53 protein-coding genes and 3 tRNA genes (1 of these 56 running past the window's edge) are annotated in these 57,671 nt (G+C 37.8%); 29 read left to right on the forward strand and 27 right to left on the reverse strand.

The genetic code is table 11. From position 1 onward, the window contains the following. Window positions 1-224: 224 nt before the first annotated feature. Together H3R28_RS07155 and H3R28_RS07160 are read left to right on the forward strand one after the other, a co-directional pair. Window positions 225-1,634: a carbohydrate porin gene (locus tag H3R28_RS07155; RefSeq protein ID WP_198210484.1), complete on the forward strand. Its 1,410-nt coding sequence runs from the start codon at window positions 225-227 to the stop codon at window positions 1,632-1,634. A 186-nt stretch (window positions 1,635-1,820) separates the two neighbouring features. After that, a complete protein-coding gene (locus tag H3R28_RS07160) occupies window positions 1,821-2,285 on the forward strand; it encodes a hypothetical protein (RefSeq protein WP_155580010.1) in 465 nt (154 codons plus the stop codon). Window positions 2,286-2,289: 4 nt separating this feature from the next. Here H3R28_RS07160 and H3R28_RS07165 read toward each other — a convergent pair whose 3' ends face one another. Further along, a complete protein-coding gene (locus H3R28_RS07165; RefSeq protein WP_155567636.1) occupies window positions 2,290-2,985 on the reverse strand; it encodes a nucleoside triphosphate hydrolase in 696 nt (231 codons plus the stop codon). A 259-nt stretch (window positions 2,986-3,244) separates the two neighbouring features. On the opposite strand from H3R28_RS07165, the gene H3R28_RS07170 reads away from it, so the two are divergent. Genes H3R28_RS07170 through H3R28_RS07180 form a run of 3 tightly spaced genes read left to right on the forward strand, consistent with a single transcriptional unit; the run spans window position 3,245 to window position 5,512 of the window. Then, window positions 3,245-3,973 (forward strand): hypothetical protein, encoded by a 729-nt coding sequence (locus tag H3R28_RS07170; RefSeq protein ID WP_198210485.1) that lies wholly within the window; start codon window positions 3,245-3,247, stop codon window positions 3,971-3,973. Between the two features lie 3 nt (window positions 3,974-3,976). After that, window positions 3,977-4,582: a phosphatase PAP2 family protein gene (locus H3R28_RS07175; RefSeq protein WP_155566310.1), complete on the forward strand. Its 606-nt coding sequence runs from the start codon at window positions 3,977-3,979 to the stop codon at window positions 4,580-4,582. A gap of 42 nt (window positions 4,583-4,624) precedes the next feature. After that, complete coding sequence (locus H3R28_RS07180) at window positions 4,625-5,512, forward strand: hypothetical protein (RefSeq protein WP_198210486.1); 888 nt, start codon at window positions 4,625-4,627, stop codon at window positions 5,510-5,512. A gap of 7 nt (window positions 5,513-5,519) precedes the next feature. On the opposite strand, the gene H3R28_RS07185 is transcribed toward H3R28_RS07180, so the two are convergent. The 15 genes from H3R28_RS07185 to H3R28_RS07255 all read right to left on the reverse strand — a co-directional run bounded on the left by H3R28_RS07185 (window position 5,520) and on the right by H3R28_RS07255 (window position 16,776). Continuing rightward, window positions 5,520-6,791 (reverse strand): DUF4209 domain-containing protein, encoded by a 1,272-nt coding sequence (locus tag H3R28_RS07185; protein ID WP_198210487.1) that lies wholly within the window; start codon window positions 6,789-6,791, stop codon window positions 5,520-5,522. Window positions 6,792-6,838: 47 nt separating this feature from the next. Continuing rightward, the gene (locus H3R28_RS07190; protein WP_198210488.1) at window positions 6,839-7,288 is read right to left on the reverse strand and encodes a hypothetical protein; all 450 of its coding nucleotides are present in this window, start codon (window positions 7,286-7,288) and stop codon (window positions 6,839-6,841) included. 166 nt (window positions 7,289-7,454) lie between these two features. Then, a tRNA-Phe gene (locus tag H3R28_RS07195) sits at window positions 7,455-7,530 on the reverse strand. Window positions 7,531-7,581: 51 nt separating this feature from the next. Next, window positions 7,582-7,794 carry a DNA gyrase inhibitor YacG gene (locus H3R28_RS07200; RefSeq protein ID WP_122122959.1) on the reverse strand — a complete coding sequence of 71 codons (213 nt, stop codon included), beginning with the start codon at window positions 7,792-7,794 and terminating at the stop codon, window positions 7,582-7,584. Then, window positions 7,787-8,905 carry a ribonuclease E/G gene (locus H3R28_RS07205; RefSeq protein WP_110439344.1) on the reverse strand — a complete coding sequence of 373 codons (1,119 nt, stop codon included), beginning with the start codon at window positions 8,903-8,905 and terminating at the stop codon, window positions 7,787-7,789. The genes H3R28_RS07200 and H3R28_RS07205 overlap by 8 nt, the downstream gene beginning before the upstream one ends. Next, entirely contained in the window at window positions 8,905-9,516 is a 612-nt protein-coding gene (locus tag H3R28_RS07210) for a nucleoside triphosphate pyrophosphatase (RefSeq protein ID WP_122122961.1), read from the reverse strand. Before H3R28_RS07210 ends, H3R28_RS07205 begins: the two co-directional genes overlap by 1 nt. A 2-nt stretch (window positions 9,517-9,518) precedes the next feature. Next, on the reverse strand, window positions 9,519-9,737 hold the full coding sequence (gene infA, locus H3R28_RS07215; protein ID WP_110439346.1) for a translation initiation factor IF-1: 219 nt from the start codon (window positions 9,735-9,737) through the stop codon (window positions 9,519-9,521). 79 nt (window positions 9,738-9,816) lie between these two features. Continuing rightward, window positions 9,817-11,115, reverse strand: a complete 1,299-nt coding sequence (hisD, locus tag H3R28_RS07220) for a histidinol dehydrogenase (protein ID WP_155568830.1) — start codon at window positions 11,113-11,115, stop codon at window positions 9,817-9,819. Then, complete coding sequence (hisG, locus tag H3R28_RS07225) at window positions 11,112-11,810, reverse strand: ATP phosphoribosyltransferase (RefSeq protein WP_198210492.1); 699 nt, start codon at window positions 11,808-11,810, stop codon at window positions 11,112-11,114. The genes hisD and hisG overlap by 4 nt, the downstream gene beginning before the upstream one ends. A 115-nt stretch (window positions 11,811-11,925) precedes the next feature. Continuing rightward, window positions 11,926-13,191 carry a UDP-N-acetylglucosamine 1-carboxyvinyltransferase gene (gene murA / locus H3R28_RS07230; RefSeq protein ID WP_198210494.1) on the reverse strand — a complete coding sequence of 422 codons (1,266 nt, stop codon included), beginning with the start codon at window positions 13,189-13,191 and terminating at the stop codon, window positions 11,926-11,928. A 14-nt stretch (window positions 13,192-13,205) separates the two neighbouring features. Continuing rightward, complete coding sequence (gene dcd, locus H3R28_RS07235; protein ID WP_110439350.1) at window positions 13,206-13,760, reverse strand: dCTP deaminase; 555 nt, start codon at window positions 13,758-13,760, stop codon at window positions 13,206-13,208. Window positions 13,761-13,856: 96 nt separating this feature from the next. Further along, entirely contained in the window at window positions 13,857-13,997 is a 141-nt protein-coding gene (locus H3R28_RS07240; protein WP_196424823.1) for a hypothetical protein, read from the reverse strand. A gap of 42 nt (window positions 13,998-14,039) precedes the next feature. After that, window positions 14,040-15,050, reverse strand: coding sequence for a glucokinase (gene glk / locus H3R28_RS07245; RefSeq protein ID WP_155566321.1), 1,011 nt, complete (start codon window positions 15,048-15,050; stop codon window positions 14,040-14,042). A gap of 161 nt (window positions 15,051-15,211) precedes the next feature. Then, on the reverse strand, window positions 15,212-15,775 hold the full coding sequence (locus H3R28_RS07250; RefSeq protein WP_198210495.1) for a hypothetical protein: 564 nt from the start codon (window positions 15,773-15,775) through the stop codon (window positions 15,212-15,214). Window positions 15,776-15,867: 92 nt separating this feature from the next. Further along, complete coding sequence (locus H3R28_RS07255; protein ID WP_198210496.1) at window positions 15,868-16,776, reverse strand: hypothetical protein; 909 nt, start codon at window positions 16,774-16,776, stop codon at window positions 15,868-15,870. Between the two features lie 184 nt (window positions 16,777-16,960). Between H3R28_RS07255 and H3R28_RS07260 the strand changes: the two genes are divergently transcribed. Next, the gene (locus tag H3R28_RS07260) at window positions 16,961-18,070 is read left to right on the forward strand and encodes a hypothetical protein (RefSeq protein WP_198210498.1); all 1,110 of its coding nucleotides are present in this window, start codon (window positions 16,961-16,963) and stop codon (window positions 18,068-18,070) included. Window positions 18,071-18,146: 76 nt separating this feature from the next. Continuing rightward, entirely contained in the window at window positions 18,147-19,289 is a 1,143-nt protein-coding gene (locus H3R28_RS07265; protein WP_198210499.1) for a hypothetical protein, read from the forward strand. An 18-nt stretch (window positions 19,290-19,307) separates the two neighbouring features. On the opposite strand, the gene xth is transcribed toward H3R28_RS07265, so the two are convergent. Further along, window positions 19,308-20,075: an exodeoxyribonuclease III gene (xth, locus tag H3R28_RS07270; RefSeq protein ID WP_198210502.1), complete on the reverse strand. Its 768-nt coding sequence runs from the start codon at window positions 20,073-20,075 to the stop codon at window positions 19,308-19,310. Window positions 20,076-20,412: 337 nt separating this feature from the next. On the opposite strand from xth, the gene H3R28_RS07275 reads away from it, so the two are divergent. The 8 genes from H3R28_RS07275 to serS all read left to right on the forward strand — a co-directional run bounded on the left by H3R28_RS07275 (window position 20,413) and on the right by serS (window position 28,809). Beyond that, window positions 20,413-21,588, forward strand: coding sequence for a deoxyguanosinetriphosphate triphosphohydrolase (locus H3R28_RS07275; protein WP_110439357.1), 1,176 nt, complete (start codon window positions 20,413-20,415; stop codon window positions 21,586-21,588). A gap of 119 nt (window positions 21,589-21,707) precedes the next feature. Beyond that, window positions 21,708-23,513: an arginine--tRNA ligase gene (gene argS / locus H3R28_RS07280; protein WP_198210504.1), complete on the forward strand. Its 1,806-nt coding sequence runs from the start codon at window positions 21,708-21,710 to the stop codon at window positions 23,511-23,513. Then, a complete protein-coding gene (locus tag H3R28_RS07285; RefSeq protein WP_198210506.1) occupies window positions 23,510-24,667 on the forward strand; it encodes an SPOR domain-containing protein in 1,158 nt (385 codons plus the stop codon). The genes argS and H3R28_RS07285 overlap by 4 nt, the downstream gene beginning before the upstream one ends. A gap of 27 nt (window positions 24,668-24,694) precedes the next feature. Then, a complete protein-coding gene (locus tag H3R28_RS07290; RefSeq protein ID WP_232351269.1) occupies window positions 24,695-25,552 on the forward strand; it encodes a ScpA family protein in 858 nt (285 codons plus the stop codon). Between the two features lie 2 nt (window positions 25,553-25,554). Then, the gene (scpB, locus tag H3R28_RS07295) at window positions 25,555-26,124 is read left to right on the forward strand and encodes an SMC-Scp complex subunit ScpB (protein ID WP_232351270.1); all 570 of its coding nucleotides are present in this window, start codon (window positions 25,555-25,557) and stop codon (window positions 26,122-26,124) included. Window positions 26,125-26,207: 83 nt separating this feature from the next. Then, window positions 26,208-26,750: a Sec-independent protein translocase protein TatB gene (tatB, locus tag H3R28_RS07300; protein ID WP_198210514.1), complete on the forward strand. Its 543-nt coding sequence runs from the start codon at window positions 26,208-26,210 to the stop codon at window positions 26,748-26,750. After that, on the forward strand, window positions 26,747-27,529 hold the full coding sequence (tatC, locus tag H3R28_RS07305; protein ID WP_198210515.1) for a twin-arginine translocase subunit TatC: 783 nt from the start codon (window positions 26,747-26,749) through the stop codon (window positions 27,527-27,529). Before tatB ends, tatC begins: the two co-directional genes overlap by 4 nt. Beyond that, window positions 27,529-28,809, forward strand: coding sequence for a serine--tRNA ligase (gene serS, locus H3R28_RS07310; protein WP_198210516.1), 1,281 nt, complete (start codon window positions 27,529-27,531; stop codon window positions 28,807-28,809). Before tatC ends, serS begins: the two co-directional genes overlap by 1 nt. Window positions 28,810-28,883: 74 nt before the next feature. Here serS and H3R28_RS07315 read toward each other — a convergent pair whose 3' ends face one another. After that, window positions 28,884-29,741 carry an ATP-binding protein gene (locus tag H3R28_RS07315; RefSeq protein WP_198210517.1) on the reverse strand — a complete coding sequence of 286 codons (858 nt, stop codon included), beginning with the start codon at window positions 29,739-29,741 and terminating at the stop codon, window positions 28,884-28,886. A gap of 117 nt (window positions 29,742-29,858) precedes the next feature. Between H3R28_RS07315 and yajC the strand changes: the two genes are divergently transcribed. Beyond that, window positions 29,859-30,305 carry a preprotein translocase subunit YajC gene (gene yajC / locus H3R28_RS07320; RefSeq protein WP_370552840.1) on the forward strand — a complete coding sequence of 149 codons (447 nt, stop codon included), beginning with the start codon at window positions 29,859-29,861 and terminating at the stop codon, window positions 30,303-30,305. Window positions 30,306-30,339: 34 nt separating this feature from the next. Here yajC and H3R28_RS07325 read toward each other — a convergent pair whose 3' ends face one another. Then, on the reverse strand, window positions 30,340-30,948 hold the full coding sequence (locus tag H3R28_RS07325; protein WP_110439365.1) for a superoxide dismutase: 609 nt from the start codon (window positions 30,946-30,948) through the stop codon (window positions 30,340-30,342). Window positions 30,949-31,103: 155 nt separating this feature from the next. Between H3R28_RS07325 and H3R28_RS07330 the strand changes: the two genes are divergently transcribed. Further along, complete coding sequence (locus H3R28_RS07330) at window positions 31,104-31,955, forward strand: squalene/phytoene synthase family protein (RefSeq protein WP_255518695.1); 852 nt, start codon at window positions 31,104-31,106, stop codon at window positions 31,953-31,955. A gap of 92 nt (window positions 31,956-32,047) precedes the next feature. Here H3R28_RS07330 and H3R28_RS07335 read toward each other — a convergent pair whose 3' ends face one another. Both H3R28_RS07335 and H3R28_RS07340 read right to left on the reverse strand, forming a co-directional pair. After that, a complete protein-coding gene (locus H3R28_RS07335) occupies window positions 32,048-33,091 on the reverse strand; it encodes an SDR family oxidoreductase (protein WP_155564960.1) in 1,044 nt (347 codons plus the stop codon). A gap of 284 nt (window positions 33,092-33,375) precedes the next feature. Continuing rightward, window positions 33,376-33,873, reverse strand: coding sequence for a hypothetical protein (locus tag H3R28_RS07340; protein WP_198210520.1), 498 nt, complete (start codon window positions 33,871-33,873; stop codon window positions 33,376-33,378). A gap of 489 nt (window positions 33,874-34,362) precedes the next feature. Here H3R28_RS07340 and H3R28_RS07345 point away from each other — a divergent pair, with 489 nt between their 5' ends. From H3R28_RS07345 to H3R28_RS07360, 4 genes are all read left to right on the forward strand, one after another. Beyond that, a complete protein-coding gene (locus H3R28_RS07345; protein WP_122122980.1) occupies window positions 34,363-34,839 on the forward strand; it encodes a hypothetical protein in 477 nt (158 codons plus the stop codon). A 143-nt stretch (window positions 34,840-34,982) separates the two neighbouring features. Beyond that, window positions 34,983-36,233: a tyrosine--tRNA ligase gene (gene tyrS / locus H3R28_RS07350; RefSeq protein ID WP_198210521.1), complete on the forward strand. Its 1,251-nt coding sequence runs from the start codon at window positions 34,983-34,985 to the stop codon at window positions 36,231-36,233. 234 nt (window positions 36,234-36,467) lie between these two features. Then, window positions 36,468-38,180, forward strand: a complete 1,713-nt coding sequence (pabB, locus tag H3R28_RS07355; RefSeq protein ID WP_198210522.1) for an aminodeoxychorismate synthase component I — start codon at window positions 36,468-36,470, stop codon at window positions 38,178-38,180. A gap of 117 nt (window positions 38,181-38,297) precedes the next feature. Next, window positions 38,298-39,557, forward strand: coding sequence for a mechanosensitive ion channel family protein (locus H3R28_RS07360; RefSeq protein WP_198210523.1), 1,260 nt, complete (start codon window positions 38,298-38,300; stop codon window positions 39,555-39,557). Between the two features lie 71 nt (window positions 39,558-39,628). On the opposite strand, the gene H3R28_RS07365 is transcribed toward H3R28_RS07360, so the two are convergent. From H3R28_RS07365 to H3R28_RS07380, 4 genes are all read right to left on the reverse strand, one after another. Then, a complete protein-coding gene (locus tag H3R28_RS07365) occupies window positions 39,629-40,432 on the reverse strand; it encodes an energy transducer TonB (RefSeq protein WP_198210524.1) in 804 nt (267 codons plus the stop codon). 4 nt (window positions 40,433-40,436) lie between these two features. Continuing rightward, entirely contained in the window at window positions 40,437-40,853 is a 417-nt protein-coding gene (locus H3R28_RS07370) for a biopolymer transporter ExbD (RefSeq protein WP_198210525.1), read from the reverse strand. Further along, the gene (exbB, locus tag H3R28_RS07375; RefSeq protein ID WP_198210526.1) at window positions 40,850-41,578 is read right to left on the reverse strand and encodes a tonB-system energizer ExbB; all 729 of its coding nucleotides are present in this window, start codon (window positions 41,576-41,578) and stop codon (window positions 40,850-40,852) included. The genes H3R28_RS07370 and exbB overlap by 4 nt, the downstream gene beginning before the upstream one ends. Window positions 41,579-41,917: 339 nt before the next feature. Further along, complete coding sequence (locus tag H3R28_RS07380) at window positions 41,918-42,487, reverse strand: biliverdin-producing heme oxygenase (protein ID WP_198210527.1); 570 nt, start codon at window positions 42,485-42,487, stop codon at window positions 41,918-41,920. Window positions 42,488-42,755: 268 nt separating this feature from the next. Here H3R28_RS07380 and H3R28_RS07385 point away from each other — a divergent pair, with 268 nt between their 5' ends. From H3R28_RS07385 to argC, 5 genes are all read left to right on the forward strand, one after another. Next, entirely contained in the window at window positions 42,756-45,050 is a 2,295-nt protein-coding gene (locus tag H3R28_RS07385) for a TonB-dependent hemoglobin/transferrin/lactoferrin family receptor (protein WP_198210528.1), read from the forward strand. 159 nt (window positions 45,051-45,209) lie between these two features. Then, window positions 45,210-45,285: transfer RNA gene (locus H3R28_RS07390), tRNA-His, on the forward strand. A gap of 432 nt (window positions 45,286-45,717) precedes the next feature. Next, window positions 45,718-46,203 (forward strand): 50S ribosomal protein L13, encoded by a 486-nt coding sequence (gene rplM / locus H3R28_RS07395; protein ID WP_198210529.1) that lies wholly within the window; start codon window positions 45,718-45,720, stop codon window positions 46,201-46,203. 5 nt (window positions 46,204-46,208) lie between these two features. After that, window positions 46,209-46,706 carry a 30S ribosomal protein S9 gene (rpsI, locus tag H3R28_RS07400; RefSeq protein WP_110439378.1) on the forward strand — a complete coding sequence of 166 codons (498 nt, stop codon included), beginning with the start codon at window positions 46,209-46,211 and terminating at the stop codon, window positions 46,704-46,706. A 112-nt stretch (window positions 46,707-46,818) separates the two neighbouring features. Beyond that, window positions 46,819-47,730 (forward strand): N-acetyl-gamma-glutamyl-phosphate reductase, encoded by a 912-nt coding sequence (gene argC, locus H3R28_RS07405; protein ID WP_198210530.1) that lies wholly within the window; start codon window positions 46,819-46,821, stop codon window positions 47,728-47,730. A gap of 219 nt (window positions 47,731-47,949) precedes the next feature. Here the strand turns inward: argC and H3R28_RS07410 are convergent, their stop codons facing one another. After that, window positions 47,950-50,565 (reverse strand): Hint domain-containing protein, encoded by a 2,616-nt coding sequence (locus tag H3R28_RS07410; protein ID WP_198210531.1) that lies wholly within the window; start codon window positions 50,563-50,565, stop codon window positions 47,950-47,952. Between the two features lie 412 nt (window positions 50,566-50,977). Further along, on the reverse strand, window positions 50,978-55,027 hold the full coding sequence (locus H3R28_RS07415) for a Hint domain-containing protein (RefSeq protein WP_198210532.1): 4,050 nt from the start codon (window positions 55,025-55,027) through the stop codon (window positions 50,978-50,980). A 480-nt stretch (window positions 55,028-55,507) separates the two neighbouring features. On the opposite strand from H3R28_RS07415, the gene H3R28_RS07420 reads away from it, so the two are divergent. From H3R28_RS07420 to H3R28_RS07430, 3 genes are all read left to right on the forward strand, one after another. After that, a tRNA-Leu gene (locus H3R28_RS07420) sits at window positions 55,508-55,591 on the forward strand. A 44-nt stretch (window positions 55,592-55,635) separates the two neighbouring features. After that, a complete protein-coding gene (locus tag H3R28_RS07425; protein WP_198210533.1) occupies window positions 55,636-56,808 on the forward strand; it encodes a phosphoserine transaminase in 1,173 nt (390 codons plus the stop codon). Window positions 56,809-56,850: 42 nt separating this feature from the next. Further along, window positions 56,851-57,671: the 5' portion of an ATP phosphoribosyltransferase regulatory subunit gene (locus tag H3R28_RS07430; protein ID WP_198210534.1), read on the forward strand. 325 nt of this gene lie beyond the right edge of the window; the window shows 821 of its 1,146 coding nt (coding positions 1-821); its start codon is at window positions 56,851-56,853; its stop codon lies beyond the right edge, outside the window.

Here is a 57,671-nt window from a genome sequence, read left to right on the forward strand (position 1 = left end):
TCGTCAGGCTCATAACCTGAAGGTCAGAGGTTCAAATCCTCTCCCCGCTCCCAATAACTTCCACTCAAAATTGCTATATCATCACTTAAACAAATTTTACTTGTCATATCAGTTTAAAATTTAATTTGATATTTATATATTGCTTGTTAATTGCTTTTAATTTGCAGGTCTGGTTCATTAAAAGAATATTATTTTTCTGCAAGTCAATTCTATGAAAGGAGATTATGACTCAAAAAAAAACTTACAATTCTATTAACCAGACTTGGTTTAAAATTCTTTTTTTGTTTCATTTTAGTTTTTTTTACAGTGTTTACTATTCTAAATGCGTTTTTTCACAGACTTATTCTGATCATGAAATTGATACATTAGACCAAAATGGTAAAAGTGTACCTTACGATTCAGATGGTGAATTATTTTTCCATAAATTAAATGAAAAGTTGGATCCTCATGGTGTGCAGTTTGCTTTAAGCTGGACAGGTGAAACAGCAGGTATTGTAAGGGGAGGACGTAGAAAGGGTGTCGATTATGCACATCAGATTGCTTTTTCAGTTGATATGGATTGGGAGAAAATTGCAGGTTTTAAAGGGTTTTCAACTCATGCGATGATTTTAAATCTAGCTGGGCGCAATGCCAGTTCCGATTATGTTGGGGATTCACAAATTCAGGCCCAGGAAATATATGGGGGTGGATATGACCGATTATTTCATATGAATTATATTTATATTGAACAACAGTTATGGAAAGATCAGGTCAATATTCGTGCAGGACGGTTAAGTGTTGGAAATGAATTTGCATCAAGTCCATTCGCATGTCAGTTTATGTTAATTGCAACTTGTGGTCAACCCAGGAGTATTCAGTCCCAACAAGGTTTCACACCCTGGCCTGGAACTGTTTGGGGGATTAGATTTTTATTTCATTTAACAAAACAAAGTTACTTCCAATTGGGTGCTTATGAAAGTTCTCCATGGGGAACCGGTAAAGGGGGTGTCGCAGGTTTTGACTGGAGTACGAATGCTGCAACAGGTGTTTTTATACCAATTGAATACAGTTATAACTCTGAATTTGGTAAAGATAATTTAACGGGATATTATCATATAGGTGCTGGTCTTGATACCAGTCGTTTTCAAACCTGGTCTGCACAGGCTGTAAAAGGAAATAAAAGAGATAATCGCAGTCAATTTTGGGTTATGATGGATCAGATGATTTTTCGTAATGACCCCAAGAAAGATCATGGATTATATTTAATTTTGAATTATGGACATGATTCAACAACAACTTCTACATTTAAGGATCTTTATAATGTAGGTTTTATTAATAAGGGATTTTGGAAGAAAAGACCCTATGACCAAATAGGTTTCATGTTTACCTATTATACAGTGCCTAAGAGTTTAAAATATGCACAAAAATATCAAATGACGCAATTGTCTTCCCCTTTTAATGCGAAGGTTTTGTCATTATTGAATGGTGCACCCGCAGCACAGACAAATTCTGCTTTGTTTGAATTGAATTATGGTATTTCTGCTTATCGGGGTGTTATGGTCATGCCAGTTGTCGAATATTTTCATCATGTTGCTGCCACTAAAGCCTACAAAGATGCTTTTGTTATTGGGTTAAAAACCAATATTAATTTTTAGAAAATTTATTCAGAGGTTTTTGTTCAATCTATACTTATAAGATGTGAAATCCTTGTATCGTTTCATTATATTGTAAATTAATGAATAAATAGGTAATAATTTGTAGTGCGTATTTTTATTTTCCCTTTAATATAATGTATAATTAATACAGTTTAAAATTTACTGAAAAAAGGTGGTTTTTCTTTAATGAAACAAAAAGGAAATAGATTGATTTTGGGGATAATTGGGGGATTGATGGTAAATTCAATGATTCCGTTCTTATCTTGTTTCGCACGTCACCACCATCATCACCATGTTCCCCCTCCAAAGACGGTTGAAAAAAAAGAAGATGAAAACACGCCGCAACAAACGATTAAAGACGTGGATTCCATTCCTTCAACCATCAGGCAAAAAATGCAGGGGAATCAAAGGGTTGAACATTATCAATCTTTAAAACAGGAAAACAAGCCCGCCTTGTTACTTCCCAATCATTATACAAGGGGTGATAAAGGCCATTTGAATGCTGAACAAGGTTGGGTGAACAGTAAACGTCAACGTGGTCATCATGATATTGGTATTAATGCACCGCTTCCTCAAACAGCGGATCCAACTCAAAATAAAACACGTAACGTTTTTCGTAGAGCAATGCCGATATATGAACCAAATTATTAAACGTTCATGAAACAATATTTAATTTTTCGGCAATTGCTTTTTTAGCCTGATTAATGGTTTCTTCAATGGGTTGTGTATTATTGTCAATATCAATAATGGGGGCACCATTATAGGTTAACTGTTGTAATGTTCCAATTTTTTTGATCATTGATTCAAGGCGATGATCAGGTTTTCTCTGTTGGGCTGTTTCAACGGTTACGTTTAGCCGTATAACCAGATCGGGTGTATGGTTGATCATCCAGTTATAAAGTGATCGTTCAAGCTTTGTGAGCAGGCGTGTTATGGACGACGCTGGGTTTTCTGTTGTCAGATCAGGTCCATCCAGTCCACCAATAACGGCAACTTGGGGAAATCGGTCAGTAAGAATGTAAAAGCCTTGCTTACGCAGTGAAAGCATCCTGTAAAAGCGATAAACGCGACGCAGAGACATTATGAATATTCCCAATGCCAATAATGCGTTCGGTCCTTCTTTTGATTTAGCCTGTTTATTGGTCTTGGTAATATTTTTATCAAGTTTTTTCCCTAGAAACGGAAGTTTAATCAGACGTCTTCTTATATTTCCCGTTTGTCTGCCCAAGTGGCATAATTTTGTAGGATGAACTGAATTCAACCAGCGTTCCAATTCCAGACAGACTGTTGTTTTGCCAGATCCGTCGCACCCAATAATAGCAATAATCGGTGGCGTAGAAGATTGTGTCATAAATTATATATCTCTTGGTTATTTAAATGGGATATCGTAATCTTTCTATATTTCAATAGATTACGGTCAAATTTGATTTGTTAGTCAATGAAAACTGTATTATAAGACAACCTTTCCTAGTCTGTTAGGTTGGAAATTCCTTGGAATTTTTCAGTATAGAATCAGTAACTTAAAGCAAATCAGGCTTTAAGTTAAAACTTGTGTTCCAAAGATATCCATAATTATATACATAAATCTGTTATATTTTAGAAGATTATATATGCATAAAAAAAGATCAACTGAAAATCAGGGCCCATTAATTGCATTAGTCGGTTGTGATGGATCAGGAAAATCAACATTAAGTTTTGATCTTGCTGAAGCATTAAATCAAGAGCGATCTGCAAAGTGCTGTTATTTGGGCCAAGGATCAGGAAATATTGGTCGAAAGATCAGTCAATTCAGATTTGGGGGAAAAATACTTGGACGTATAATCGATAAGAAAGCGGGAACGGCCCGTACCAAGGGAAAAAAAATTCCTGGTGTTTTAACGGCCTTGGTTATTTTCTTTTTTTCCTGTGTTCGTTTTCTTAATTTTAAAAAAATGTTGAAATTAAGAAAACAGGGGGTTTTGATTATTGCGGATCGCTATCCTCAGACAGATGTTGTAGGATTTTATGACGGACCCGGTTTGTCAGCTGCACATACGCAAAACCGTTTTATCCAGTTTCTTGTTAAAACAGAATACAGGCTTTATGATTACATGGCTTCCATAAAACCGGACTTGATAATTCGGTTGAACATTGATGTTGATACCGCATATCAACGTAAACAGGATCACGATTATAATTTGTTAAAAATCAAAGTGGAAGCCACTCAAAAATTAAAATTCAGAGGGGCACCAATTGTTGATATTGATGCTTCTTTGCCTTATAAAGAAGTTTATGAAACAGCTATGCGGGCAATCAGGAAAGTAGAAATTGCATATAGCGAAGGGAAAATAAGGAATTAATTATTGTTCAATCATAAAATGCTATTTTTAATAGGTTTTATTTTTCTTTTATTTGCTGTTTTTTTATTCCTTTGCACAGATCTGGATCAGAAACTCAATGGTGTTTTGCTTTCTGATCATGACAGTAGCTTGATTTATTGGAATAGACTTGTATCTAAATCGGGTTCATTTGCGGTTGTTCTTCCCTTAAGCTTAATATTCATATTATGGGTCTGGATTTATCGTTCGCATCGAGACGCGGTTTGGCTGTTTGTAATCTTGATTTCAGCGCGTCTGGTTTTTCTTTTAATGAAAAATATAATTGTTAGAGCAAGGCCCGCTTTTCCATTTTCTCATATTCATGCGACAACCGCCAGTTTTCCAAGTGGACATGCAGTCAATGGACTGATGTTTGTGTTGATTATATTATACTGTTTAAGAAATTACAGTTTGGTTTGTTGGATATCATTGATATGGGTTTTTTTAGTGGGATGGTCGCGTTTGGCATTGGGAGCGCATTGGATAAGTGATATACTGGCAGGATGGGGATGTGCGATCATGTGGTTTGCTTTTATGATGGGGATTAGAAATACTGTATTTGTTCAAAAATTGCTAGATTATATTTTATAATCAGGCAGGTTTTTACTGTATTAATTTTATAGCGGAAATATCGTGAATTTTAAATTTTTTACCAAGCCACAGAATATTATACAATTTGAGGGTTTCCATTTTTCTCGTTTTCAATGTGATCAGCTATATGAAATGATTTTGGTGGATGATGAAATTCACCTCAATGTTTCATTACCTGACAAACTTGTATTTGATTATACACAGGATCAACTGATTGACGGTTTTATGATTAGTCGTCAATTATGGGTGGAAGGGGTTATGGAACCCGCATTTATGAATATTTTGCATTCCTTGAGATACTCTTGCCATTTATCCAAGGAAAATAAAGCCGTTTACAAGAAGGTAAGGGCCAAATTCAAACATTTGTGCTATGCATATAGGGCTTTTGATGAACGCCATTGTAGACCGTACTGGCTTGGCAAGATGACGGGTTTATTAGGCAAATTACAGGATGGCTTCAAAAACAGGAAATCTCTCATTGTAAAACCAAGGGCGGTATTTCTGGATTATATTTGGCATGAAAAAGGGTTGTATTTATTAAAACGGGAAGTAAATTGCTTTTTTCCCTGCAACCTGAAAAGCTTTGTAAAATATTTTCGAAAAAGACTGGAAATCATTAAGAAAGAGCTTGAAACACATGTAACTATAACAGCTCATGAGTTTCATAACATGAGAAAAACAATCAGTATGATTGCAGCCACCTATGGTACTTTTGATGTTTTGTTTCCATCAGATTATCATCATCAGACTTTTCAATATTTATCGACAATTAATGGTATGATGGGCGATTATCATGATGAATTGGTGGAAAAAAAATTGAATAAAATTAAAAATTACTATTTTGATCGATTTATGATACCTGAAGAAATTAAGAACAGGTTAAACACTTTTGCAGGTCGTTTTATAGACGATAGTAATGATTTTTGTTGATCTTGTTTCACTTTATTGAATGGATAATCAATTTTAAAATGAACCACCAAGCGTAAATGGATGCTGATGATGATGCTTCATTATCATCTAGTAGTCCATGAGCGGTATTATTACGAAGATTAAAGCCTATTGGATCAATAAATAAACTTTTAAATTCAAAAAGTAAATTTACATCTAAAATTTTTTCTATTTCAGGTGATTTTAAAAGAGTATTCAGGCTATTATATGTTTCAATATTATTTTTATCCAAATTGCTGGTACGAACTTTAATTTTTTTAAGTTGATCTCTTATAATATTTTCGACTTGCGGGCAAAGTAGATAAATAGCAGCTATAAAATCCTTTTGAAAACCTGACCACAGGGCGTTTGCCGTGATTTTTTCCCGATTTTTAGGAACAATAGGAGATTTATGACAGATATTTTCAAAAATTTCTTTTGAAAATTTATCTTCTTTATGAAGTTGGTTCAGCCCTTCATTAATCAATGATATGTTTGTATAAATAATTAATCTATAATTTTCTTGTATTTTTTCATTTAATTTATTTTTTGGATCGTCAGGTGAGATTTTTGCGATTATACGTCCATCATCACTTCTATAATCTTTTGTAAATAAATTAGAGAAAAAAAATTGATCTGATTCTTTTACAGCATTTTGAACAAGATCTTGATAATCAATACTTAAATCGGTAAAATATTTGAGAGTTTTGATAGGATCTGTTTTGTTTGAAATGCGTTGTACAAATTCTTGCACTGAATTTGTAATATCAATGGGGCCTATATATATTTTACGCATATTTGCTAACACTATTTGGTTAGATTCTTTTAATTTAGCATGAAGGTTGTGTATTTTATTATCTACATCGTAATCGTTTCGATTTTTTTTAGGTATTTTATTATATGTTTGTAAAGCTTCCCCATAAATAGAATAAGCGCTACAATCATTATTTTTATATCTAAAATCTCCATGATATTCATGATATTCGGCTATGTTGAAAAGAGATTTTATTTCATTTTCTCTATCGTGAAACTGTTTATATTTACTATTTAGAAATTCTAAAATTTTTATTGATAAATGAAAATTATTTTCATTTTTAAGTTGAATTGCCTCTTGATATAATTTAGGCATTACAATTTTTTGTAATACATCCTTATTTTTTGTTTTATCTATTAATTCTGCTAATATTAATATTAGTCCACTGTCATTTTCATTTTTAAAAACATATGTCAATTTAGATAGTATTTTATCTAATTGATTATTATCATTTATCTGTTGACACAAATAAATCGCACGTTCGTAGTATTTGTTCAAATCTTGGAACAGAAAACTTACATTTTTTTGTTGTCAAAAGTGTAATAAGTGTATGAATCAATTGCGATTTGGGCATATTTATAATTTTTTGGTTCTTGAACAAGCCATAAAATATCGGCTATTTTTGCTTTTAACGATGGTTCAGGAATGTCATTTAATATAAGGCTTAAGAATTCAAGCTCTTCTTTTGTAAGATCTGAAGGTTCTTTAGTACGTTGTCCTAGTTTATTTATAAAAAAAGCCCTAAAAGGTTTATCTTTATTATCAGCATCTAAATACATTAAAGAAATTTCCGCTAACAATTCAAAAATTTCATATTGTTCTTGCTGTCCAATATCTAGTTTTTCTTTTGCAATTTTTTTTAAACTGGAGTGAAGTTTATCGTAAAAAACATGGTTTTGTTCTGGTTCATATTTCCAATTACATTCAAGAAATGCCTCTCGCGTTAGTTTTGGCGAACCTTTCATTGTTTTAAATTTCTTTCATGATTTTAAATCAAGGTTAAATTTGTTTCGAATAAAATATTACAAACGAAATGAAATTTAATGAAATTAAATTAAAATTGAAGAGAGATCAGTGTTTTGTGGCAAATCACTGCAAACTACTAAATAATATATATATAATTAATTTTTATGGTGCCCAAGGGCGGAATCGAACCACCGACACAGCGATTTTCAGTCGCTTGCTCTACCGACTGAGCTACTTGGGCATCTTGATATTCGCTTTCGGTATTTGACGCGAATCAATGTATACAAAGCATTTACCCTACATTGGGATCAGGATCAAGTCTTTCTTTTATGGAATTTAGCAATTCTTTTTCTTCCTCTTCATTTTGTGGAAGGGATGCAATGCGATAATCCTCGTAAAACCAACGACCTAGATCAATATCGGCGCATCGTTTAGAACAAAATGGTTTGAATTTTTCTTGGGCCGGTTTTTTACAGATAGGACAATGTAACGCAGGTTTATTCATAAGAAAAATCCCATTCTTGAGGTTTAAACGTTAAATCCGCTTTTAGTTGTAGCGATATAGAACATCGTCGTTCAAAATCTTTAATGGCATATTCATCCTTTAGTAATGCCTGATATAAATGGGGATGAAGTTTCAATTTTAAAAGATGATAACGGTAATGGTGATTGACTGAATTGAATTCCAGCATGACCTTCGCAAGGATCTTAACAGCTTTTCCGTGATCTGAGGTTAATAGTTCATGAAGGGGTGGGCGTTTTCTCATTCGAACGATTTCGGCCAATCCCAGGTGCGTAAATCCCAATAATCGGGGGGATAATGGATCATTGGCCAATGCGTCATTGATGTCCTGTTGTAATAAACGTCTTTTTTTGATTGGCAGACCTATTAGATCAATAAAAATTGCACCTGATAGATTACGCAATTTTATTTGATGCAATAATGGTGGCAAAGCGATACGGTTTGCGTCAAATTGCGCCTTTATTTTTGTTTGATTTTCTTGGCTATGGCTTACACTATCCATATCAATAGCGACGAGAGCCGGGGTCGGGGTAATTGATGCTTGAATTCCTTTTGGTAATTTAACGGATGATTCCATTAATGTCTCAATCTGTTCCGATATAATGCTTGGACAGGAGGTCTGCGCAATTTGAACGCGATTATGCAACGAACTTGGTATGATATGAATAAGGTGCGGATCATCAATTATGATTGGTAAATTTTCCCAAAATCTTGAAAGATCTTCTAAAGGAGACGGTCCTTGTTGGATCAGATGTGTTTCAGTGCTTTTCTGGATATTGATAGATAGGTTTTTGGTATCCAAACGGACATTTTTTCCATTCTGGGCACTTCGTGAGACTTTGACAATTATTTTATCGCCATTGTGCAGATTTTTGGCACCTGCATTATCAGGCAAAAAACCGGATATGTTTTTACCCAGAAGAATAAAGGCTCCACCTAATGCAGGTAAATGGGCGGTAACCCGACCATAGTAAATGTCCCCGAAACCATCAGGAAATCCAGGATACCACAAGGCATAATCTAAGAGAGTGTCATGATGGGTAACGGCAATATGTATTAGACCAGGCGCTGAAATAACCCAGATTTGAGGCATCAGGGGATTAATCCTTGACCGCGTATAAGCTGGGCTGTCTCAAATAATGGAAGACCGACAACATTACTGTAGCTCCCATTTATGGATTTGATAAAACTGGCGGCATAACCCTGAATGGCATAGGATCCAGCCTTGTCTTTCCATTCATCGGTTTCTAAATAAGAAAAGAGTTGTTTATCAGTCAATCGTGAAAAATGCACGATAGTACAGACAAGACGTGAGGAGATCCGTTGTGTCTTTGCATTATACAATATAACAGCTGTATAAACTCTATGTCTTCGACCAGACAGTAAACGTAATTGTTTTTCCGCGATTTTTACATCTTTCGTTTTATTTAAAATACGTCGTCCTGCTGCCGCAACCGTATCAGCGGCTAAAATCATGGGTGATTCAAGAGAGAGTTCCCTGCCGGCCGATAGTTTTTCCTGTGCAAGGCGCTGAACATACTGTCTGGGCAATTCTTTTTTTTGGGGCGTTTCATTAATTCGAGGATGAACGATTTTTTCAGGATTAATGCCGATTTGTTCAAGCAGTTGTAAACGTCTTGGTGATGCGGAGGCCAGTGTAATTGGAAAATCAGAATTTTCCATCAAGAAAGAGGAATGATGCATTATTATTTAAAGCGGAACGTGATGCGACCTTTGGTTAAATCGTAAGGAGTCATTTCAACGCTTACGCGATCACCCGCCAAAACACGAATACGGTTCTTGCGCATTTTACCGCTGGTGTGGGCCAAAATAACATGTTCATTATCCAATTTTACACGAAACATTGCGTTCGGCAAAAGTTCAGTAACAGTTCCGTTGAATTCGATCATATCTTCTTTAGACATTTTTAGTATATATATCCTTCAAGTTAAAACAATTAATTTTGTTCTTACCATAACGATGAATATTGAAAAATGTCCAGTTTTATTTATGCAAACTGTCCAAACGGGAGGAAATACTTAAAGCATGTGCGGTTAAACCCTCAGTTTTTGCTATCGCCACTGCAGCAGGTCCCACTTTTTCAATACCCTTTTCATCGCTTTTAAGGAAAGTCGTTCGTTTAAGAAAATTAAAAACCGATAATCCGGATGAAAAACGTGCAGTACGACTGGTTGGCAAAACATGATTGGGACCGCCAACATAATCTCCAATTGCCTCAGGACACCATTTTCCAATGAATATTGTGCCGGCATGTTTGATTTTGCTGAATAGGTCATCTGGATTTTCAAGCATGAGCTCCAGATGTTCAGGGGCAATCCGGTTGATAAGGGGAATGGCTTCTTCCCAGGATTTTACAATAAGAATAGCACCATGATTTTTCCAGCTTGTTTCCGCTATTTCTTTTCGTGAAAGACTTTTCAATTGTTCATTGACAGCTAGCGAAACTTGATGGGCAAATTCCTCATTATCAGTAATAAAGATTGATTGTGCCATGGTATCATGTTCCGCTTGTGCCAAAAGATCCAGGGCGATATGCGTTGGATTATTATGCCGGTCAGCAACAACCACAACCTCGGAGGGGCCTGCGACGCTATCAATTCCGACCAAACCGAAAACCTGTCTTTTTGCTTCGGCGACATAGGCGTTGCCAGGACCAACAATATAGTCAACGGACTCAATGGTTTGTGTCCCGAAGGTCAGGGCGGCAATGGCTTGTGCTCCACCAACACGGTAAATTTCGGTAACACCTGCCCTATAAGCCGCAGCCAAGACGAGAGGGTTTAGATGGCCATCCGGGGTCGGGACACACATTGCCAACCGTTTGACTCCAGCAACCTTGGCCGGGATAGCATTCATTAAAACGGATGAAGGATAGGCAGCGGTACCTCCTGGAACATATAATCCGGCGGAATCCATGGCATTCCAGCGATACCCAAGATTAAATCCACAATCATCCCGGTAATCAAGATCGGGAGGCAATTGTTTTTCATGGAATTTTTGAATTCGTTGGGCGGCTAGATCAAGTGCATCAAGCAATTCCGGATCAATTTTCTTGCAGGCTTGCTTTATTTCCTGTTCTGTGATCCGTAATTCCGTAGGAGACAGTAACAAACGGTCAAAGCGTTTGGTATATTCACAAAGTGCATCATCGCCATCATTTTTTACAGCCTGTAGAATCTCTGTTACGGGTTTTGTTGCTTGTGAAGTGTCTGCTGTTCGCGCGGCAAGAAGATTACAGAAAAATGTTTTAAAATCCGGTTGATTTGTTGATATGATTTTCATGATATATCTTCATTGTTTGGAAGGGTAACAAGTTGGCGAAACCGTTCAATTAATGCATTAACGTGGGCAGATTGTGTTTTTAAGGCGGTGCGATTGATGATGAGACGGCTGGAGATTTGTGTAATCGTTTTAATTTCCTGTAGACCATTGGCCCTTAGGGTTGATCCTGTATCGACAAGATCCACAATCAAGCTGGATAATTTCAAGACAGGCGCAAGTTCCATGGCACCATGCAAATTAATGATATCTGCTTGCACGCCTTTACTGGCAAAATAACGTTGGGTGATATTCGGATATTTGGTTGCAACACTTATCTGTGACCAACGCGCAGGGTCTTCCAGATTTTTATTTTTTGTATCCGCTAATTGCGCGATAGATAAACGACAGCGTCCTATATTGAGATCAAGAGGTGCATAAATATCCGAATAATCAAATTCCATCAGGACATCGGAACCACAAACACCCAGAGAAGCCGTGCCAAAAGCTACAAATGTTGCGACATCGAAAGAACGGACGCGGATAATGTCAAGCCCAGGGTCATTTGTCTTAAAGCGAAGAAGGCGGCTGTCTTTATCAAAGAAAGCGGGTTCTGGTATAATATTGGCTGTTTCAAGAAGAGGGATACAATCCTTTAGTATCCTTCCTTTAGGAAGGGCTAAAATAAGAGGGTTTGATTTCACGCCAGGTACAGACATTTAAAGTGTAAGCAAAAGTGGATCTGATTATAATAAAATTGTTAAATAATTTAAGGTTTAACTATAATCAGATCATTGGTATAAAACAAGTTCTCTTCTATGAGGAATGAAAATATTATTTAGTCTTGACTCTTTCAATTTGAGCACCGCAGGCAGACAATTTTTGATCAACTGCTTCATAACCGCGGTCTAGATGATAAATCCTGTTCAGGCTTGTTTCTCCCGCTGCGGCCAGACCGGCTAGGATTAACGAAAACGAAGCCCGTAGATCCGTTGCCATAACAGGCGCGCCAGATAGGGAATGAACACCACGAATAATTGCTGAAGAACCATGAACATTGATTCTTGCACCCATACGGTTCAGTTCTGGGACATGCATGAAACGGTTTTCAAAAATTGTTTCCGTAATCATGCTCGCTCCTTCAGAAATTGAAAGAAGGGCCATGAATTGGGCCTGCATATCCGTCGGAAAACCTGGATAGGGTTCTGTCATGATATCAATGCCTCTTAAATCACCCGTGCGCCGGACAAGAATGGCGTTTTTTTCCGGAAACACCTCTACCCCAGCCTCTTCCAACGCATGAATAACAGATCCCATGGCATGAATGTCGGCTCCGATCAGGCGCAGTTCTCCACCTGTAATACCGGCTGCACAGGCATAGGTACCGCATTCAATTCGATCAAACAGGATGGAATGTTCCGCGCCATGTAAATGATCCACGCCATCAATGATCAGATGACTTGTTCCTTTACCCTCTATTTTTGCACCCATCGCGATCAAGCAGTCGATAAGATCGCAGATTTCAGGTTCACGGGCTGCATTCAGCAGTTCCGTTCTGCCTTTGGCAAGGCAGGCAGCCATGATTGTATTTTCTGTAGCGCCAACAGAGACAAATGGAAATACAAAGCGACCACCACGTAATCCCTTGGGTGCAGTTGCAATAACATATCCCTGATCAATTTCGATTTCAGCGCCCAAGGCTTTGAGTGCATCCAGATGAAGATTAACAGGACGGGTTCCGATTGCACATCCTCCCGGCAGGGAGACCTTGGCCTTACCACAACGTGCAAGAATGGGCCCTAGAACAAGGATAGAAGCTCGCATTTTCGAAACGATATTGTAGGGAGCTTCGGTGTTTGCAATATCCCCTTGAAAAGTGATATGATGTGGATCCTTGTCATTATAAGTGATTGTGAGACCATGTTGTTGCAGAAGTGCGCACATGGTACGTATATCAACAATACTTGGAACATTTCTTAGTGATAAAGGTTCAGGGGTAAGCAAGGCACATGCCATGATTGGCAAAGCTGCGTTTTTTGCCCCCCCAATGACGATATCACCATATAAGGGTCTACCCCCACGGATTAAAAAGCGATCCATTCTTTTTTTTTCATTTATAAGCGAGGGGTAGCGACACCCATCTGTTTCATGTATTTGCCATTTTTATCGGCATAACTGACTTCACAAGGTTCACTGCCCTTGAGAAAAAGAAGCTGGCAGATTCCTTCATTCGCGTAAATTTTGGCAGGAAGGGGAGTGGTATTACTGATTTCAATCGTAACCTGCCCCTCCCATTCAGGTTCCAGAGGAGTGACATTTACAATTATGCCACAGCGTGCATATGTTGATTTTCCCAGACAGATGACCAAGATATCTTTTGGAATACGAAAATATTCCACGGTTCTGGCCAGAGCAAAGCTGTTGGGCGGAATCACGCATACATCTGTTTTACGGGTTACAAAGCTGCTTGGCGTAAAATTTTTAGGATCTACAATGGCATTGTCGACATCTGTAAAGATTTTGAACTCGTCTGCAACGCGGGCGTCATATCCGTAAGATGATACACCATAAGAAATTATTCCCTGACGATGCTGTTTATCAGCGAAAGGTTCAATCATTCCTTTTTCTTTAGCCATCTCTTTAATCCAGCGATCAGGCATAATTGGCATAAAGCTACTCCCTACCCTTAATATCTTTGCGTTTTAATTAAATAAATTTGAAATGATAAACAAGTATTTTGTAAACAAACCTTTACAAAAATTATTTTACGTCAGTGGTTCTCGCTCTTTTCTTTCACGCTGTTGCTTTTTTCTGCGTTTTAGATTCTCGCGTAACGCCGCGGCTTCCTTGTCGCGACGTTGAGTTATAGAATCTTTCAAAATTATTTTTTTTGGCTCACTATTCATAATGAATCAATTTACCTAATTTTTTAAAAGAATCAACAAAGCCTATTTTAAATGTTGGACTGCAAAAGCCGCAGCCGCTCCTAAAAGTCCAGGTTGTGGATAGGTCAGAATTTCAACAGGGATATCAGCCAGCATTCTTTCAAAGCGACCCTTATCAACAAACCGTTCTGCAAAACCCGAATGGGGAAGATAATCGGCTATAAGAAGACCGATGCCACCACTAATTACAACACGGTTGGCCAATTGTACCAGAGCCATGTCGGAGCAGAAAGTTCCCAAATTCAGACAAAACCGTTCCAGTGCAGCCGTGGCAAGATGGTCGGTACCCTTTAATGCGGCCTCCCATAGGTTGCTATCGCTGTGATGGGTAACAGGCAGTCCGGCATTTGCGCCAAGCGCATCATAGATATTACCCAATCCGGGACCAGAAATGATCCGTTCTGCGGAAACCCTGCGATAATGTTGTTTCAGGTACCGTAAAATACTGATTTCGATATTGTCACAAGGGGCATAAGAGGAATGTCCGCCTTCACTTGGAATAACGGTATATTTGTCTGTATCGAATGCAAGAGAAGCAACTCCCAGTCCTGTTCCAGGACCGACAACTGTGGTTATTCCTTGAGGACTTTCTTTTCTTCTTGGGCCACAAACATGTTTAAGATGGTCCTCTTGACAGTTTGCGATCGCATGTCCAATTGCTTCAAAATCATTTATCAGAACAAGCTTTTCCAGATTTAGCTGTTGGGGAATAAGGGCGGGCCGAATGATCCATGGACTGTTTGAAAATTTGAGAATATCACCTCGAATCGGACAGGCAATTGCCATGGAGGCTTGTTTAGGCAAAGGACGGCCAACCTTTTGTCCAAAGGCATCCCATGCAAGTTGCAAAGTTGCATAATCTGCTGTTTTTAAAATGGTTTCGCTGTCAATGGTAACGACCTGTCCATTTTGTATCCTGGCAATTGCAAAACGTGCATTTGTCCCTCCGATATCTGCAACGACAATTTCAATGGGAGCATCAACAGGAGTGGAGTTATTCTTGGAGTTGGACATAATAAAAATCTCCATTTAAGAGGATTAAAACAAATAATATTAACAATATTTTTGTTCACATAAATTTGAATTTAATTTAAGGATTTTTAATATTTTTTTCAACTTTTTGTTAAATTCGTTAAGGCATTTTTTGGGTAAAGATTAAAAACAATCTCTTTAGATTATTGCGAAGCGGTTGTGCTCGGTAAGGTTAAGTTAATCTCTGGATGTGTTGTTATTATAAGCTGCATAGCTTGATTGACTTGTTTCAGGGATAGAGATTGCGATGAAATGGGTGTGATCAGACGAGCCTTACGTACAGTAACAAGATTATTCACAAATTTTTGTCGGTTTTCCAAATCTATTGTCGCGGAATAATAGCAGTTTTCCTGATCTCTTTTCTGAAGAATGAGATTGATGCCCTGTTTTTCTGTTTTATCATTCAGGTAGAAAATAATTCCCGTATTTGGCCAAAGTGGCGTTACGGCATTGAGTGTGATTTTTTCAGCTGAAAAGGAAATATATAAGATTGGTGCAGCTCGGGACATTCTCTCATTCCACCAGGCAAGTGTCGGTGGATTAGATTGGGGATAATATAACCATTCCCCAAATTTTATGTTTTCGTTGGTTTGCCGGGTTATTTTTTTTGTTTTTAGAGTTTCAGAATATGTTGTCACAGAATAGGATGTTGTAAATAAACTCACACCCAGAACAAATAATTGACATGTTTTTGATAAAGAAATCATGGAATATGTTACCCTTCATAAATTAATTCTAGAGTAAAGGTTTAAAACCGAAGTTTAAAGCAAAAACTATGATTTGTTCTGGTTTATATAAATTAAATTTGATCTTTCATCATGGATTGAGCCTTTTGCAAATCCTCTTGGACCTTTTCTTTCAACTTGGGAACGCTTCCTTTAGGACTCATGATGCATAGTCGCCAATTTTTATTTTTATCATGTTGGTCAGGGTCACCGCTTCCCCAGCACCAGCCTTTATCTTTCATCTTTTTTAAATAACTGTTACGTGTTGTACACACTGATTTTCTGGTTGGACTATTTAATGGTTCTGAGGCATGATCAATACATTTTTTGACATAATAATTAGCCTGTTGAAAAAGAGGCACTAAATCTGGAGACATCCCGTCAGGAGGGGTAACAGGTTCAGGATTTGTTTTTCTTGTGACTAGGGGAGGGGGGGCTTCCAGATTTTTTTCCTTGATTACATTCATGAAAGAATTCAATGCAGATCGTTCACCATTCATGTCAATTGGAATTGAGGTTGAAATCGAAAGATTCAAAATCATTGGTGAACTGTGTTGCAAAGCATTAATGAATTTTGTGATGTTATCTGTGTAGATAGCGGTAGAATAGGTTACCCAGCCATTATGATCCCTTGTCTTGTTTAGGGTCACGGAAACTTCCCTGATGTTCCAGGTTATGTAAGGAAGCTTGAATTCCCGATAAGTATTTTTTTTGGCTGTTACATCAAGGGTTATTCTGTGTTCGGAAGGTGTAATATATAAATTTAAATTGGAAGTTGAATTTCTGTTCCAGTTAAGGGAGGCATGATTTTTACCGACAATCACATTCCAGTCATGAAAATCTTTTTCTTTAATGATGGAATGAATTTCCTCATTTTTTATTGTGGAAGGATAAGTTTTAGGATCAGGGGAGGATGAGGCCGTTGAAATATTGGCGAATGTTGAGAGTGGAAAAAAAGTTAAAAGGTAAAATAATTTACGCATTGGAATACCTGATTGCCTCGAAAAAGAATTAATTGCATTATAATATGAAAGTGGTAAAGCAAAGCAAAGAATATTTTTATTAAATAATGTTTTATAACTTCCATTATTTTATTACAAGTAAGGAACAGTAAGATATAATTCGTATTTTTTCTAAATTGTATTTTGTAAGGATGGTATTGTTAAAGTGAAAGCACAAAGTTTAAAAGATCTGGCGGCACGTTCTCCAGTGACTGAAAATTTATATAATCAGCATGGCTGTAACGATGTCATGACGGCATTTAATATCGCTAATCACTTACATTTATACGGTTTTTTAGAAGAGGCAGCAGCTTTTTATCAAGAGGCGATTAATTATCGTAAATTAGAAGCCGAAGCACATCCACGCGAAGCTATATTATTGCAGGTTAAACTGTTGTGTTTGGTAAAGGCCGGTATAGATCTGGATGAAAAAGATTGTCAAAGGTTGCATGAGCTTTCCCCATCCTTGATGAATTATATTAGGGGTGTTGAAGAATATAGATGCGGAAAAATTGATGCTTTACAGGCGATAAAGAAAATTGATCATACTTTTGAACAATTTCATACAGGTGAAGAAATTGATGCTATTAACGTTGGTTTAATTTATGATGCATTGAAATCTGATATTTTCCCTGAGAGAATGGTTAAGAATAAGATTCCTCAATCTATTTTTTTTTACTGGGATCAGAATTTACCGGAGGATGTTAAGGAAAACATTCAGTATCATCAGAATTTCCAGCATTTTAAAGTAGAGGTTTTTGACAGGGATAGGGCTTGTGAATGGTTATATGGCTATTACGGGCGTGATGCCAGGGAACTTTTTCTAAAATCCAGACATCCTGCAGAGGCTGCGGATATTTTGCGCGTTCATGTCATTAATCTATTGGGTGGGTTTTGGGTAGATGCGGATTTGAAAATTGTTTCTGAAAATCAGTTTATTGAAATGATTCCGGCAAATTATGATGCGGTTTTTTTTCTGACGGAGGGAAATTTTGTTCATAATGATCTTTTTGGAGCCCAACCGCATAACGTTTTTTTAGAAGATTGTTTGTTGTCTATCTATCACAATTGTTATAAATATGATGGTTTATTTATTTCTTATAAAACAGGTCCGGGTGTTTTTATGAGAGCATTAAATAGAATTTATTCGCGTTGTATAAAAGAAAGAAAATTGAAATATCCTTCTTTGAAAATTTTGGATTCTTCATTTTTTTCCAAATTAACTGAACAATATCCAGTTGCATACAAACAAAAAGGGACCTGGAGTTCAGTTTGATAGTCAATAGTGGTCTCATATTTGAAATATTAAGCAATTTTAGAATTGAATATATAATTAAGGTAAAGTTAAAATTATGACTGATGATATGAATTTGGATGTTGGTTATGAGGAGATTTTATCTGTTTGTCCCCAAGCTTTGGATGTTTTCAAACATCATGGGGCAAAAGATTTAAATCCCTTGTTTGATATTGCAAACATTCTCTCGACAAATCATTTTTATTCCGAGGCAGCTTTTTTCTATAAAATAGCGTTTGATACCCATTCCAAAAGTCCAACCCAATATCCATTGGCTCATGTTTTACTTATGGCCCGTCAGGTTGCTTTACTGAAAGCAAGTCTGCCGTTAAAGCAGGAAGAACTTGAACAGTTAAAAAATCTATGTATTCCTTTATATAATTTTGTGGTTGGATGGAAACAATATAGAGAAAACAATGATGCTTTTAATGCCATTCGAATTATGCAAAATTGTTATGAGGAATTTCATACCGGTGAGGAAGCCGATACAATCTATCTTACAATTATGATGAATATCTTTAATCCTGTATCATCGATAGGGATTAAAAATAGAGAAGTGGGTAGGGCCGATTTTAGTGTTATTCCCAATAATTTATTTTTATATTGGGATCAGAATCCTCCGGAGGAAATAAGTAATAATTTTCAATTTCTAAAAGAACTTGGTCATTTTAGCCTAAAAATTTTTGATAAGGCGGAAGCAACAGAGTGGTTATATCAAAATTACGGTGTTGAAGCACGGCAAATCTTTCTTTCTGCTCGTCATCCAGCTGAAGCGGCGGATTTTTTAAGAGTTCACGTTATTAACTATTATGGTGGCTGGTGGCTGGATGCTGATATTCAGATTCAATCTGTTGAAAAATTTTACTCAATAACTCCTGCTATTTATGATCATGTATTTTTTCTAACGCATAATAATGTTGTTCATAATGACTTTTTTGGTTCTGTTGCGAAAAGTCCTATTCTAGAAGAATGTATGTTGAGTCTTTACCGGAATAGTTATTTGCATCAGGGTTTATTCATTGCCTACAAGACAGGCCCAGGAGTGTTCGCGCGTGCACTGAACCGTCATTTTTATCGTGCTTTGCGTGGAGAGGCAAAATATCCATCCTGTATATTATTGGATCATCAAAAATTTGCCGAGGTTATAAGGGAGTTTGATACACCTTATAAAGGAACAACTACAAGCTGGATGGCTGTTTGAAGAATAGTTGATTGTTTATCAAAATTCAATGACAATGGGGGCATGGTCAGAAGGTTGGGTTTTGGCTCGTTCCTCTTTATCAATCCAGCAATTTTTTAATTGTTCAGTTATTTTTGCTGACAATAGAACATGGTCAATTCGAAGACCTGCATTTCGTTGCCATGCAGCTTTGGTGTAATCCCAAAAACTATATTCGATTGTATCAGGATGGAGAATGCGAAATGCATCCGACAGACCCAACCATAAGAGCGTATAAAAACCCTTTCGGCTTTCCGGACGGATCAATGCGTCATCGGAAGAAAGTATATTGGTGGTTAAATCACTGTCGGTGGGGCAAATGTTGAAATCACCTGCAAAAATACAGTTTTGTTTGTCGTTCAATAAGGATTGGGCATGTTTGATTAATGCATTGATAAAATCCATTTTGAATTGAAATCCCTCTTCGCCGCCGGAATTACCATTTGGCAAATATAAATTGCAGAGATGAATTCCTCGACTCTCAATCTCGAGATATCGAGCATGGTCTTTTGTATTCTGTAGATCAGGTAAATCCGTATGAAGCAATTTATAGGGATGGCGGCTTAAGGTGGCAACCCCGTTATAGGCTTTTTGTCCATGTACGATAACATGATAGTCTAAGGCTTTAAAACTTTCCGATGGAAACTGTGCGTTCTGGCATTTGATTTCCTGTAAAAAGAGCCAGTCAGGTTGTTCTTTTTGAAGCCATTTTTGAACATGGGAAAGTCTTTGGCGAATAGAGTTAACATTCCAGCTAGCAAGCTTCATCAGGATAATCCTTGGTATGAAAAGATACAAATTGAATTCCAGTCAAATTAATCTCATTATATCTTGATGGCAAGGGTGGACAGATTATCCTTTTCGTCTCTAAGCTTTGATTTTTTGTGATTGGAAAAAATAAAATTCCGGATGATTGGATTATGTAAAGTCGAGAGTGCTGTATTTTAATCTAACACATATATGATTGTAGTCATTGAATTTTGGTCGTATTTTAAAATAAATTGAGAGCTATATACTATTACAATTTTATAATGATATAATTAGAATAATAAATGATCAGGATAATTTAAATTGATTATGTTGGATAAATTTAGGCGTGGCAATCATGAATCTAGCACCTTATGCCGTTCAGGAAAAAACAGCTCGGGGACGATTTTATCCTGAAACGGAGGCACAAGGTCGTAACCCCTGGCAAAGAGATCGGGATCGTGTAATCCATTCTACAGCTTTTCGTGTATTGCAATATAAGACACAGGTTTTTATCAATCACGAGGGTGATTTTTTTCGAACTCGTTTGACGCATTCGTTAGAAGTTGCGCAAATTGCCTGTTCTGTTGCTCGCGCTTTGAAATTAAATGTGGATTTGACAGAATGTTTGGCGCTGGCACATGATTTGGGACATTCACCCTTTGGACATGCTGGAGAAAGGGCTCTGGCAAAGATGATGCAGGATTATAACGGTTTCAGTCATAATGACCAGTCATTAAGACAGGTAACGTTATTGGAGCAACAATATATTGCCTTTAATGGACTCAATTTGACTTGGGAAAGTTTAGAGGGATTAGCCAAACATAATGGGCCGGTTGACAATCCCGACCCTTATTTAGAACGGATTAATCGGTCATATCCCTTGGATTTGTTCAATTATGCATCAGCGGAAGCCCAAATAGCATCAATTTCCGATGATATTGCCTATCATAGCCATGATTTGGATGATGGTTTACGTGCGGGATTGATAGAATTTAAAGATTTGGAAGATCTTCCCGTTGTTGGAGAGGCTTTATATGAAGCAAGAAAACAAATGGAGCAATGTAAATTTAAGGATAGTCTTCAAAAGCGTTTGAGATATGAAGTAATAAGACGGGTTATCGATTGTCTGGTTCGTGATTTGAAAAAACAGACTGCTGACAACTTAAGCGGTTTGAACCCGAAGACGCCAGAGGATATCAGGAATTGTACATATGGGATCGTGCAATTTAGTCCTAAAATTATGGAAGGCAATCAAAAAATTCGTAAATTCTTGTATCAGAATTTATATTCGCATTGGCGTGTCAATCGTATGAGTCGAAAGGGGGAATTGTTGGTTCAGCATTTATTCGAGATTTTATCTGAAAATGTTGATTTGTTACCCAAAAAATGGCAAATACGTGCCTTGGAGGCAGGAAAAAGAAAACAGAAATCAGGTATTTTACGGGTTATTACGGATTATATTGCTGGTATGACAGATCGTTATGCAATAGAAGAGTATCAAAGACTGACCGATTTATCTATTTTGTCGTAAAAATCTAAATAATTTGTTGGATGGTTCAAAGTCTTGTTTAGGGTATGGTCAATTTTATTTTCAGGATTGCTGATTAATTGGGTATGGATAAGGTGTTTATAAAGAAAGATAATTTTTGTATGGCTGAGCAGAATTTATATGTTTCCTTTTATCATTGTGTTATAAAGGCCTTGCGACAAATATTACCTGATTTGTCAGAAGATTTGATAAAAAGAATTGAATTGACACCTACACGTGATGTTTCACATGGGGATATGGCGACGAATGCAGCCTTGATTACGGCAAAAATTGCCAAGCGTCGGCCACAGGAAATTGCCAAGGAATTGGCTGAACGCCTGCAATCTGTTTCTGGTATTGAAAAGGCTGAATCTGCTGGGCCGGGATTCGTGAATTTGAAATTGGCCCCTTCTGTTTTTCAAAATCTCGTTTCAACGATTTTGCAGATACAGGAAGCGTATGGAAACAGTCAGATTGGAAATAATATCAAAACCAACATTGAATATGTATCTGCCAATCCGACAGGGCCAATGCATGTTGGTCACTGTCGTGGCGCGGTCGTTGGGGATGTGTTGGCCAATTTGATGGCTAAGGCTGGTTTTGACGTTACCAAGGAATATTATATCAATGATGCAGGTAATCAGGTTGTTGCATTAACATGGGCAGCCTATTGGCGTTATGTCCAGGTTCTTGAAGGAGATTGTTCCCCGGCTGATTTTGAAGAGCGTTACAAGGCGTACATGCCAACCGGTTTGCAATACCAAGGAGATTATCTTATTCCAGTTGGACAGGATCTTGCTCAGCAATATGGTAAGACATTATTGGAGGGCGTAGAACAAAAACCGTTTCCAGCATGGTTTGAAAAAGTTAAACAGTGCGTTTTGACTCATATGATGCATGATATCCGTCAAGATCTAAAAGCTTTAGGTGTTTTGCAGGAAGAATTCATCTCAGAACGTGCAATTCTTGAATCTGGTATAGCCGATCAGGCAATTCGGATATTGGAAAAAAAGGGACTGGTGTATACAGGTATACTGGAACCTCCCAAAGGGAAATTGCCAGATGACTGGGAAGCTCGTCCACAAACACTTTTTAAATCAACGGCTTATGGTGACGACGTGGATCGTCCCTTACGGAAATCTGATGGCAGTGCAACATATTTTGCTAATGATATAGGTTATCATTATGATAAAATAAAAAGAGGTTATCAGATTCTATTGGATGTATGGGGTGCAGATCACGGTGGGTATGTTTCCCGTATGAATGCGGCAGTAAAAGCTCTAAGTCCAGTGGATGTGTCAACTGATTTTGAAGTTATTTTATGTCAGATCGTTCGAGTTGTTCGTAATGGTGAGGTTGTAAGGATGTCCAAACGGGCAGGCACTTTTGTAACATTACGCGATCTGATCGATGAAGTTGGAAAAGACGCGGTGCGGTTTACCATGTTAACACGTAAATCTGATGCGCAAATGAATTTCGATCTTGAACAGGTTGTTGCTCAAACCCGTGACAATCCTGTTTTTTATGTTCAATATGCGCATGCAAGATGCCGTTCCGTTTTGCGTTCTGCTGAAGAGATTTTTGGTCAAGAGCGATTAACGGCCTCCGCTCTGGCAAAAACGGATCTATCCAATATCAGAAATGAAGAGGAATTAGCGATTATGCGGCGACTTGCACAATGGCCCCGTACAGTTGAAAGCGCCGCCTTGATGCGTGAACCACATCGTATTGCCTATTATTTGATGGAGCTTGCATCAGATTTTCATGCATTGTGGAATGCCGGACGGGATGATGCGACTTTACGCTTCATCCAAAAAGGTGATGTTCATGGCACGTTGGCCAGAATGGCGTTGATTGAAGCTATTGCAAGTGTAATTCGTTCTGCTATGCAGGTCTTGGGAATAGAACCAGTTGAGGAAATGAGATGATGGATCAAAATTCACCTGAACCCCCTAGAAAAAGATCATTTTTTGATGATGATTCCATGGAAGCCTCTCGTTCGGGTCAGGGTAGAGAGAATATGATGCGTGGACAAGACCCACATATGAATCCTGCCCGTGAAGATGATGGACGATTGTCTCCACGTCAAAATCATCCTGATCCAAATGGCAGGGAAAGAATGGCATCACGTTATCATGAAGAAGACGATGAAGAAGACGAATATGATGAGGATTATGATCGTCGCGGACAGCCACGTTTCGCATTTATGCAGAATTTATTTCATGGAGATTCCTCGACACGTCGATTAGCCTATGCCGCAGCGGGAATTGGCGGTATTTTATTGCTTTTCATTGGAGGGTGGATGATGTCTCATGCAGGACATCAGGGTATTCCCGTTTTTGAACCGCCTCAAATTGCTGCCAAGGAAAAACCTTTACCGGAAAACAACACAGAAACTATTGGTATGGATAAGGCTGAAGGTCAAATGGAAGCGAATGGAAAACCTGTTCTTGCGCCTGGACCTGAACAGGCTGACCCATCGGCATTAGCTGCACAATATGGAACAGGCAATTCAACAGCCTCTAATAATCAGACTCCCGCAATGACCAATGTGAATGGCAATGTTATGGATAATGGAGTATCGTCTCCCAATAATGTACCTTCGGTTGCAGTTCCATCGACGGCAACGTCATCAATGGGTAATGACTTGCCAGAGAATAAAAACAAAAAGCAGGCACAATCAAAGGAAGATGAGGGTAATGTCTCTGATGAACAATCGGATGAGGCAGAAAAATCTGTTGTGCCTGTTCCTTCAAAAAAACCTATTCGGCATCATCGTCAAGATAACGGTAAAAAAGTCCCTTCTGTAAAATTGGAAGAAAAACGCGTAGGAAATGGTCATTTTATTGTGCAGTTGGGTGCATTAGGGTCAAATGCTGCAGCACAAAAACAATGGCAGGTCATGCGCAAAAAAGCTCCAGAGTTATTGGGGCAATATTCTCCCACCATTCAAAAGGCTAATGTTAAGGGTAATACGATTTATCGAATAAGAATTAAGGGTTTTACCTCCAAGACTCAGGCAAATAGTTTTTGTAGCCAATTGAAAACGAAAAGTCTTTCTTGCACGTTGGCCAATTTTTAATCTGGTTTTCATAAATCTGGTATAACAATGCGGCAATCGGATCTTGTTCATGAGACGGAAATGGAAAATCATTCTTCTTCATGGAATGATGAGACTTTCATTGTTCGGCTTGATGGATTTGAAGGGCCGTTGGATATGTTGTTGCAATTGGCTAAAACCCAAAAAGTTGATTTAACTCAGATATCAATTTTGCCACTGGTTGAGCAATATCTACAAATTATTGAATCTGCAAAAAAAATAAGATTGGAGTTGGCAGCCGACTGGTTGGTTATGGCGAGTTGGTTGGCATGGTTGAAATCATGTCTGTTATTGCCGCAAAAAACTGATCATTTTGGCGATACTGAACAGGCGGTTGATTTACTTCAAGAACGTTTGCAAGGGCTGGAACAAATCAATAAAGCGGCATTGTGGATGCAGGAGCGACCTTTATTGGGGAGCGAGGTTTTTGCCAGGGGATATTATGAAGATCTTACTTCAGTGGATTCCTCTGGATTGATATTGGATAGTGCACGTTTTATTGACGCATATATTCGGATATTCCATCGTAAAAATAAAAAAAGGGAGTGGCGAATTCGATCGTTTCATTTTTGGACGGTCAAAGATGCTCTAAATCGTTTGAAACGTTTACTCAAATCTCATCATGTACCTGGATGGCATGCGTTGGATGCTTTTCTACCCCGTTGGGAGGCGGTTAATAAAAAGGATCAATCACCTGTCCAACAACAGCAACAATGGAAAGCTGCCTGGTGCGGAATGTTACTGGCCGGATTGGAACTGGCAAAGCTTGGTGAAATAAAGCTTGATCAGCAAGAGCAGTTTGGTCAAATTCGATTGCAATCACGAAATGACGGCCAATCCTATCATCAAAATTTGGAAGCGGAATGAGGATGGACTTGGAAGATTTAAAAGGGTTGATCGAAGCATATATATTTTCGCAAACGGAACCTGTTTCAGAACAATCAATTGAATCTTTGCTGGAAAAAAATTCAATAAATTTAAATCCTGAAGGAAAGGCAACTGTTAGCATCCTTGACATTATTCATTCACTTCAAGAGGATTATGCGTATCGTGGCATTCGTTTATGTAAAGTTGCCGGTGGATGGCAATTTCGGACAGCTCAGGAATGGACGGCATATCTGGTAAAAATCATTGCCAGGCCAAAGCGTTTATCTCGTGCAACAATGGAAACCTTGGCCGTCGTTGCTTATCATCAGCCTTGCACTCGGACAGATATCGAAAAAATTCGAGGGGTCGGTTTAAGCCAAACTGTTTTGGAAACTTTATTGGAATATGGTCTTATCAAACCTTGTGGACATAAATCTGTACCAGGACGACCAACTTTATGGAAAACATCCAAAGAATTTTTAACTTATTTGGGGTTAAATGATTTGAATGATTTGCCAAAAAAAGAGGAGTTATTTGGAGATATTCCGTACCATTCTTTAAATGATGAATAAATAAGTGGTAATTCTTTGCTAAACAAATCATATAAAACCAAATCATGATGCATATTATGGAAATAGAGGGGGCAATATAAAGCATGTTTGATTTTTCTTGGGCAGAACTGATATTGATTGGGATTGTCAGCATGATATTTATAGGACCAAAAGATTTTCCAAAAATTGTCCATTGGTTTAGTGACGTAGTGAAAAAATGCAGGGGCATGGCACGTGAATTTCATAGTCAGGTGGATGAGATGGTTAAGGATCCAGACCTTAAGGAAGCCAAAGATCAGTTGATGAAATTACGTCGTATGAATATTAAAAGTGCAATATTGGATGTAATCGATCGAGATAGAACACTTCAGGAGAATTTGAATTCCCCCCTAAATCAAACATCTATTCAATCTCCGAAACCTTATGAAATTCCTTTTTCAAATAAAGAGCCTGAGATTATTCCCGAATATTCAGCGTCAACCGATCATAAGGAACCTGATCTGGAAGCTTTGGCAAAAAAAGATCCAGCTCCAATTTTTTTTCCTCCTGCAATTGCGCAGCGTTTACAGGTTAAAAGATCAGCTCCACCTGTTCCAGCGATGATTCCACCACAAATTGTCAATTACAGGGAACAGGGATGGTCATGAATATTCCCGAAGAAGAGTTGATCAATGATAAATCAATGTCTCTGATGGAACATTTTATTGAGTTACGTCGTCGAATGATTGTCTGTCTGGCAACTTTTTTGATTGCTTTTGGGTTTTGTTATTACTATTCGGAACAAATCTATATGTTCTTGGCCCACCCCTTGGCGCAAGCCATGCGACAACAGGGAGAACAACCCCATCTTATTTATACGGCCTTATATGAGGCATTTTTCACTTATATCAAGTTGGCATTTTTCGGTGCAATTTTTTGTTCATTTCCTATGTTTGCCATTCAAGCATGGATATATATCGCCCCGGGATTATATCGAAATGAAAAAAGGATTTTTGCGCCTTTTTTGGTTGCAACACCGATTTTGTTTTTACTGGGTGCAGCGCTCGCTTATTTCTTTGTCTTTCCTTTTGCGTGGAAATTCTTTTTATCGTTTCAGGTTGGAGGGGATCATAATATGCATATTGAATTGCAAGCCAAGGTTTCCGAATATCTTTCGTTAGTTATGCGGTTAATCATGGCTTTTGGTATTGCATTTGAGCTTCCTGTCATGTTGACATTGATGGCAAAAATAGGTTTTGTGACTTCATTAAAGTTAAAGAAATTCAGAAGATATGCATATGTTATTGCTTTTGTAATCGCTGCAGTTCTTACACCTCCCGATATAATTACACAAACTTCCTTGGCTATCCCTTTAATTATTTTATATGAGATTTCAATTTTATCTGCCCGAATGGTGGAACCCAAACCAGAAAAGGAATTATTATAATGCATGATTTTCGTGCTCTGCGTTCTGATCCTGTGGCTTTTGATAACGATTTGGCCCGTCGTGGATTATCCGCAGTTAGTCAGACATTATTATCGTATGATGAGGAACGGCGCTCATATTTGAATGAGCTGCATCAAAAACAAGCTGATCGAAATAATATTTCAAAACAAATTGGTCAGTTAAAACGGAATAAAGAAAACAGTTCCGTTTTGGAAGTGCAAGCCATAAGGTTGCGTCAGGAAATAGATTCATTGCAGACGCGTGCGGATAAACTGGATCAACAAATTTTTGAGGTTCTGGCAAGTTTGCCTAATCGTTTGGCTGTGGAGGTTCCGACAGGAAAAGATGAAACTGAAAATGTTGTTGTACATTATTGGGGAAAAATACGTGAATTTGGTTTTACTCCATTGCAGCATTTCGAGTTGGGCGAAAAATCAGGGTTGATGGATTTTAATGCAGCTACCAAGTTAGCGGGCGCACGGTTCAGCATTTTACGTGGAGCGTTGGCAAGACTTGATCGTGCCCTAGGACAATTTATGCTGGATTTTCATACAACTGAACATGATTACGAGGAATATGTCGTTCCATTACTAGTTAATGAACAGACCATGTTTAACACGGATAAATTGCCTAAATTCGGGGATCAGTCTTTTTGTACAAAAGATGATCGTTGGCTAATTCCAACAGCAGAGGTCCCTTTGACAGGAATACAGGCAGGTGAAATAATCAATTATGATCAATTACCTGTTCGCAGAACTGCTTTAACCGCCTGCTTCCGAAGTGAAGCAGGAGCTGCTGGTCGTGATACAAGGGGATTAATTCGACAGCACCAATTTTATAAGGTTGAAATGGTCAGTGTGACCGCACCTGAAGAAAGTGAAAAAGAGCATGAGCGGATGACCCGTTGTGCCGAAATGGTTCTTGAAAAATTGGAATTACCCTATCGTCGTGTCTTGTTATGTTCTGGTGATACTGGATTTGGGGCAGCAAAAACCTGGGATCTGGAAGTTTGGCTGCCAGGCCAACAAGCCTGGCGCGAAATCTCATCTTGTTCCAATACACGTGATTTTCAGGCGCGTCGCATGAATGCTCGCTATCGCCCACAACCTGAAGAGGGTAGAAAAACGCCTCCGGTATTTTTGCATACTTTAAATGGATCTGGTGTTGCAGTTGGACGGGCTTTGGTTGCTGTTATGGAAAACTATCAAAATGAGGATGGTTCAATATCTATTCCTGAAGTGCTTCGATCTTATATGGGTGGTATTGAAAAAATCGGATAATGAAATATAACAAAAGGGGATAAAATTCACCCCCTTTTGTTTTTGGACTGTCAAATTGTAAAAAGAAAAAAGTGTTATCCACTGGATAATTTGGCCGTTAAATCCTCTATAAATTGCCAGGCAACACGGCCATTTCTGGCACCACGAGTAACTGACCATTCGTTGGCCTGTGCTATGAGATCCTCTTTTGAAATGGGTAATTTTCTTGCTTTTGCATATTCTGTTACAATCTGATCAAATAAATCTTTGGAACAATTATGAAATCCGATCCATAATCCAAAACGATCAGAAAGAGATACTTTTTCCTCAATGGCTTCAGAAGGATTAATGGCGGAAGAGGATTCGTTTTCAATCATATTCCTTGGCATTAGATGTCTACGATTGCTTGTGGCGTAAAATAACACATTTTCTGGGCGTCCGGTAATTCCACCGTCTAATACAGATTTGAGCGCTTTATAATCACGGTCTTCTGATTCAAAGGAAAGATCATCTGAAAAAATGATGAATTTGTAAGACAGAGGTTTCAATAACCGTAAAAGAATGGGCAGGGAGTAGATATCATCCCTGGGAATTTCAATAATTTTCAAAAGAGGGCAAATGGTTGATAGTTTGCTGTTTACTTCATGATAAACCGATTTGATCAATGAAGATTTTCCTGTTCCCCTTGCCCCCCATAAAAGAACGTTATTGGCGGGAAGATTTTTGGCAAAATGATATGTATTCAGAAAAAGTGTTTCTTTTTGGTTTTCGATACCTTGTAACAGATGAAAGTCGATAAAAGACATGTTCTGAATGGGTGTCAATTCATTATTCTGGGCGGACCAGATAAAACAGTTATGTTTATCAATATTTTCAATTTTTGGCTGAGGAGGGGCAAGTCTCTCTAGGGAAATCGCGATACGTTCCAGTAAGGGGATAAGGGATTGAGTCATCTTTTTTCCGGTTTTCATGATCTTGTAATATGCGAGATACTTTATATAGTGTATGAAGGTGCCTATAATGATAGATGATCAATATACGTAATGTGAATAAGATAGGAAAGCAGTTTGATGATCAATTTTATGGATTTATTTATTACTCCTGCCTATGCACAAAGTGCAGGTGGTGGTGGAAGTGGTACTGCCACAATCATGAGTTTACTGCCTTTTATTGGAATATTTCTGGTATTTTATTTTATTGTTATTATGCCGCAGCAAAAAAAAGCCAAGCAAGTTCGTGAAAAAATGAAAGCATTGCGACGGGGTGATAAAATTGTAACCGCGGGTGGTATTGTTGGTAAAATTGTACGTAACCAGGAAGATTCAGATCAAATGGAAGTGGAAATTGCGTCAAATGTTCGAGTAATGGTTGTTCGTAGTACTGTTACGACTATTTTGGAAAGTAAGGTCCAAACAGAAAATACCCAATCCAAGATAAAAAACCAAGGTAAAAAAGAAGCCAAAGAAAATAAGGCTGTTACATTGGATAAAGCTGATGAAACGGTAAAAGCGGAATAAAAAACCGGCGGAATGCCGGTTTCCTTGATACAGTTTATTTTGCGTTTATTTGGGCTTCTGCAAAATCATAATTTGCGAGGTTATTAAGGAAATTATCCACAAAATCAGGGCGGCGATTACGGAAATCAATATAATATGCATGTTCCCATACATCAATGGTTAATAGAGGCTTTCCCTGGCCCTCGGAAATCGGGTTTTTACCATTTGGTGTTTTGGTAACGATTAATTTATTGTCAGAAGTCAAAACCAGCCAAGCCCATCCCGAGCCAAATTGCGTGGTAGCGGCCTTTTTGAATTCAGCTTTGAAATTTTCAACTGAACCAAAATTTTTACGGATTAACTCTTCAAATGCAGGAGACATTGAACCACCATCAGGACTTAGGGAATTCCAGAATAAAGAATGGTTGTAATGTTGACCTGCATTATTCAAAACAGGTGTTAAGGATTCATCCTTTGCTGCCGTTACAATTAATTCTTCTAATGATTTCCCTTCAAGTGCAGGGTTTGCTTTGATAAGATCATTCAGGGTATTAACATAAGCTTGATGATGCTTGTCATGGTGAAATTGCATGGTTTCTTCGCTCATTCCTGAACGAGCCAGAGCATTATAGGGAAAGGGAAGTTGTGGTAATTCAAAAGACATTTGGTTCCTCGATATATTGCAATAATTTTAAAAAATTATATAAGACCTTTTTGGTTCTTAATTCTCTTATATAGAGATTATGCGGAATTTTACAGAGATTAATTGATAAATTTTTTAGGCACATCTCCTTCATAAATTATATATATCTTTTGAAAATGATTAAAGAAAAATCTAAACCCCTTTCTTTTTGCGGCCAATATATAAGAAAGTCTGATCCAGATCACTTCTTTTGCGCGCTTTTTATGCCTTCTGATTTACGAGAACAATATTTTCGTTTATTGGCATTTTATACCGAGATTACTCGGGCCGTTACCCTATCCTCTTCATGGGATGTGGCAGGGCCAATGGCGGGTTATATCCGTTTGCAATGGTGGCGGGACTTGTTGGCAAACAAATCCGACCGGGATCATGAAATTGCGCCTTATATCAAGGATTCTCTGGATCGAAATTTGTTTTCTGCTGAAGATCTTTTAAAAATCATTTCCGCTCGCGAAGAAGAATTAGAGGGTATAAAAAATTGGAATCATTGGGATTCGATAATGGTGCGGTCTGTTGGACAAATTCAGCGGATTCTTGCAAGTCTTTTTAAAATAAGAGAATTACCGTTGGTTGAAGCGGTGATTGCAGCGGGTATTGCCAGTGAAACCGTTCATATTTCAAAAAATTTACCGAATATATTTAGAAAAGGGCGTTGTCCTTTGCCAGCAGAGATAATTCATGATTTCTCGTTACAGCGGTCAGAAAACGGAATTAGCGTAACATCATCAGAACTTAATGCAATCCGTGATATTTTAATAGAAAAGGCATATTTTTATTTGCGAAGAAGCGAGAAGGCTTGTTTGTTAGATCGTCATTACAGATCCGTTATTTTACCTGTTATTTTGGCCAAACGGGATCTACACAGGTTTGAACAATGGGATCATTTGTCCCGGAAACGTGGAATTGGAGACAAGTTGTCCGTTTTAAAGGCAAATTATTGGGTTAAATTGAAAATAAGCAAGACTTAGAAAGATGATTTTTTATAAAAAAGGTTCATTATAAAATTAATGAACCTTAAAAATAATGGATATTAGAGATTATAAAGCAGAAAATAATAAGATTATCCAGGTTGTCCTGTTCCTCCCACAATTCCCCAGCTTTGCCCTGTTACATAAGATGATTCAGTAGAGGCAAGTGTAACATACAAGGGAGCGATTTCTGCAGGTTGCCCAGGTCGTTTAAACGGACTTTCACCACCAAAGTTGGGAATAGCTGATTGGGGCTGAGCCCCGCAAATTTGTAGGGGGGTCCAGAAAGGTCCTGGATCAACACAGTTGACACGTATTCCTTTGGGAAGAAGCTGTTTGGCCATTGATTTGGTAAAGTTGCTGATACCTGCTTTGGACATGCCATAATCCACCAGAATTTCTGGAGGCATATATGATACGAGTGAAGAGGTGGTGATGATGGAACTGCCAGGTGGCAAATGTGGAATGGCAGCTTTGGTGATCCAGAAAAGTGCATAAAGATTGGTTTTCATTGTCCAATCAAATTCTTCTGTTGTTATATCAGTCAGTTGTTCAGAATATTTTTGTCTTCCAGCCACATGGGCAAGAATATCTATTTGACCCAATTTGGCTACAGCATCTGCAACAAGTTTTTTACAGAATTCCTCATTCCGGATATCACCGGGTAATGCAACAGCCTTACGTCCGGCTTTTTGAATAAGATCAATGACCTCTTTTGCATCAGGTTCTTCTTGTGGTAGATAATTGATGGCAACATCCGCTCCTTCACGTGCAAAGGCTATAGCGGCAGCGCGTCCAATACCGGAATCACCTCCTGTAACTAGTGCGTGTCGTCCTTTTAAACGTCCGCTTCCCTGATATGTTTTTTCTCCGCAATCAGGAACAGGTTGCATCTTGGACTGTAAACCAGGCCAAGGTTGTGGCTGTTTAGAAAAGGGAGGCGTTGGGTATAGGGACATTGGGTTTTTTAGAGGAGGGATAGATTTATTTTCAACATGTTCAGGCATGGCATGAATACTCCTGTTTGTCGCTAAAGCGGCAGCTCCAACAGCAACACCGGTAAGGACTTGGCGACGAGAGTTGGTATGAAATACGGAAGGATTCGCATTATTCTCAGACTTTTCTTTTTCAGACATATTTATCACCTAAAGAAATTTGAGAAATATAAAATAATAAATTAATAATTAAATTTTATTACTTGGATAAGTTTATTAATTATTATTGGCAAAATTATTTTATATTATATAACTCATTATAATTTCTATTCTATATTTTAAATATTTTAAATTCAATATATTTTAATTTATTACTTAATTATATAGCAAATAATGAAATGCTACGAGATATAGTTATTCTATGAATTTTAATGAAAAAAGATAACTGAAGAAAAGAGAGTTTCTCCAGTTATTAAATGTTATCTTTATTTGCTTAAAGATGCTGGTTTATTGGGTTGATCAGGCTGACTTTCGATTATATCTTTTATATGTTTCAGTTCCCGATATATATCGCTATTTTTGTCTTTGGCCTTTGTTTCTAATTCATTGAGTTTTTTATAAAGGTCACTGTTCTTATCATTAATTTGTGTTTTAAGATATTCAATTTCTTCATTTAAATCTTTCTTTTTATCATGTGTATAGGTTTTAAGTTGTTCCAGATTTTTGTGTAGATTGCTGTTTTTGTCTTGGATTTGCTTTTCCAGCTTATTTAGATCTTTATCGAAATCTTGGTTTTTTTCATGAGCGTAGGATTTTAGAAAATCAAATTTTTGATGCATCATGTTATCTCCCGTTGGGGAGTGATTAATGGTCGTTTTTGATTCGTCTGTGACTTGGGTAGTTTCAGCCAAGGCTGGACAGGATAAAAGTAATCCCAGAAAAGCGCTATAGGACAGTAAAAGTCTTTTTTTTATAATCCTCATAATTACCATACCCATTTTGATGTAAGTTTATCTTTTAATAATATTAATCCCGGTTGTGATGTTTTGGGTCAATCTTACCTAATAAAATGATCATTCTTAATTATATATCTTACCGGAATTATGATCAACCTTACCCAATAAATTGACAATACTTATCATATACCTTATCGAAATCAGAATTAAAGCCACCTATCGTGTTATAATCATTATCGTAAACCTAGCTTTCACCTGCATTGGCATAGGAAAAAGACAAATGGTTTAAAAAATTACTGAAATAAAAATTTAGCTAATTTATAAATGAATGTTGGATTTCCAAAGTTTTTTAGGCTTAAATAAAATATTAAATGTTATTTGAGTATAATTGTTCAAGAAAAGTTTTTTTGTCCGATCACTCGGATGCAAATCATAAAAAGATAATCAAAAAAACATTCACCATTTGTCTAAAAAAATATTATAATCTAGGCGATTATTAAGGGATATGAGCGAATTATGAAAAAATACCAACTTTTCTTATTCATGATTGGGATAAGTCTATATGATTCATCAAGTCATTCAATTTATGCCAAGCCTTCTGTGACAACTAAGGAAACCCCGAATGAAGAATGGAATATCCATCAATCGGAGAATAAGTATAATACTGATACTGGCATTTTTCCATCCTATCATAAAAAAAGAGGTTTATACCCTTCCAAACATCAGATGCATAATCCGCTACGTAAAAAAGGTTGGCATACTCATCCAGATCCCTATATCGAGGAGGGGGGTGTCTATACCAATTCTGAACATCCTGCCTTGACAGATGATCAATCGACTATGCGTGAATATACAAGTGGAACACCTAATCATTATGTTTCACCCCCGTCTATTTTGTTAGGGTTAAAACATTCACGCCAGTCTCAGCAAAAGGTCAGGATCACTGACCCGTCAAATGGGTATGCACCGCCCATTTCATTACCCCCTTCATAAAAAGAGTCTCTTTAGTTTTGAGGAACATTTAAAGCGTGTTCTTTGATTTTAAACTAATTCATGATACATAGAAAAATCTGATTTGCCGAGTTCAAGTCAACGTTGATTAAATTTTTGACCAAATCTGATTTTGAGATAATATTATGACCCCAAAAAGTTCGTTTATACAGGAAGCACAGGCACGAGGATTTATTTTTCAGGCGACTGATCTGGAAAGCCTGGATGAGCGTATGGCAAAAGGTTCTATTTCTGGATATATCGGATTTGATCCGACAGCTGACAGTTTGCATGTCGGGTCTTTGGTACAGCTGATGCTGTTGCGTTTATTGCAAAAACATGGACATCAGCCCGTTGCTTTAGTTGGTGGTGGAACAGCCCAAATCGGAGACCCCTCTTTCCGGGAAGAGGCACGCAGCTTGATGAATCAGGGTACAATTGACCGGAATTTAGATGGGATTGTCCAGAATATTCATCAAATTTTACAATTTGGATCAGGCGAAAACAAAACAATTACGGTTGATAATGCAGAATGGCTGAAAAAGCTTTCCTACATTGACTTGCTAAGGGATGTTGGCATTCATTTTTCAGTTAACCGTATGTTATCCTTTGACAGTGTTAAAACACGTTTGGAAAGAGAACAAGGGTTATCATTTCTTGAATTTAACTATTCCATTTTGCAATCATATGATTTTCGCGAATTAAATCGTCGTTATGGAACTGTTTTACAGATGGGTGGTTCAGATCAATGGGGAAATATTGTATCTGGTGTAGAACTTGTACGTCGAATGGAGGGAAAACAGGTATTTGGATTAACAGCCCCCTTATTGACAACAAGTTCAGGGGTCAAGATGGGAAAAACAGCCAAAGGAGCCATTTGGCTTAACAAGGAGAAATGTTCGGTTTTTGATTTCTGGCAATTTTGGCGTAATACGGAAGATCAGGATGTTGGTCGTTTTCTTAAACTTTTCACAGATCTTTCCATTCAGGAATGTGAACGTTTAGCCGCTTTGCAAGGAGCGGAAATAAACGAGGCGAAAAAAATGCTGGCAACAGAAGTGACTGCAATTTGTCATGGTCGTAGCGCAGCAGAAGCTGCACAGAAGGCGGCTAGAGACATATTTGAGCAGGGTAAACTGGCTCAAGACGGATTACCCGAAATAGTCTTGCCCACCGAAATGCTACAACAGGGTGTTCCTGTTTTTCGTTTATTTGTTCTTGGAAAGTTAGTGAATAGTAATGCGGAAGCCAGAAGATTAATTCGAGGGGGTGGAGCAAGAATTAATGATGAAAAACTTAGTGATGAGGGACAAATTATTACTGATGATGCGTTATGTGATGGGGTTATTAAGCTGTCATCAGGTCGTAAAAATCATATATTGATACGTTGTCGATAGTATAAGGATGCTATTTTTAATATTACCGTTTAGAACAATCGTTTTTTGTCTTAACCTTTTAAAAACCAAATATCGGTTTTAAAAGATTTATTTTCATGATTTGGTTTTTATACAATTAAATGAATCATTTTCTATCAATGATTATAAAATAAATATACATCGCTGTATTATTATAGAATTAGATTAAAAAATTGATAATTTTATAGTGATTATCTTTTTTCGTTTACGGTTTTTATGAAATTACAGTTTGATTTTTTAAACTATCCTTACAATTTCGAAAATGTTTTGAGGATTATACAAACACGTCAGTTGGATAAGGTTTTATCCTGTATACAGGAAATAGAGGAATGGGTAGGAAAAGGATATTATGCAGCAGGTTTTATAACGTATGAAGCCGCGTCTGCCTTTCGTTCTTATTTGATAACGCATCCTCCTGAAAAAATGCCATTGTTATGGTTTGGTATTTTTGAAAAACCGATAAAAAGAAAATTCAAACCACAATCTAAAAAAATTGATTTTGGATTAATGAATTGGCAACCTGATTGTTCATGGCATGAATATCAACAAGCTATTGCAGCTGTTAAAAATCATATCGCTGACGGTGATACCTATCAGGTGAATTATACATTGAGAATGGGAACGGATTTCCAGGAAGACCCGTATGAGTTCTATCTGCATATGTTGCAGGCCCAACAATCAAGTTATAGTGCATATCTGGATATTGGATTGTTTCAAATTCTTTCGGCATCTCCGGAATTGTTTTTTCAGGTAAAAGAAAGGAAAATTACTGCTAAACCGATGAAAGGAACAGCCCCAAGGGGATTAATCTTAACGGAGGATCTTGAAAACGGGAAAATATTGAATAATGAAAAAAATCGTGCTGAAAATTTGATGATTGTTGACTTGCTGCGTAACGATTTGGGACAAATTGCAGAGCAGGGAAGTGTGAAGGTTTCATCTTTGTTCGATAAAGAAAAATATCCTACAGTTTGGCAACTCACTTCAGAAATAACTGCACTATTAAAGGAAAAAACAACATTATTGGATATTTTTAGGGCGTTATTTCCATGTGGTTCTATAACTGGTGCACCGAAAGCAAATACAATGAAAATTATTCGAAAGCTTGAAAAACAGCCGCGTGAAGTTTATTGTGGTGCTATTGGGATAGTAACCCCTGATCAAGAAGCGATATTTTCCGTTCCTATTCGAACGTTGGTTGTCCAAAATAAAAAAGCTGTATATGGTGTTGGAGGAGGAATAACTTGGGATTCCACTTCCAAGGATGAATATCGTGAAGTTATTCATAAAATACAGGTTTTGTATGATCGCTGGATACCCGATCATTTACTTGAATCAGTCTTGCTAGAGAATGGATGTTATTTTCTTTTATCTTTACATCTGGACCGGCTGAAAAAATCGGCTGAATATTTTGATTTTTCCTTTAACCAGGCAGAATTGTTAAAAAGCCTGCAACATCTCTCCTGTCAATATGAACGAGGATGCTGGAAGGTAAGAATATTGTTAGATCAAAAAGGGTTAATCCAGATAGAAATTAATGCTATTCAGTCTTTACATCACGATTTGATCGCAAGATGGGCGAAAGAACCTGTTCTGTCAGATAATATGTTTCTATACCATAAAACGACAAGAAGGGATTTTTATCCTCCTGTTACATTGGATTGTGAACAATTACTTTTTAATGAGAAAGATGAAGTTACAGAATTTGTCAATGGAAATATTCTTTTGTGTAAAGGGGGGAAATGGGTTACGCCACCTGTCTCTTCTGGCCTCTTGAGAGGAACGATGTGTCAATATCTGTTGGATCAGGGCATAGCGACAGAACAGGTGATTTATAAACAGGATATACAGGTAGGAAGTCAGATCGCTTTTATAAACAGTGTTCGTAAATGGCGTAAAGTGATCTGGAAAAATTCGTTAAACGATTAAAATACTACAGATAAGATATTAAGATATCGAAGACATATTTGGGTTAAAATAACCAGATTTTTTTATGAGATTATTAATGAAAAATTATTTTATCGCACAATTAATCAAGAGGTTAATATGCAACAACATATTATAGATTTTTTACAGCAACATGGTTTTAAATTTAATCAGTTTACTTTGTTTTTAACAGCTGTATCTATTATCATCCTTACGGCGGCCATTGTTCATGTGATTTTACATCGGATTGTATTGGTCCGATTGGTTCAATTTGCACAAAAAAGCACGCGACTATGGAGCAAGGTCGTTACAGAGAATCAGTTATTTAGCCGTATGGCTTTTACTGTGCAGGGGTTGATTGTCATACTACAGACCACTTTTTGGGTGCATCAGGGTGTGAAAACGCTAGTTTTTCTTATGATTGCTGCAAAAGTTTGGGTATTGGTCTGTGCACTTCTGTCAATATTTTCATTTCTGGATATTGTTTTAAAATTTGCAAGTAAGCTGGATATAGCGGCACGGCTTCCGCTTGGAGGTATATTTCAAGGATTTAAATTATTGGCCGCGCTGCTTTTTGGTATTTTTATTCTTTCCGTACTAATTGACAAATCGCCACTTATCCTGATCAGTGGACTGGGAGCCATGGCAGCTGTCATCATGTTGGTTTTTAAGGATTCCATTCTGGGCTTATCAGCGGGAGTTCAGTTATCTGCAAATAATATGATGCGTGTAAATGACTGGATACAAATGCCCAAATATGGTGCGGATGGAATTGTAATGGATATTGGTTTGACAACTGTCAAGGTTCGCAATTTTGATAATACAATTACGATGATTCCTACCTATGCGCTTGTTTCCGATTCTTTTACCAATTGGCGTGGAATGCAGGAATCTGGCGGTAGACGGATCAAACGTTCTGTGTATATTGATGTTACAACCGTTCATTATATAACACCTGAGGAAAAGGAAAAAATATTAGAAAGCAAGTTGCTTCAACCCTTTGCAAATTCAGAAAAATATAAGGACAAGGTTGATAATAAAGAATTTATTATGGATTTAGGCAAATATTTATCCAAAGGCCAGTCAATCACAAATCTGGGTCTTTACCGTATCTATTTGGATTTATATTTGAAAAATCATCCTCGTATTCTTAATCAGATGACCTATATGGTGCGACAGATGGCCCCCGATGCAACAGGATTGTTACCGTTGGAGATTTATGGATTTAGCAATACAGTTGTCTGGAAGGATTATGAAGCCATTCAATCGGAAATTTTTGAACATGCCTATGCGGTTATTGAGGAGTTTTCATTAAGTGCATATCAAAATCCATCTGGAAACAGTTCTTCTGTGACAGTTTATCAGGGAAATGCTGCATAATGATTGATGTGTGGTAAGACAAGAATTTGTTGAACAGATCAACATTTAGATATTGTTTAACAAATTTCTTTTTATTGTTTTATATGAAATTCTATAGGAATATCCAAATTAATTAGTAAACCTTGGATATCATCGGGTGGAGGAGGAAGTTTTTTAACGCGGTGGGATAAAGTAAGGACTTCTCGATCCAGGATCAAATATCCGGAACTTTTTGCAAGACTGCTTGTTAGGATGATTCCCTGGCGATTTATGGTAATGTGCAAAATGGCGGTTCCCTCTAGGTCATCAGCTTGGGCTTCAGGCGGGTAATGTTTGAAACGTTCGAATTTATTTAAAACCATTCCCTGCCAGTTAGCGGATGTTGAAGAAGTGTGTGAGACTTGTGCGTTTTGATCCTTTTCTGATGGATGATTGGTATTATTATTTTTTGATGTGGATGTTGAATTTGATCCAGATTGAGAAGTATGTTGTGGAATAATATGTTGGGAAGGTTGCTTTATTTTGAGTTTAGAGAATTTTTCTATTCTTGGTATATCAGGTAGAATATTTGAGACAGGAAATTTTGGCAATAATTTTTGAATGGGTGTCAAGGGTTCTGTTTTAGCAAGTGTTGTAGGTTTATTCAATAATGGTGAAGTCGGAGTTTCTGTTCGATTGGGGGATAAGTCAAGTACAAGAGCACTGCTTTCAGTAACAACGGGTTTGTTGGGCACTGAAGAATTATTGTAAAAAAGAAAAAAAGGAAAAATAAGAATTAATAAAGAGACGATAAAGGAAACAATTATTATATAACGGTTTTCTTTAGATCTGAGATCATTTCGATTGGCTTGCCATTCTGTAAAGGAAATTTTATCAGTAATCGTGGAGGTTTTCATGCCATTATTGTTTGTATTGTAAATTTACCAAAGAAATTTTATGATAACCCGCGGCACGGAGTTGATCCATTACCATAATGAAAGAGCCGTAATCAATTTTGGTATCCGCATAAAGAAAGATATGTTCTTCCTTATTGCCGTTTGTTGCAATGTTAATAGTGGAATTGATATCCTTTAATGAAATAGTTTTATCATTTAAGGTTAGGGTATGGTCTGTTTTCAGTGTTAGATAAACAGGGTGGTTGGGTTGTTTCATGTTTTTTGAGGAAGAGTAAGGCAAAGTGACCGGAATTTTTACTGTTGTCAAAGGTGCGGTAATCATAAAGATAATTAAGAGAACCAAAACCACGTCAATAAATGGTGTGACATTGATATCGCATATTTCTTTTGAATCGTTATCAGCATGACGCATACGGATCATGATATTTTTTCCCCCATCATTTTTGGTTGAAAGGGTATGATCTGTGTATTCTTGTCTTTTATTTGCAACTTGCTTATGTCACGAGAAACCAGACGCATGAAAATGGTACTTAAGTCTGCAATTTTCGATCTGCAATTCGCGTTTGAACGAAGAATCATATTATAGAATATTACGGCAGGTATAGCGGTAACCAGACCAACAGCCGTGGCAAGTAAGGCTTCTGCAATTCCCGGGGCAACAGCCGTTAGACTTGTTGTTTGGGTGGAAACGATCCCTGTGAACGATGTCATGATCCCCCATACTGTTCCAAATAGGCCTATAAACGGTGAAATCGCACCAATGGTTGCCAAAAAACCGGTCCCTTTATTTAAATAATGACCTTCATTGCTTTCAATTCTTTCTAATAACAATACAATCCTTTCCTTCAGCCCTTCCGAATCATGTGTCAAAACATTGGAACACTGATATTCATCCGTGATAGCCATTAACATTGTCCTACCAATCCCTTTTTTGGAAAGATCAATGTCAGGCATCAATTCTTTTGCATTTTGTAAACGGAACTTATCAATCAAAAGGTTATGGTTGAGGCGGAAAATCTCTATATATTTCGCTATAAAAATTGTCCAGCTGATTAAGCAGGCAAGTAAAAGCATGATCATGACAAACTGCACAACAGGATTTGCATTTTCAAATAGTTGCCAGGATGAAAAAGATAAAGTGGTCATTAGTTATCTCCATATAGACGATGAGAGATAAAATATGATTCTATAAATGTATCTGACATGATGTTAATCCAATAAGATCCTATATATTTAATAAATTTTTAACAGGTAATTCAACTTAATGAATTTTATCTTATATTAAGTGATATTAATTATCAATATTAAGTGATATTAATTATCATTATCAAATTATAGAACTGGTATTAAACTGGATGAGAAAGCCTAAGATTAAATATTTTTCTGTATCGTAAAAAATAGAAAATTTTTATGTAAAGATGGCAATAAGGATATTTGTATGTAAAACCGGTTATTTAATAAATAACCGGTTTTATGTAATTAAAGTTATGTCGTTACAAATTTAGCATAGGCAAGGATTTGGCTAAATGCGGTGGTGGCACTTTTAATGGTGGTATGAATATCCAATTTTGCCTGGTTAATTGAATTTTGAAATATTTTCCAAGATGCACCTCTTCCATCTTGATCTGGTGCCATATGTCGTGCCCCATAATTTTCAGATAAACCAATTTTTTTCACGTGTTTCAAAAGCGTATTTGCCCCAAGTTTAGATCCTTCGACAACATAAAGAAAACCTACCGCCTCAGAAGCATTCGTTGTGTTCGGTGAAGTAAAGATAGTGGAAGGGATATCAATTTTTAAATCTTTCAAATCCTCTTTCACTTTTTCAAAGCGGTTGCGATTGATGAGATCAGGGATAATGGCTGTTAATATTTGGTCATGATAATAACTGTTGGCATCACGATGAATATAATATTGAAGTGAGAGAAATTTCTTGTAGAGTTCAATGTTGTTGAATAATCCAAGGCTGGTAAGATAATGATCCAATTTTTCGTGAGTTTCTCGTGTTTGTAGACGTAAAGCTTCTGTTAAAGTAAGGGTTCCTGAATCTGTCATGGTTGTGTTTCCATTATTGCATGAAAATTAATCAGTTAAGATGGCTAAATTTATTTAACACCATAATTTTTAGACATATACCAATTAATAGTAATTATCAATATCAATTGATATTAAGAATCATTATTAATTTATTGACATTAAAATTCAGTTGTGTCATCAAAAAGTTATTAATAATCATTCACAATAACGATTGATGAATTCCATGCAGACTATTCAAAAAAAACATTTTTTTTTTCCATTTTCATATAAATTTCCATGGTTTGTAATGTCCGGTTTTTTAGGTTTGACCAATATATCAGCTTGGGGTCAATCATCTAATCCCATTAATCAGGATTTATTGCCGGACCTCAAAACGCAACAGAGAGATGAAGAAAAAAGATCGGATCAATTTAATCAGAAAAACAATATTAAAGGGACTTCGCTAAAGCTTTCTCCGATCCAAGTCAAGGGAAAATCAGACCCGATATTGTCTTATACAAAAATTGATCCCGATAAAGATTATAGCTCCCAAGGAAAATCAAGAGTTTTAACGACAACAACAACCTTTAAAACTTTCAGGGATAAACAGATCGATAGTTTGGAGGATTATTCGCGTCGTGTGGATGCGGCAATTAACTATAATTCAAATAATTATAGTATTAATATGCGGGGTCTTGATCAAAGTCGTTTATTAACAACGATTGATGGTATTCGTATGATGTGGGCAAATGATGGTGCATTTGCAAGTGCATTTACGACTCAACAGGGTGGTTTATCAACCTTTGATTTTAATTCTTTGGGTGGAATAGATGTTATTAAAAGTGCAGATTCCAGCTTTTTTGGAACAGGTTCTTTGGGTGGAGTGGTTGCCTTACGAACTTTTAATCCAGAGGATATTTTAAAATCAGGACAAAAATTTGGCGGGATTACAAAAACTACCTATGATGGCGTCAGTGCAAGCGCTTTGTTAAACCAGATTTTTGCCACACGTTACAAAAATACACTATTTTTACTGGAGGGAGGCTATTCCAATGGTAGTGAAACCGGAAATATGGGACATACTGGGGGGTATGGAAATACACGTACAAAACGTAATCCTGCCTCTTACGATCAGGGAAGTTTCGTTGGAAAGGTCATCCATTATTTTTCAGGCGGTCATCGGCTAGGAATAACAGGAGAATGGGTCGATCGCAATGTTGATGAACATACATTGACTTCTCAACGGGTAAAAGAGGAATTTTATCGTACACAGAGTGAAAATCAACGCTCCCGTTTTTCTGTCCATTATGATTACAAGGCAAAGGACCCAGCCAAGGATTTATTTGGCGAAGGGCAGTTTATTGCCTATTGGCAGGATAATAATGTTATAACGAATATCTCGGATCGTTATGATTTAATGCCGAAGCGTGATTCCTGGCAGAAACTGGACATGGATGTTCAATCTTATGGAGTGGTTGGACATGCAACAATGAACGTGTTTACAGGCTCGATACATCATGCAGTTACATATGGGGGTGAAGCTTATCTAACAGATACAAGTCAGTATCAATCAGGATGGAATGCCACCAAGAATCCATTCCTGCATAATAATTTTTCGGATATGCCAAATGTGCACGGGACTGATTTGGGGGCCATTTTACAAGATCGTATTGGCATTGGAAAAAATGAGTGGCTGCATATCACATCAGGTGTAAGGTTTGATTATTTTAAACGGGATCCGCATAACACTTCGAAATATCAAAACAATCCAATTTACAATGGATTGCCCAAAGGGGCCAGTGGCTCTCGTTACTCTCCAAAGATTTTGGTCGAAGCCCGGATTATTCATCAATTGGTTGCTTATGCGCAATATTCACAATCCTATCGTGCACCCAGTGCAAATGAAGAGTATTTAAGTTATGGAACGCCTCCCATGTATCAGGTCACTGGTAATCCCGATTTAAAGGCTGAAACAGGTCGTGGTTGGGAAGTTGGATTTAAATATGGCAATTCAAGACGGGGCTTCAATATTGCCTTTTATGATAATTACTATCGCAATTATATTGATATGATCGGTATCAATCCTTGCACCGGAACACAAATGTGTTTTGGCTATGATAACCTGTCTCGTGTTCGTATTTATGGAACAGAGGCCAGTATGAACTGGGAATTCGATCCCAACTGGCATACGTGGGCCTCTTTTGCATATGCCCATGGACGTAATACAGATATAAATTATGCTTTAAGTTCAATAGCACCTTTCCGGGGAATTATTGGGTTTGGATATAAAACAGATAATTGGGGAACGGATTTATCAAGCACTTTTGCAATAGCGAGGGACAATGCCAAATTTTTGAATAACACGGGTGTTCTTTCCAAACAGTGGAATACGCCAGGTTATGTTGTTTTTGATTTGACCGGATGGTACAGACCTTCTTTTTATCGTCCCTTGCGGTTTCAATTTGGTATGTATAATATGTTTGACAAAAAATATTATAATGCATCTTCTTTGCCGGTTGGACAATCCTCTCGCAGTCTACAGAAGGCATATTTCTCTCAACCGGGACGTTATTTCAAGGTGACTGTACGTATAGATTTCTGATTTGATTTTTTTAAAATTTTGAATTTCTGCATAGTATTCAGGTCTTTATATTTTTGTAAGAGCCTGATTTATTATGCATAAAAGAAAATTAAATAAAATTTTTGAAAATGAATTGACGAATTACACGGAATTATAGTAAAGACATTTCATCACACAATGGCGGATGTAGCTCAGTTGGTAGAGCGCCGGTTTGTGGTACCGGTTGTCGCGGGTTCGATCCCCGTCATTCGCCCCATCAGACAATTTATTGTGACAATAAAATTTTTCCGTAAAACATGGTTTGAATTTGGCATTTAATCCCTTTTATTTGCAGGCAATTAAATCAATTAGGACTGGTTGTACCAATTATTATAATACTTTGATTAATATTCATTATAACAAGAAGATTAAGATACAGAAAAATCTAGCGGAAATAATTTTCCATTATTGTATTGCTTGTCTAATCAATGCTGGATCATTGTACTATTGTAGTAAGTAATAAGAATTTATTTGATTTTTTCTCAAAGAGAAGAGAAAAATATGTGGTATTATAATACCACATATTTAAAGCCATTGAAAAACAAATAAAAATTAGTAAATATTAAAAAAAAACTTGACGAAAAACATACTTGAGTTAATAAACAAAAGTCAAATTACAGTTTTGCTCAATTAACGGAATCTAGAGTTAATGAAAACAACCATTTCGCTTAAACCAGCGGAAGTAACCAAGAATTGGGTTCTGATCGATGCGAAAGACATCGTTTTGGGACGTTTGGCTGCTATCGTTGCTAATCGCCTTCGTGGCAAGCATAAACCACAATATACACCCCATGTCGATTGTGGTGACAATATTATTGTTATCAATGCTGATAAAGTCGCCTTAACAGGCAAAAAAGTAGAACAGAAGATGTTCTATTATCATACAGGTTATCCCGGTGGGATCAAAGAACGTACGATCAGACAACGTTTGACGGGTAAAAATCCGGAACATCTTGTCATTAAGGCAGTTGAACGTATGATTAGCCGTGGTCCATTGCAGCGTAAACAGATGAAACATTTATATGTTTACGCCAGTGATGCTCATCCACATGAAGCACAGCAACCGGTTAAGCTCGATATAGCTGCGTTGAACCGAAAAAATAGAGTTAATAAAACTACAAAAGTTGGAGCCTGAGGAATATGTCAGAGACTCAAGAACGTACAGGCAGCTTGGCTGATCTGAAAGAGGCAGTTGTTGATACTGTTTTGGCACAACAGGAAGTTATCGTTCGTGAACCAAAGCGTGACCAGTTTGGTCGTGCCTATGCAACCGGTCGTCGTAAGGATGCCATTGCACGTGTATGGGTAAAACCCGGTAAGGGCGAGATTATTGTTAACGGACGTCCGGTAACAAGTTATTTCGCTCGTCCAGTTTTGCAGATGTTGTTGAATCAACCTTTTCAGGTAACCAATCGTGAAGGTGAGTTTGATGTTTACTGCACTGTAACAGGGGGAGGTTTGTCAGGACAGGCTGGCGCGGTTCGTCACGGATTAAGTCGTGCTTTATGCAACTATGAACCTGAATTACGTGCCGCATTAAAAGCGGCAGGCTTCTTGACACGTGATGCGCGTGTTGTTGAACGTAAGAAGTATGGTAAGGCAAAAGCCCGCCGTTCCTTCCAGTTCAGTAAACGTTAAGCCTTACAGCTTTATGAAATCAGGGGCGAGGAAAGGCATTATGCTTTTCTTCGCCTTTTTTATTTAAGCATATGTTTAATTATTAAAAACCGATTTATTTGGAATGACAATCATGACAGAAATGCCTAAAATTTTTATTGATGGGGAATATGGAACTACGGGGTTGGGTATACGACAACGTTTGGCGGATTTGCCAATTGAATTATGTTCGGTCCCCATTGAGCATCGTCATGATATTGATAAACGTCTTCAAATGATGGCGGCAGTTGATTTGGCGGTTTTATGTCTTCCGGATAAGGCTTCACGTGAGGCTGTTGCTCTTGTTGAGATGATGGAAAGTAAAAGACCGCGTATTTTGGATGCCAGTACAGCATTTCGAACAGATCCGGAATGGGTTTATGGATTTGCTGAATTGGATCCGGGTCAAGAACGAAAAATTGCAAAAGCCGATAAGGTTGCCAATCCTGGATGTTATTCCAGTGGAGCAATTGCTTTGCTTCATCCTTTGGTAAAGGCGGGTATAATTCCCGTGGACTATCCATTAACCATTAATGCTGTAAGTGGTTATAGTGGAGGAGGGAAAAAGTTGATTGCAGTTTATGAACAGGAAAAGAATGCACCTCCTTTCGAATTATATGCTTTAGATTTGAATCATAAGCATTTACCGGAAATTTGTCATTATTGCGATCTGGTGCAGGAACCTGTATTTGTTCCATCCGTAGGAAATTTTGCACAGGGAATGATTGTTTCGATACCTTTGCATGTTAATTTGTTAAATGGTACGGTCAAACAGCTTAAAACATGTTTGAAGGAACATTACTTTCAACGAAAAAATATTGTTTTTGTTGAGGATGGTTTGACGCGTCTTCCCGCAAACCAGCTGGCCTTTACCGATCGTATGGAGCTGAGGGTTCATTCGAATAATAGAAATGATCAGGTAATATTGACTGCAAGTTTGGATAATCTTGGAAAGGGAGCATCAGGGGCGGCCATCCAGAATATCAGATTGATGTTCGGTATATGAGGTATTTATCAATCAATATCATTGGAACAATAACCATTTGTATATAAAATTTTAATTGAAATGTTGATAAATGCAGATAATGAGAATTTTTCGATGAAATCGAGGATAAGAATTATTCTAGAAAGATGTCTGGTAAATTTTATAGTAAGATCAGGTTATGAAATACAGTATTGAAACGTATTAGATAACCTGATTCTGTAATAATCTGAAGCATGCTGTTCAGTTTTTCAGCTGATTTTTATGATCCAACTGGTTTTGTGAGATATACGGTCCAGCGGCGATGACCTTTACGGTAAGGATCTTCCGGCCCTTTTGCAGAACATGCTGGTCCAGGGGCAGGAGAGCATAGCCGTCCGTCCAGCGGCAGGGTATGTTTTCCTGATTATGCCACCCTTCAAGTTTCCTGGTTTCCAGGTGGGCTTTGACATAGTGGTTCTCCCTGTTGTCAAACAGGGTGATGGTTTCGACCAGTACGCCGAGATTGCGCCTGTCATCAACGAAGGGACCGATGGCATCGCACGGGCGACTGCTATTTGAAACGATATGGACATGATGAACGGGACTGGGGAGAACAAAGACATAATTTCCATTTCCCGTTACTGGCCATTGTGGATGGATAACCTCGCCTCTGTCAGTAATGATATGAAGATTTGTGGAGTGGGTGATTGTTTCTGGCGCAACCATGTTCTTCATGCCCAGATGCAATGCCCTCTGTTTCAAATGGGCATGGACAGGTTCAACGGCCTCACGACTTGTTTCCAGAGGGGCTGCGGCATCCTGTGCCCAGTCTTTTGTCTCCTGTCTTAACTGAACCACCTTTTCAGGATTGTGGAAATTTTTATGGTTGTCCGTATTGAGGTAGCTTTCGGACAATACGCCATCCGCCTTGATAACGCCATGTTTCTCCAGCTCGAGATGATAATAGGTATATTCGGTTTTTGAATAATCGTAACGGATGGAGTGATGATTGACCAGCATGCGGGCGGGGATGAACTTTTCATCAATATAGAGACAATGTTCCGGCGTGATGCGCATATCCTTGTATGGGATGTTGTCAGCCAAGGCGTCTTTGACGATATGGATGGCATAACCCGCCACATCATCGGGCCTGTTCCTGCGGACACTGTGGTGACCCGACCCGGCCCAGGTCACGGGTTTGAGAACCCTCGTGGAGCCTTCATATGCGTAAACCATGTCTCCGGCACGGATCTCTTCTATGGCCTTCAATCCGTCTCTTGTCTCTATCATCGTGCCACAAAGGTAACAGGGTTGGGGATTATCAGTGTTCAGTCCCGGCACATAATCTATGGAATAGTTGTGATTAGTGTTTATTGTTGGATTGATGAATTGTCCTGTAGTCCCGACAGTTACGCGAGTCAATCCGTTGGTTAACCAGATGGTTTGATTGGGTGGAGGGTTGTTGTTAGTCTGATTATAGACAGGGGGGTTGTTTCCATTCAAGCAAATATTATTATTATTTGCGATATTTAATTTCCCACTTGCTGACCAGGATGTTTCATAAATCGTATCATTTTGAGACAAACCGTCGATATAATGGCCATTACTTGAAAATTCTGGCGAGAAATAAGTATTGTTTATTGACTTTCCACCTTGTTCGATCCCTATATAACCATCATAAAATTTTGAATTTTTTAGGGTGCCACCTTTTTGTATAAAAACGTTCTGCCAACTATTATTGGCAAAAATTTCAGCACCGTCTACAACCGCTCCATCTTGAATATAGATATTGTTAATGTTGAAAATATTTACTGGATCATTACCTCTGTAAATGATAATTCCGGCTCCATTTTTATAGACATTCTGTCTAATCATATTACCGGCAGGATCTGAAGCGATTTCAGAGCTGATATAAATTGAGGTGGTGCCACCCGTACCGATGATATTGATATGATCGTTGGAAATGTTATAGTTTTTTACATAGTTTTCAATATCATCCCCGGTAATCTGTTCTTGAGAAAATTGGGCGGTTCTGCTGACTGATACGGTCAGCCTGTTTGATGAAGGGTTGTATCTGTAAAGATCCGGTATATTGGGATTTGTTACTTTACTGTTGTTATTGAGGGTAAGATTGGCAGTATTATTATCACTTGATTGAAAATAAGAGTTGGGTTGATTCTTGTAACTATTGCCACTAAAACTTTGACCTCCCAGATTATAACCGCTTCTTGTAGTATTTGGGTTAAGGAATGAGTCATTATCCGAAGTGGCGGAACCGTTCATGATAACGGGGCTGGAAATAAAAGTGTTGTTGGTGGAACTGCCACCATTCATCGTAACATTTTGATTGAATATATTTGAATCCTGGAGCGTTCCACCAGTATTGATTGTAATGGCTGAATTGTTAGAGGGGCTGTTTTTGATCAAAAGGAAATTTGAACCTGAAACGGTTGCACCATTTGTAATGGTTACAGTGCTGTCAACAAAATTGATGGGTCCTGAATAGGCTTGTGATGGATCAGATGTAAGATGATTATTTGTTGATAGGCTGAAATACTGTCCATTGGTTGAGTTTATTTTGTAGACAGTGCGGCCATCACTTAATTTAACGGCATACCAATTGCCACTATCAATGATCGGATTGTTATTTTGTAATATATAACTGTTCAGGTCTGTATTTTCGACATTTTTTAATTGATTGGAAGTCGCATTCTCTCTTGTAAGGCGATTATTTGAGAAGGTTTGAATAGAATCTTGACTGTTCTTTTCACCATAGGATGGAGGATATTGATATGAATGGACAAATGAATGATTTATTTTGAATGTATCATCATCTTTTTTATCTTTACGCAAGTAATCTTTTTTTTGGTTCGTCATCAGTGATTCTCATATAATTTTTATTATAAGCGTGTCAGAAAGTAAGTATTTGCGACATTTATTATTTAAGTAATACTTTCATGAGCATGCTATTTATTATTTAATCTATTTAATTATTATAATGTTATTAATATAATTAGTAAATTAAATTTGATAATTGAAATGTAATATCTTGAATACATTTATTATTTTTTAATAAAAATCTAATATTTATTAAAAAATAGTTAGATAGGGATTCACCCAATTTTGTTTTTCAATAAATGTATGGAAAATGACATTATGAAGTAATGGCCTGGTCGGGATATGGATTAAGTAATAAAATTGCTAGAATCAAATGGGTTTTATAAAAAAGCTGGATCAATTTATCTGATCCAGCCTTATAAGTAATATAAAATGGTATTTGTAATTTTTATTATGATGACATTATTTTTTTATGATCCAACTGGTTTTGTGAGATATACGGTCCAGCGGCGATGACCTTTACGGTAAGGATCTTCCGGCCCTTTTGCAGAACATGCTGGTCCAGGGGCAGGAGAGCATAGCCGTCCGTCCAGCGGCAGGGTATGTTTTCCTGATTATGCCACCCTTCAAGTTTCCTGGTTTCCAGGTGGGCTTTGACATAGTGGTTCTCCCTGTTGTCAAACAGGGTGATGGTTTCGACCAGTACGCCGAGATTGCGCCTGTCATCAACGAAGGGACCGATGGCATCGCACGGGCGACTGCTATTTGAAACGATATGGACATGATGAACGGGACTGGGGAGAACAAAGACATAATTTCCATTTCCCGTTACCGGCCATTGTGGATGGATAACCTCGCCTCTGTCAGTAATGATATGAAGATTTGTGGAGTGGGTGATTGTTTCTGGCGCAACCATGTTCTTCATGCCCAGATGCAATGCCCTCTGTTTCAAATGGGCATGGACAGGTTCAACGGCCTCACGACTTGTTTCCAGAGGGGCTGCGGCATCCTGTGCCCAGTCTTTTGTCTCCTGTCTTAACTGAACCACCTTTTCAGGATTGTGGAAATTTTTATGGTTGTCCGTATTGAGGTAGCTTTCGGACAATACGCCATCCGCCTTGATAACGCCATGTTTCTCCAGTTCGAGATGATAATAGGTATATTCGGTTTTTGAATAATCGTAACGGATGGAGTGATGATTGACCAGCATGCGGGCGGGGATGAACTTTTCATCAATATAGAGACAATGTTCCGGCGTGATGCGCATATCCTTGTATGGGATGTTGTCAGCCAAGGCGTCTTTGACGATATGGATGGCATAACCCGCCACATCATCGGGCCTGTTCCTGCGGACACTGTGGTGACCCGACCCGGCCCAGGTCACGGGTTTGAGAACCCTCGTGGAGCCTTCATATGCGTAAACCATGTCTCCGGCACGGATCTCTTCTATGGCCTTCAATCCGTCTCTTGTCTCTATCATCGTGCCACAAAGGTAACAGGGTTCTTCCTGAGCATTATCCCTGTAATCCAAAATATATTTGCTATTACTTGATATCGTCGGATTAATTAGTTTTCCGTTACCCGCGACATGGATTTGGGTTGTACCACTGGCTACGGTAAATTGTGTATTGTTTGGAGGGTTATAGCTTTTGTCATTATAAACAACATTATTATTGCCATCAATATATCGACATTCATTATTTGCGATATTTACGAGACCTTTTACGGTTCCAGAACTCTCAAAGAATTTGTCGTCCTGTGAAGTGCCCTCCATTCGATGATCGCCCAGATTGTCCCATTCGGAATACCAGAATTCCGGTGAATAATAAGTATTGTTTATTGACTTTCCACCTTGTTCAATCCCTACATAACCATCATAAAATTTTGAATTTTTTATGGTGCCGCCATTTTGGACAAGGAGTCTCGGGATATTGTTTCCCAAAATTTGCGCGCCGTCAAGAACTGCACCTTTGGTGACAATAACCTTGTATACATTGTAAAAATTAATTTTTTTATTACCACGGTAGATTTCATGTCCGGCACTATCCCGATAGACATTTACTGTTTGGGGTACACCTGATGAGTCCAAAACAGGTTTTCCATTTTGGTCCAGAACGTTTTCTGTGTATACATAGACACAATTGTTACTGCTACCGTTATTTGGGCCAATAATGTTCAGGCTGTCATTTTGAATAACGGTACTGGCGAGGTATTTATCAAGTTCTGGACCAGTAGGCACCCCCTTTGTTTCAAATTGTGCTGTATTTACCACATTTATAGTCATGGTATTACTTGAGTTGTTCAATGGAACATTCGGTATATGGGGATTTCTGACAATACTTCTGTCATTTACGTTTACATCAGCAGATCCATTATCACTGGATAAAAAGGTGTTGTCATGTTTGGTATCAAGATAGCTTCTATTTGTATAACTGATTCCCTTTAAATCATAATATCCTGTTTTAGAGGAAAAATTGACGAAAGAATCCCCATCGGATACGGTAGTTCCACTTATGTTGACGGGGCAGGAAATAAAAGTGTTGTTGTTGGAATGACTATTGCCAGTAAAAATTACGTTTTGATTGAAAATATTGGAATCTTGCAGTGTTCCACCATTATTGTATAATGTTCTTGAATTGTCACTGGCAAGGAAATTCAATCCAGAGACAACAGCCCCATTTTCAATGTAAAAATCGGAATTTATGATATTAACAGGACCTGAATAGGCTTTATTGGGATCATTGGTTAGGTGATCCTTGTCGTGTAAACTGAAATAGGGGCCATTTGTGCCGGTTCCCCGTTGATAGACCGTTTTACCATTGTCAAGTTTAACGGCATGCCATGGAATGGTTCCATCCAGGATCGGGTTATTGTTACGGACGGTATAATTTGCAAAATCGACATTGTTATCGAATTTCAATGGATTTTTACTGGTATCAGCAGATAGGTCAGGATCCACACCCGGATAATTATAGTTTGGCGAACTGTTTGGATCATTATTTTCCCCCCCGCCAAAATAATCCAGATAATAACTATTGTAGCTTGATATACTTGGATCAATGAATTGCCCTCCATAACCGATATGCAGTTGCATAAATCCATTGACAACCGAAAAGCGTTGGCTTTGGGATGGATTTTTAGTGGGATCGTTTACGGTAAAACCATTTTGATCGAAATAGACATTGGCATTATCACTAATGTCTAAAAGATTCTGGTAAGAGTGTGCAGATTCATAGAATTTATCATTTTTGGAGATCCCTTCCATGCGGCTGGTGACATTATTTCTGCTGTACCAGAATTCGGGTGAGTAATAGGTGTTATTGAGTGATTGCCCCCCATTCTGAATCCCGATGTAGCTATCGAAAATATTGGAATTTTGAAGAATGCCTCCGTTTTCAACCAGGATACTGGGAATTGCTCCGCCAAAAATTTGCGCATGATCCAGTACCGCGCCTTTTCTGACAATTATTCTTGAGACATTATAGATATTGACAGGACCGTTTCCCCGATAGAGTACATTATTATTTGAATCCCGGTAAGTTGTTGCTGTTTGTGTCACTCCATTGGCGTCTGTAAATGTCTCGTTGGTGACATATACAACGTTATAATCACTGAAACTTCCGTCACCGATAATGGATTTATAGTCATTTTTGATTGTTATGTTGTTCAAATATTCATCAATGTTGTTTGCGGAATAAAAATCCTGTTTTCCGAATCTTGCTCCTTGATCAACATTGATCTGCGTACTTCTCGTGTCGGCTGGAACCTGCGTATCGGCGGTGACAGTGGGATTGGTGACTATGGTAGAGTCTTTTATATTGATTGTTGTTGTTCCACCCTTACTAAAGAAAAAATTTCCTGATGAGGGGGTCTGTTGGGAGGCTATACCCGTTAAAGTCCAGCTACCCACTGATAGGATATAGGCATTGGTAAATGAATCGTTGTCTGACCGAGTGTTGCCGGCCATTGTGGTGGGGCAGCTATAGTAATTGTTATTACTGGAAAAACCATTGTTGATGTTGACATTTTGATTGAAAATATTGGAATCTTGCAATTTACCATTTTGATCAACGGTAAGCGTATATTGATTCCCGTCAGTGGAAAAGTAATTGAGTCCTGATACTACTGCGCCATTCTCGATATGCAAATTGCTGTTGATAATGTTTACAGGGCCAGAATAGGCATAGTTTGGATCAGTGGTTGTGTGATCAGCCGTATACAGGCTAAAGTATGAATTTGTACCGCCCTGATTATATCCGCCCTTACTATATATAGTTTTTCCATTATAGTTAACGGCGTACCAATCACCGGTATTCAGGATGGGATTGTTATTGTGTATGGAATATCCTATCGAATCAAAAGTGCTTATTTGATCTTCGGTGACGTTATTTTTATTTGCCAAATTAACAGGATAATAAATATAGTTTACAAAATGATTTGTTTTAAATTCATTTTCATCTGTTAAATCTTTGCGTTTGTCGTCTTTTACATGTTTAACCATAAGTAATCTCTTATTTTTACTTTATTTTTTCGTTCCTGAAATATTATTATTAGTATAATACAACATAATATACAAACATGTTATTTATTAATAAGTAATTTTTACATATAAAAAATGATATTTAAAGTAATAACCATTAAATTTATTTAATATTATTTAATGAATTATTGATTTTTTAATTTTTTAAATTTTGGTAAAGTAGTGAATATTTTTGGTTACTTTAAAAGTTTTGCAAGGTTTGCTTTTTATTGGAATTAATTTTTTTTATTAAAAAACTCTAAAAAAATTTAAATAAATATAAGTTAAATAAACGATGTATAAGTAACCAGTTTCATAATTTTTTGTATAAAATTTAATTATAATGTGAATATTATGTATTTTAAATGAAAAAATCTTTGAAAAACACTTGCAATTTTTTTAATTTTTTTTAAAAACAAGATTGTCTTTTGGTGGTGTTATCTGCTAAGAGGAAATAAGCAAGCGAGAGTGACGGAACGGTAGACGTAGTCGACTCAAAATCGACCGCCGCAAGGCGTGGGGGTTCAAATCCCCCCTTTCGCACCAATTCACGTTATCTGTTAACGTGCAATGAATGGTTATTAACGCTTATGTCAAGATTGTCCATATCTCCCAAACCCCAAAAAAAACCTGAAAATCCATGTTTCTCATCTGGTCCTTGCGCAAAACGTCCCGGATGGAATATCAATGTTTTGCAAAATGCCCTGGTAGGACGGTCACATCGTTCCAAGGAAGGGCGGGCCAGGTTACATGATGTCATCCACCGCTCTGCTGAAATACTTGATGTTCCTGAAGGATGGAAATTGGGTATTGTTCCCGCTTCAGATACCGGGGCTGTTGAAATGGTTTTGTGGGCCTTGCTAGGGTCTCGTTCTGTTGATATGCTTTCTTATGACAGTTTTTCTGCGGAATGGGTTACCGATGTTGTTGAACAGTTAAAACTACCCAATACCAATATTATTCATGCAGAGTATGGTGAATTGCCAAATCTGGATGAAATTCAGTGGGATAATGATGTTGTAATGGTGTGGAACGGAACGACTTCGGGTGTTAAAATTCCAAATGGAGATTTTATTCCTGACCATCATGATGGATTGGTTATTTGTGATGCGACCTCGGCTGTTTTTTCGATGGATCTACCATGGTCGAAACTTGATGTGGTAACGTGGTCCTGGCAAAAGGTTTTGGGTGGGGAAGCCGCGCATGGAATGCTTGCTCTATCACCACGTGCAGTGAGACGTCTAGAAAAAACAAAACAGTTAAGACCCTTGCCTAAAATCTTCCGTGTATTGAAACAGGGAAAATTGAACGAAAAAATTTTTGAGGGAGATACAATCAATACTCCGTCAATGCTTTGTGTTGAAGACGCGCTGGATGGTTTGAGATGGGCTCAATCTGTCGGGGGATTGGCAGGATTGAAACGTCTTAGTGAAAATAATCTGAGGATTGTCAGCCAATGGGTTGCTAAAACGGCATGGATTGAATTTCTTGCAAAAGATGAGAAGTATCGCTCACATACCTCTATTTGTTTAAAAATTGTGGACCCTTGGTTTGTTGCGTTGGATAATAAAAGTCAGAAAACGGTTTTATCGAAACTGACTGGTCTTTTGGCTGAGGAACAGGTCGCTTATGATATTGCCAGTTATCGTGATGCTCCTCTGGGATTGAGGTTATGGGGTGGGGCAACGGTGACTGCTGCATCTATGGAGGCCCTGTTACCTTGGCTTGATTGGGCGTTTGCGATGGTAAAAGCGGATGGCTGAATCATACGGGAAGATGATTAAAGGTAAAAAGCAACTATACATATGATTGATGATCTGGAAATAAGTAACGCATTGCTCCCCGTTGGTTTTTGCGATGTCTTGCCCTCTGATGCTGAGACAGAAGCGCGTGGTTTGCAAAAAATGATGAATATTTTTGCTAATTACGGTTATGATCGGGTCAATCCACCTTTATTGGAATTCGAACAGAGTCTTCTTGCGCATGCGGGCAAAGGAATTGCAGAGCAAACTTTTCGGATAATGGATCCAGAAACACGTTATATGATGGGCTTGCGCGCAGACATTACACCTCAGATTGCCAGAATTGCTGCGACACGATTGATCAATTCACCACGTCCTTTACGGTTGTCGTATGCTGGTCTCTGTATTTGGGTTAAAGGGGCAAGACATTCAGCAGCCCGTCAAATTTTACAGACTGGCATTGAATTAATTGGCATCGATAATGCACAGGCTGATGCCGAGGTGATTCTTGTGACTGCACAGGCATTGCAGGCGCTTGGGATTCAGGCCTTCAGTTTTGATTTAATGATGCCGCAGCTGGTACAGGCAATTATTAGCCCGGAAAATTTTACCTCTGCACAATTGGGTGCGTTAATGCGTGCATTGGATCGTAAAGATGTTGCTGCCGTAAAATATTATGGCGGGGATTATTCGGATATTTTGACAGCTATGTTGCAGGCGGCAGGACCTGCGGATCAGGCTATTGGCGCATTGCGAAAATTAAATTTTCCAGCCGAGGCCCAACGGTTGTTTGAACGGTTGTTGGCTTCTGTAAAAGCGGTGCGAAATCAAGATCCGGATATTGAATTGACTATTGATCCTGTTGAATTTAGAGGCTGGGATTA

It is taken from the genome of Commensalibacter sp. M0268, from assembly GCF_016101925.1.
GTDB classification, from domain to species: domain Bacteria; phylum Pseudomonadota; class Alphaproteobacteria; order Acetobacterales; family Acetobacteraceae; genus Commensalibacter; species Commensalibacter melissae.

What these genes read in the sequence shown, in the direction of transcription:
- H3R28_RS07160 (WP_155580010.1), top strand. Translation starts at nt 1,821, where the DNA reads ATGAAACAAAAAGGAAATAGATTGATTTTGGGGATAATTGGGGGATTG.
- H3R28_RS07340 (WP_198210520.1), bottom strand. Translation starts at nt 33,873, where the DNA reads ATGAGGATTATAAAAAAAAGACTTTTACTGTCCTATAGCGCTTTTCTG.
- tatC (WP_198210515.1), top strand. Translation starts at nt 26,747, where the DNA reads ATGAATATTCCCGAAGAAGAGTTGATCAATGATAAATCAATGTCTCTG.
- H3R28_RS07345 (WP_122122980.1), top strand. Translation starts at nt 34,363, where the DNA reads ATGAAAAAATACCAACTTTTCTTATTCATGATTGGGATAAGTCTATAT.
- H3R28_RS07325 (WP_110439365.1), bottom strand. Translation starts at nt 30,948, where the DNA reads ATGTCTTTTGAATTACCACAACTTCCCTTTCCCTATAATGCTCTGGCT.
- H3R28_RS07415 (WP_198210532.1), bottom strand. Translation starts at nt 55,027, where the DNA reads ATGGTTAAACATGTAAAAGACGACAAACGCAAAGATTTAACAGATGAA.
- H3R28_RS07200 (WP_122122959.1), bottom strand. Translation starts at nt 7,794, where the DNA reads ATGAATAAACCTGCGTTACATTGTCCTATCTGTAAAAAACCGGCCCAA.
- H3R28_RS07250 (WP_198210495.1), bottom strand. Translation starts at nt 15,775, where the DNA reads ATGATTTCTTTATCAAAAACATGTCAATTATTTGTTCTGGGTGTGAGT.
- H3R28_RS07255 (WP_198210496.1), bottom strand. Translation starts at nt 16,776, where the DNA reads ATGCGTAAATTATTTTACCTTTTAACTTTTTTTCCACTCTCAACATTC.
- H3R28_RS07155 (WP_198210484.1), top strand. Translation starts at nt 225, where the DNA reads ATGACTCAAAAAAAAACTTACAATTCTATTAACCAGACTTGGTTTAAA.
- tatB (WP_198210514.1), top strand. Translation starts at nt 26,208, where the DNA reads ATGTTTGATTTTTCTTGGGCAGAACTGATATTGATTGGGATTGTCAGC.
- H3R28_RS07240 (WP_196424823.1), bottom strand. Translation starts at nt 13,997, where the DNA reads ATGAATAGTGAGCCAAAAAAAATAATTTTGAAAGATTCTATAACTCAA.
- H3R28_RS07190 (WP_198210488.1), bottom strand. Translation starts at nt 7,288, where the DNA reads ATGAAAGGTTCGCCAAAACTAACGCGAGAGGCATTTCTTGAATGTAAT.
- dcd (WP_110439350.1), bottom strand. Translation starts at nt 13,760, where the DNA reads ATGCCAATTATGCCTGATCGCTGGATTAAAGAGATGGCTAAAGAAAAA.
- murA (WP_198210494.1), bottom strand. Translation starts at nt 13,191, where the DNA reads ATGGATCGCTTTTTAATCCGTGGGGGTAGACCCTTATATGGTGATATC.
- serS (WP_198210516.1), top strand. Translation starts at nt 27,529, where the DNA reads ATGCATGATTTTCGTGCTCTGCGTTCTGATCCTGTGGCTTTTGATAAC.
- H3R28_RS07275 (WP_110439357.1), top strand. Translation starts at nt 20,413, where the DNA reads ATGAATCTAGCACCTTATGCCGTTCAGGAAAAAACAGCTCGGGGACGA.
- H3R28_RS07170 (WP_198210485.1), top strand. Translation starts at nt 3,245, where the DNA reads ATGCATAAAAAAAGATCAACTGAAAATCAGGGCCCATTAATTGCATTA.
- H3R28_RS07410 (WP_198210531.1), bottom strand. Translation starts at nt 50,565, where the DNA reads ATGACGAACCAAAAAAAAGATTACTTGCGTAAAGATAAAAAAGATGAT.
- rpsI (WP_110439378.1), top strand. Translation starts at nt 46,209, where the DNA reads ATGTCAGAGACTCAAGAACGTACAGGCAGCTTGGCTGATCTGAAAGAG.
- H3R28_RS07315 (WP_198210517.1), bottom strand. Translation starts at nt 29,741, where the DNA reads ATGACTCAATCCCTTATCCCCTTACTGGAACGTATCGCGATTTCCCTA.
- pabB (WP_198210522.1), top strand. Translation starts at nt 36,468, where the DNA reads ATGAAATTACAGTTTGATTTTTTAAACTATCCTTACAATTTCGAAAAT.
- H3R28_RS07380 (WP_198210527.1), bottom strand. Translation starts at nt 42,487, where the DNA reads ATGACAGATTCAGGAACCCTTACTTTAACAGAAGCTTTACGTCTACAA.
- H3R28_RS07165 (WP_155567636.1), bottom strand. Translation starts at nt 2,985, where the DNA reads ATGACACAATCTTCTACGCCACCGATTATTGCTATTATTGGGTGCGAC.
- hisG (WP_198210492.1), bottom strand. Translation starts at nt 11,810, where the DNA reads ATGTCTGTACCTGGCGTGAAATCAAACCCTCTTATTTTAGCCCTTCCT.
- argC (WP_198210530.1), top strand. Translation starts at nt 46,819, where the DNA reads ATGACAGAAATGCCTAAAATTTTTATTGATGGGGAATATGGAACTACG.
- xth (WP_198210502.1), bottom strand. Translation starts at nt 20,075, where the DNA reads ATGAAGCTTGCTAGCTGGAATGTTAACTCTATTCGCCAAAGACTTTCC.
- H3R28_RS07365 (WP_198210524.1), bottom strand. Translation starts at nt 40,432, where the DNA reads ATGAAAACCTCCACGATTACTGATAAAATTTCCTTTACAGAATGGCAA.
- rplM (WP_198210529.1), top strand. Translation starts at nt 45,718, where the DNA reads ATGAAAACAACCATTTCGCTTAAACCAGCGGAAGTAACCAAGAATTGG.
- exbB (WP_198210526.1), bottom strand. Translation starts at nt 41,578, where the DNA reads ATGACCACTTTATCTTTTTCATCCTGGCAACTATTTGAAAATGCAAAT.
- tyrS (WP_198210521.1), top strand. Translation starts at nt 34,983, where the DNA reads ATGACCCCAAAAAGTTCGTTTATACAGGAAGCACAGGCACGAGGATTT.
- glk (WP_155566321.1), bottom strand. Translation starts at nt 15,050, where the DNA reads ATGTCCAACTCCAAGAATAACTCCACTCCTGTTGATGCTCCCATTGAA.
- H3R28_RS07335 (WP_155564960.1), bottom strand. Translation starts at nt 33,091, where the DNA reads ATGTCTGAAAAAGAAAAGTCTGAGAATAATGCGAATCCTTCCGTATTT.
- H3R28_RS07265 (WP_198210499.1), top strand. Translation starts at nt 18,147, where the DNA reads ATGACTGATGATATGAATTTGGATGTTGGTTATGAGGAGATTTTATCT.
- H3R28_RS07210 (WP_122122961.1), bottom strand. Translation starts at nt 9,516, where the DNA reads ATGCATCATTCCTCTTTCTTGATGGAAAATTCTGATTTTCCAATTACA.
- H3R28_RS07370 (WP_198210525.1), bottom strand. Translation starts at nt 40,853, where the DNA reads ATGATCCGTATGCGTCATGCTGATAACGATTCAAAAGAAATATGCGAT.
- hisD (WP_155568830.1), bottom strand. Translation starts at nt 11,115, where the DNA reads ATGAAAATCATATCAACAAATCAACCGGATTTTAAAACATTTTTCTGT.
- H3R28_RS07385 (WP_198210528.1), top strand. Translation starts at nt 42,756, where the DNA reads ATGTCCGGTTTTTTAGGTTTGACCAATATATCAGCTTGGGGTCAATCA.
- argS (WP_198210504.1), top strand. Translation starts at nt 21,708, where the DNA reads ATGGCTGAGCAGAATTTATATGTTTCCTTTTATCATTGTGTTATAAAG.
- scpB (WP_232351270.1), top strand. Translation starts at nt 25,555, where the DNA reads ATGGACTTGGAAGATTTAAAAGGGTTGATCGAAGCATATATATTTTCG.
- H3R28_RS07330 (WP_255518695.1), top strand. Translation starts at nt 31,104, where the DNA reads ATGATTAAAGAAAAATCTAAACCCCTTTCTTTTTGCGGCCAATATATA.
- infA (WP_110439346.1), bottom strand. Translation starts at nt 9,737, where the DNA reads ATGTCTAAAGAAGATATGATCGAATTCAACGGAACTGTTACTGAACTT.
- H3R28_RS07360 (WP_198210523.1), top strand. Translation starts at nt 38,298, where the DNA reads ATGCAACAACATATTATAGATTTTTTACAGCAACATGGTTTTAAATTT.
- yajC (WP_370552840.1), top strand. Translation starts at nt 29,859, where the DNA reads ATGATCAATTTTATGGATTTATTTATTACTCCTGCCTATGCACAAAGT.
- H3R28_RS07425 (WP_198210533.1), top strand. Translation starts at nt 55,636, where the DNA reads ATGTCAAGATTGTCCATATCTCCCAAACCCCAAAAAAAACCTGAAAAT.
- H3R28_RS07290 (WP_232351269.1), top strand. Translation starts at nt 24,695, where the DNA reads ATGCGGCAATCGGATCTTGTTCATGAGACGGAAATGGAAAATCATTCT.
- H3R28_RS07285 (WP_198210506.1), top strand. Translation starts at nt 23,510, where the DNA reads ATGATGGATCAAAATTCACCTGAACCCCCTAGAAAAAGATCATTTTTT.
- H3R28_RS07205 (WP_110439344.1), bottom strand. Translation starts at nt 8,905, where the DNA reads ATGCCTCAAATCTGGGTTATTTCAGCGCCTGGTCTAATACATATTGCC.